General features: G+C 71.8%; 58 protein-coding genes and 1 riboswitch (1 of these 59 cut by a window edge). Of the genes, 24 read left to right on the top strand and 34 right to left on the bottom strand.

Annotated features, from left to right (window positions below):
- Positions 1-874 carry the 5' portion of a thiolase family protein gene (locus IF00_RS0110165; protein WP_030316554.1) on the bottom strand. The gene continues 296 nt to the left of window position 1, outside the view, so 874 of the gene's 1170 nt are visible here — the first part of the coding sequence; its start codon is at positions 872-874; its stop codon lies off the left edge, out of view.
- A gap of 136 nt (positions 875-1010) precedes the next feature.
- Between IF00_RS0110165 and IF00_RS0110160 the strand changes: the two genes are divergently transcribed.
- Positions 1011-1481, top strand: coding sequence for a winged helix-turn-helix transcriptional regulator (locus IF00_RS0110160; protein ID WP_030316553.1), 471 nt, complete (start codon positions 1011-1013; stop codon positions 1479-1481).
- 81 nt (positions 1482-1562) lie between these two features.
- A complete protein-coding gene (locus IF00_RS0110155) occupies positions 1563-2435 on the top strand; it encodes an undecaprenyl-diphosphate phosphatase (RefSeq protein ID WP_030316550.1) in 873 nt (290 codons plus the stop codon).
- An 86-nt stretch (positions 2436-2521) separates the two neighbouring features.
- Here the strand turns inward: IF00_RS0110155 and IF00_RS0110150 are convergent, their stop codons facing one another.
- Positions 2522-3115: a flavin reductase family protein gene (locus IF00_RS0110150; RefSeq protein WP_030316548.1), complete on the bottom strand. Its 594-nt coding sequence runs from the start codon at positions 3113-3115 to the stop codon at positions 2522-2524.
- Between the two features lie 80 nt (positions 3116-3195).
- On the opposite strand from IF00_RS0110150, the gene IF00_RS0110145 reads away from it, so the two are divergent.
- Positions 3196-3642, top strand: a complete 447-nt coding sequence (locus IF00_RS0110145) for a nuclear transport factor 2 family protein (RefSeq protein WP_030316546.1) — start codon at positions 3196-3198, stop codon at positions 3640-3642.
- 126 nt (positions 3643-3768) lie between these two features.
- A complete protein-coding gene (gene lnt / locus IF00_RS0110140; protein WP_078944611.1) occupies positions 3769-5490 on the top strand; it encodes an apolipoprotein N-acyltransferase in 1722 nt (573 codons plus the stop codon).
- Here the strand turns inward: lnt and IF00_RS0110135 are convergent.
- Both IF00_RS0110135 and IF00_RS0110130 read right to left on the bottom strand, forming a co-directional pair.
- On the bottom strand, positions 5414-6319 hold the full coding sequence (locus IF00_RS0110135; RefSeq protein WP_030316542.1) for a Gfo/Idh/MocA family protein: 906 nt from the start codon (positions 6317-6319) through the stop codon (positions 5414-5416). The genes lnt and IF00_RS0110135 overlap by 77 nt on opposite strands.
- Positions 6320-6378: 59 nt before the next feature.
- On the bottom strand, positions 6379-7593 hold the full coding sequence (locus IF00_RS0110130; protein WP_030316540.1) for an FAD-dependent monooxygenase: 1215 nt from the start codon (positions 7591-7593) through the stop codon (positions 6379-6381).
- Positions 7594-7696: 103 nt separating this feature from the next.
- Here IF00_RS0110130 and IF00_RS0110125 point away from each other — a divergent pair, with 103 nt between their 5' ends.
- The 3 genes from IF00_RS0110125 (at position 7697) to IF00_RS0110115 (ending at position 9597) form a co-directional block, all read left to right on the top strand.
- A complete protein-coding gene (locus tag IF00_RS0110125) occupies positions 7697-8446 on the top strand; it encodes a TetR/AcrR family transcriptional regulator (protein WP_078944610.1) in 750 nt (249 codons plus the stop codon).
- 21 nt (positions 8447-8467) lie between these two features.
- A complete protein-coding gene (locus IF00_RS0110120; RefSeq protein ID WP_030316537.1) occupies positions 8468-8995 on the top strand; it encodes a DinB family protein in 528 nt (175 codons plus the stop codon).
- 116 nt (positions 8996-9111) lie between these two features.
- Positions 9112-9597: a hypothetical protein gene (locus IF00_RS0110115; protein ID WP_051820041.1), complete on the top strand. Its 486-nt coding sequence runs from the start codon at positions 9112-9114 to the stop codon at positions 9595-9597.
- Between the two features lie 74 nt (positions 9598-9671).
- Here IF00_RS0110115 and IF00_RS0110110 read toward each other — a convergent pair whose 3' ends face one another.
- The 7 genes from IF00_RS0110110 to IF00_RS0110080 form a co-directional block, all read right to left on the bottom strand.
- Positions 9672-10145 (bottom strand): tetratricopeptide repeat protein, encoded by a 474-nt coding sequence (locus IF00_RS0110110; RefSeq protein WP_030316534.1) that lies wholly within the window; start codon positions 10143-10145, stop codon positions 9672-9674.
- A 70-nt stretch (positions 10146-10215) separates the two neighbouring features.
- Positions 10216-10899 carry a uracil-DNA glycosylase gene (ung, locus tag IF00_RS0110105; protein ID WP_030316532.1) on the bottom strand — a complete coding sequence of 228 codons (684 nt, stop codon included), beginning with the start codon at positions 10897-10899 and terminating at the stop codon, positions 10216-10218.
- A gap of 105 nt (positions 10900-11004) precedes the next feature.
- A complete protein-coding gene (locus IF00_RS0110100) occupies positions 11005-12582 on the bottom strand; it encodes an ABC transporter substrate-binding protein (protein ID WP_030316530.1) in 1578 nt (525 codons plus the stop codon).
- Between the two features lie 148 nt (positions 12583-12730).
- Entirely contained in the window at positions 12731-13498 is a 768-nt protein-coding gene (locus tag IF00_RS0110095; RefSeq protein ID WP_030316528.1) for an SDR family oxidoreductase, read from the bottom strand.
- 29 nt (positions 13499-13527) lie between these two features.
- A complete protein-coding gene (gene fabG / locus IF00_RS0110090; protein WP_030316526.1) occupies positions 13528-14289 on the bottom strand; it encodes a 3-oxoacyl-ACP reductase FabG in 762 nt (253 codons plus the stop codon).
- A 260-nt stretch (positions 14290-14549) separates the two neighbouring features.
- Positions 14550-14933, bottom strand: a complete 384-nt coding sequence (locus IF00_RS0110085; RefSeq protein ID WP_030316525.1) for a DUF3037 domain-containing protein — start codon at positions 14931-14933, stop codon at positions 14550-14552.
- Positions 14930-15775 (bottom strand): HipA family kinase, encoded by an 846-nt coding sequence (locus IF00_RS0110080; RefSeq protein WP_030316523.1) that lies wholly within the window; start codon positions 15773-15775, stop codon positions 14930-14932. The genes IF00_RS0110085 and IF00_RS0110080 overlap by 4 nt, the downstream gene beginning before the upstream one ends.
- Positions 15776-16227: 452 nt before the next feature.
- Between IF00_RS0110080 and IF00_RS44915 the strand changes: the two genes are divergently transcribed.
- Both IF00_RS44915 and IF00_RS41055 read left to right on the top strand, forming a co-directional pair.
- Complete coding sequence (locus tag IF00_RS44915) at positions 16228-17334, top strand: hypothetical protein (RefSeq protein WP_158710440.1); 1107 nt, start codon at positions 16228-16230, stop codon at positions 17332-17334.
- 93 nt (positions 17335-17427) lie between these two features.
- The gene (locus IF00_RS41055; protein ID WP_051820038.1) at positions 17428-17787 is read left to right on the top strand and encodes a hypothetical protein; all 360 of its coding nucleotides are present in this window, start codon (positions 17428-17430) and stop codon (positions 17785-17787) included.
- A gap of 284 nt (positions 17788-18071) precedes the next feature.
- On the opposite strand, the gene IF00_RS43510 is transcribed toward IF00_RS41055, so the two are convergent.
- The gene (locus IF00_RS43510) at positions 18072-18623 is read right to left on the bottom strand and encodes an agmatine deiminase family protein (RefSeq protein ID WP_245234469.1); all 552 of its coding nucleotides are present in this window, start codon (positions 18621-18623) and stop codon (positions 18072-18074) included.
- Between the two features lie 8 nt (positions 18624-18631).
- On the opposite strand from IF00_RS43510, the gene IF00_RS0110060 reads away from it, so the two are divergent.
- The 3 genes from IF00_RS0110060 to IF00_RS41050 are packed head-to-tail and all read left to right on the top strand — an operon-like array spanning position 18632 to position 20511.
- Complete coding sequence (locus IF00_RS0110060; protein WP_078944606.1) at positions 18632-19270, top strand: TetR/AcrR family transcriptional regulator; 639 nt, start codon at positions 18632-18634, stop codon at positions 19268-19270.
- Positions 19271-19307: 37 nt separating this feature from the next.
- Positions 19308-19766 (top strand): group II truncated hemoglobin, encoded by a 459-nt coding sequence (locus IF00_RS0110055; protein ID WP_030316515.1) that lies wholly within the window; start codon positions 19308-19310, stop codon positions 19764-19766.
- Positions 19767-19794: 28 nt separating this feature from the next.
- Positions 19795-20511, top strand: a complete 717-nt coding sequence (locus tag IF00_RS41050; RefSeq protein ID WP_030316513.1) for an adenosylcobinamide amidohydrolase — start codon at positions 19795-19797, stop codon at positions 20509-20511.
- On the opposite strand, the gene IF00_RS0110045 is transcribed toward IF00_RS41050, so the two are convergent.
- Together IF00_RS0110045 and IF00_RS0110040 are read right to left on the bottom strand one after the other, a co-directional pair.
- On the bottom strand, positions 20501-21271 hold the full coding sequence (locus tag IF00_RS0110045) for a MerR family transcriptional regulator (RefSeq protein WP_030316511.1): 771 nt from the start codon (positions 21269-21271) through the stop codon (positions 20501-20503). The two genes, IF00_RS41050 and IF00_RS0110045, sit on opposite strands and share 11 nt — an antisense overlap.
- 191 nt (positions 21272-21462) lie before the next feature.
- Entirely contained in the window at positions 21463-22110 is a 648-nt protein-coding gene (locus IF00_RS0110040) for an alpha/beta fold hydrolase (RefSeq protein WP_078944605.1), read from the bottom strand.
- 432 nt (positions 22111-22542) lie between these two features.
- Between IF00_RS0110040 and IF00_RS0110030 the strand changes: the two genes are divergently transcribed.
- Positions 22543-22944, top strand: coding sequence for a Rieske (2Fe-2S) protein (locus tag IF00_RS0110030; RefSeq protein WP_030316509.1), 402 nt, complete (start codon positions 22543-22545; stop codon positions 22942-22944).
- On the opposite strand, the gene IF00_RS0110025 is transcribed toward IF00_RS0110030, so the two are convergent.
- A complete protein-coding gene (locus tag IF00_RS0110025; RefSeq protein ID WP_051820036.1) occupies positions 22931-23656 on the bottom strand; it encodes a cysteine hydrolase family protein in 726 nt (241 codons plus the stop codon). The two genes, IF00_RS0110030 and IF00_RS0110025, sit on opposite strands and share 14 nt — an antisense overlap.
- A 78-nt stretch (positions 23657-23734) precedes the next feature.
- On the opposite strand from IF00_RS0110025, the gene IF00_RS0110020 reads away from it, so the two are divergent.
- Positions 23735-24202: a pyridoxamine 5'-phosphate oxidase family protein gene (locus IF00_RS0110020; protein ID WP_030316507.1), complete on the top strand. Its 468-nt coding sequence runs from the start codon at positions 23735-23737 to the stop codon at positions 24200-24202.
- Positions 24203-24295: 93 nt separating this feature from the next.
- On the opposite strand, the gene IF00_RS0110015 is transcribed toward IF00_RS0110020, so the two are convergent.
- Positions 24296-25198 (bottom strand): LysR family transcriptional regulator, encoded by a 903-nt coding sequence (locus IF00_RS0110015; RefSeq protein ID WP_030316506.1) that lies wholly within the window; start codon positions 25196-25198, stop codon positions 24296-24298.
- A 69-nt stretch (positions 25199-25267) separates the two neighbouring features.
- Here IF00_RS0110015 and IF00_RS0110010 point away from each other — a divergent pair, with 69 nt between their 5' ends.
- A complete protein-coding gene (locus IF00_RS0110010) occupies positions 25268-26266 on the top strand; it encodes a DMT family transporter (protein ID WP_030316504.1) in 999 nt (332 codons plus the stop codon).
- Positions 26267-26420: 154 nt separating this feature from the next.
- On the opposite strand, the gene IF00_RS0110005 is transcribed toward IF00_RS0110010, so the two are convergent.
- Positions 26421-27755, bottom strand: coding sequence for an aminotransferase class I/II-fold pyridoxal phosphate-dependent enzyme (locus tag IF00_RS0110005; RefSeq protein WP_078944604.1), 1335 nt, complete (start codon positions 27753-27755; stop codon positions 26421-26423).
- Between the two features lie 35 nt (positions 27756-27790).
- On the opposite strand from IF00_RS0110005, the gene IF00_RS0110000 reads away from it, so the two are divergent.
- Together IF00_RS0110000 and IF00_RS0109995 are read left to right on the top strand one after the other, a co-directional pair.
- Positions 27791-28516 carry a pyridoxamine 5'-phosphate oxidase family protein gene (locus IF00_RS0110000; RefSeq protein ID WP_051820034.1) on the top strand — a complete coding sequence of 242 codons (726 nt, stop codon included), beginning with the start codon at positions 27791-27793 and terminating at the stop codon, positions 28514-28516.
- Between the two features lie 71 nt (positions 28517-28587).
- Positions 28588-29232, top strand: a complete 645-nt coding sequence (locus IF00_RS0109995) for an FMN-binding negative transcriptional regulator (RefSeq protein WP_030316498.1) — start codon at positions 28588-28590, stop codon at positions 29230-29232.
- Between the two features lie 85 nt (positions 29233-29317).
- Here IF00_RS0109995 and IF00_RS0109990 read toward each other — a convergent pair whose 3' ends face one another.
- The 3 genes from IF00_RS0109990 to IF00_RS0109980 all read right to left on the bottom strand — a co-directional run bounded on the left by IF00_RS0109990 (position 29318) and on the right by IF00_RS0109980 (position 32213).
- Positions 29318-30283 (bottom strand): DMT family transporter, encoded by a 966-nt coding sequence (locus tag IF00_RS0109990; protein WP_030316496.1) that lies wholly within the window; start codon positions 30281-30283, stop codon positions 29318-29320.
- 176 nt (positions 30284-30459) lie between these two features.
- Complete coding sequence (locus tag IF00_RS0109985; protein ID WP_078944603.1) at positions 30460-31530, bottom strand: EamA family transporter; 1071 nt, start codon at positions 31528-31530, stop codon at positions 30460-30462.
- A gap of 41 nt (positions 31531-31571) precedes the next feature.
- The gene (locus IF00_RS0109980; RefSeq protein WP_030316492.1) at positions 31572-32213 is read right to left on the bottom strand and encodes a Clp protease N-terminal domain-containing protein; all 642 of its coding nucleotides are present in this window, start codon (positions 32211-32213) and stop codon (positions 31572-31574) included.
- Between the two features lie 196 nt (positions 32214-32409).
- On the opposite strand from IF00_RS0109980, the gene IF00_RS0109975 reads away from it, so the two are divergent.
- Both IF00_RS0109975 and IF00_RS0109970 read left to right on the top strand, forming a co-directional pair.
- Complete coding sequence (locus tag IF00_RS0109975; protein WP_030316490.1) at positions 32410-32634, top strand: hypothetical protein; 225 nt, start codon at positions 32410-32412, stop codon at positions 32632-32634.
- 69 nt (positions 32635-32703) lie between these two features.
- A complete protein-coding gene (locus IF00_RS0109970; protein ID WP_030316487.1) occupies positions 32704-33132 on the top strand; it encodes a type II toxin-antitoxin system Rv0910 family toxin in 429 nt (142 codons plus the stop codon).
- 103 nt (positions 33133-33235) lie between these two features.
- Here the strand turns inward: IF00_RS0109970 and IF00_RS0109965 are convergent, their stop codons facing one another.
- On the bottom strand, positions 33236-33850 hold the full coding sequence (locus IF00_RS0109965; protein ID WP_078944602.1) for a helix-turn-helix transcriptional regulator: 615 nt from the start codon (positions 33848-33850) through the stop codon (positions 33236-33238).
- 159 nt (positions 33851-34009) lie between these two features.
- Between IF00_RS0109965 and IF00_RS0109960 the strand changes: the two genes are divergently transcribed.
- On the top strand, positions 34010-34588 hold the full coding sequence (locus tag IF00_RS0109960) for an SMI1/KNR4 family protein (RefSeq protein ID WP_051820032.1): 579 nt from the start codon (positions 34010-34012) through the stop codon (positions 34586-34588).
- Between the two features lie 137 nt (positions 34589-34725).
- Positions 34726-35535 carry a PhzF family phenazine biosynthesis protein gene (locus tag IF00_RS0109955; RefSeq protein WP_030316481.1) on the top strand — a complete coding sequence of 270 codons (810 nt, stop codon included), beginning with the start codon at positions 34726-34728 and terminating at the stop codon, positions 35533-35535.
- A 76-nt stretch (positions 35536-35611) separates the two neighbouring features.
- Here the strand turns inward: IF00_RS0109955 and IF00_RS0109950 are convergent, their stop codons facing one another.
- Complete coding sequence (locus IF00_RS0109950; protein ID WP_030316478.1) at positions 35612-36394, bottom strand: CPBP family intramembrane glutamic endopeptidase; 783 nt, start codon at positions 36392-36394, stop codon at positions 35612-35614.
- Between the two features lie 124 nt (positions 36395-36518).
- Complete coding sequence (locus IF00_RS0109945; protein WP_030316476.1) at positions 36519-38018, bottom strand: glutamate-cysteine ligase family protein; 1500 nt, start codon at positions 38016-38018, stop codon at positions 36519-36521.
- Between the two features lie 480 nt (positions 38019-38498).
- On the opposite strand from IF00_RS0109945, the gene IF00_RS0109940 reads away from it, so the two are divergent.
- The gene (locus IF00_RS0109940; RefSeq protein ID WP_030316474.1) at positions 38499-39089 is read left to right on the top strand and encodes a hypothetical protein; all 591 of its coding nucleotides are present in this window, start codon (positions 38499-38501) and stop codon (positions 39087-39089) included.
- Between the two features lie 332 nt (positions 39090-39421).
- Entirely contained in the window at positions 39422-39628 is a 207-nt protein-coding gene (locus IF00_RS0109935) for a DUF5999 family protein (protein ID WP_030316472.1), read from the top strand.
- A gap of 93 nt (positions 39629-39721) precedes the next feature.
- Here IF00_RS0109935 and gcvP read toward each other — a convergent pair whose 3' ends face one another.
- Positions 39722-42607 carry an aminomethyl-transferring glycine dehydrogenase gene (gene gcvP, locus IF00_RS0109930; RefSeq protein ID WP_030316470.1) on the bottom strand — a complete coding sequence of 962 codons (2886 nt, stop codon included), beginning with the start codon at positions 42605-42607 and terminating at the stop codon, positions 39722-39724.
- A 177-nt stretch (positions 42608-42784) separates the two neighbouring features.
- A riboswitch (glycine riboswitch) is annotated at positions 42785-42884 on the bottom strand.
- A gap of 113 nt (positions 42885-42997) precedes the next feature.
- On the opposite strand from gcvP, the gene IF00_RS0109925 reads away from it, so the two are divergent.
- Positions 42998-43354 carry a PRC-barrel domain-containing protein gene (locus IF00_RS0109925; protein WP_030316468.1) on the top strand — a complete coding sequence of 119 codons (357 nt, stop codon included), beginning with the start codon at positions 42998-43000 and terminating at the stop codon, positions 43352-43354.
- A 795-nt stretch (positions 43355-44149) separates the two neighbouring features.
- Here the strand turns inward: IF00_RS0109925 and IF00_RS0109920 are convergent.
- From IF00_RS0109920 to clsA, 10 genes are all read right to left on the bottom strand, one after another.
- On the bottom strand, positions 44150-45544 hold the full coding sequence (locus IF00_RS0109920) for a DNA polymerase IV (protein WP_030316466.1): 1395 nt from the start codon (positions 45542-45544) through the stop codon (positions 44150-44152).
- A gap of 261 nt (positions 45545-45805) precedes the next feature.
- Positions 45806-46483: a MerR family transcriptional regulator gene (locus IF00_RS0109915; protein WP_078944601.1), complete on the bottom strand. Its 678-nt coding sequence runs from the start codon at positions 46481-46483 to the stop codon at positions 45806-45808.
- Between the two features lie 192 nt (positions 46484-46675).
- Positions 46676-47149 carry a bifunctional nuclease family protein gene (locus IF00_RS0109910; RefSeq protein ID WP_015032172.1) on the bottom strand — a complete coding sequence of 158 codons (474 nt, stop codon included), beginning with the start codon at positions 47147-47149 and terminating at the stop codon, positions 46676-46678.
- A 143-nt stretch (positions 47150-47292) separates the two neighbouring features.
- Positions 47293-48036, bottom strand: a complete 744-nt coding sequence (gene ftsR / locus IF00_RS0109905; RefSeq protein WP_030316462.1) for a transcriptional regulator FtsR — start codon at positions 48034-48036, stop codon at positions 47293-47295.
- 29 nt (positions 48037-48065) lie between these two features.
- A complete protein-coding gene (locus IF00_RS43505) occupies positions 48066-49028 on the bottom strand; it encodes an FHA domain-containing protein (RefSeq protein ID WP_078944600.1) in 963 nt (320 codons plus the stop codon).
- A gap of 60 nt (positions 49029-49088) precedes the next feature.
- Positions 49089-50123 (bottom strand): DUF881 domain-containing protein, encoded by a 1035-nt coding sequence (locus IF00_RS0109895; RefSeq protein WP_388307900.1) that lies wholly within the window; start codon positions 50121-50123, stop codon positions 49089-49091.
- A 5-nt stretch (positions 50124-50128) separates the two neighbouring features.
- Positions 50129-50461 carry a small basic family protein gene (locus IF00_RS0109890; RefSeq protein ID WP_015032176.1) on the bottom strand — a complete coding sequence of 111 codons (333 nt, stop codon included), beginning with the start codon at positions 50459-50461 and terminating at the stop codon, positions 50129-50131.
- Positions 50458-51396: a DUF881 domain-containing protein gene (locus IF00_RS0109885; RefSeq protein ID WP_209439744.1), complete on the bottom strand. Its 939-nt coding sequence runs from the start codon at positions 51394-51396 to the stop codon at positions 50458-50460. Before IF00_RS0109885 ends, IF00_RS0109890 begins: the two co-directional genes overlap by 4 nt.
- Positions 51397-51488: 92 nt before the next feature.
- Positions 51489-53984 (bottom strand): mannose-1-phosphate guanyltransferase, encoded by a 2496-nt coding sequence (locus IF00_RS0109880; protein WP_030316451.1) that lies wholly within the window; start codon positions 53982-53984, stop codon positions 51489-51491.
- 118 nt (positions 53985-54102) lie between these two features.
- A complete protein-coding gene (clsA, locus tag IF00_RS0109875) occupies positions 54103-54711 on the bottom strand; it encodes a cardiolipin synthase ClsA (RefSeq protein ID WP_030316448.1) in 609 nt (202 codons plus the stop codon).
- Positions 54712-54904: the final 193 nt, after the last annotated feature.

The raw sequence follows: 54904 nt of genomic DNA, 5'->3' as shown, positions 1-54904 counted from the left end.
CGGGGATGACACCGGTGAGCATGAGCAGCGGGTCGGAGCCGGTGACGGCGAAGCCGTGCAGCCTGGCGAGGGGCCGCAGGCCGAGGCTCCTCGCGGTGTCGGCGGCCATGACGAGCACGGCGGAGGCGCCGTCGTTGATCGGGCTGCTGTTGCCGGCGGTGACGGACCAGTCGATCTGCGGGAAGCGCTCGGCGAAGCCGGGGTCCTCGAAGGAGGGCCGGAGCCCGGCGAGGATCTCGGGGGTGGTCGCCGGGCGCACCGACTCGTCGCGGCGGACGTCCGCGTACGGGGCGACCTCGGCGTCGAAGAGTCCGGCCGCCCAGGCGCGTGCCGCCTTGGTGTGCGACGCGGTGGCGAACGTGTCCATGGCCTCGCGGTCGATCGACCACTTCGCGGCGATGAGTTCGGCGCTGACGCCCTGCGGGACGAGGCCCTCGGGGTAGCGCTCGGCGACGCCGGGGCCGAAGGGATCGGCGCCGGGCGGCACGTTGGACCACATGGGGACCCGGCTCATGGACTCGACACCGCAGGCGACGGCGATGTCGTAGGCCCCCGAGAGCACGCCCTGGGCCGCGAAGTGCACGGCCTGCTGGGAGGAGCCGCACTGCCGGTCGACGGTGGTGGCGGGCACGGACTCGGGGAGTCCGGCACCCAGCCAGGCGTAGCGGGTGGTGTTCATGGCCTGCTCGCCGACCTGGTCGACGGTGCCGCCGATCACGTCGTCGACGAGGCCGGGGTCGATGCCGCTGCGCTCGATCAGGGCACGCAGGGTGTGCGAGAGCAGGGCGACGGGGTGGACATGGGACAGGGCTCCGCCCGTCTTGCCCTTTCCTATCGGCGTCCGGACGGCTTCGACGATGACGGCGTCGCGCATGACAGCCTCCTGAGTTGGATAAGTGGACCAACACTCATCGGTAACATAGCCCAATGGGTTGGCTTTTCAAACCCATTCGAAGCATTGAGTTGGCTTTTCAAACCAACCGCGCGCGCACTGCCCTACGCTTGTCCCCATGAAGGCCGCACCCCGCCCCTGCTCGATCGCCGACACCCTGGCGCTCGTCGGCGAGAAGTACTCCCTGCTCGTGCTCCGCGAGGTCTCCCTCGGCGTGCGACGCTTCGACCGGATCGCCCGCAACACCGGCGCGCCCCGCGACATCCTCACCACCCGGCTCAAGCGGCTCGTCGAGGCCGGAGTCCTGGAGAAGGTGCAGTACAGCGAACGCCCCCCGCGCTTCGAGTACCGGGCCACGGCGGCCGGCGAGGAGCTGCAGCCGGTCCTGGTGACCCTGATGGCCTGGGGCGACCGCCACCTCAACGCCGACGACCGCCCGGTCGTCCTCGAGCACCGGTGTGGCGAGGTCCTCAGCCCTCGGATCGTCTGCGCCCACTGCGGGGACGAGGCCGACCGCGACAGCCTCACGGCCCACGTCCGGGCACCGGGCTGGACCACGGCGGGCCCGACGACCCCCCGGGAGGCCTGAGCACGGGCCCTTCATCTGGGGACGGTACGCTGCGCTCGACCTTCTGACCGCACACGTACATAACGGGACGGCCCTAGCCCCATGAGTTGGTTCGAATCGTTCATCCTCGGACTCGTCCAGGGGCTGACGGAGTTCCTTCCCATCTCCTCCAGCGCGCACCTCCGTCTCACGGCGGCGTTCGCGGGCTGGGAAGACCCGGGTGCGGCCTTCACCGCCATCACCCAGATCGGCACGGAGACCGCGGTACTGATCTACTTCCGCAAGGACATCGCCCGGATCGTCTCAGCCTGGTTCCGCTCCCTCACCGACAAGTCGATGCGCTCCGACCACGACGCCCAGATGGGCTGGCTGGTGATCGTCGGCTCGATCCCGATCGGCGTCCTCGGCATCACGCTCAAGGACCAGATCGAGGGCCCCTTCCGCGACCTGCGGCTGATCGCCACCACCCTGATCGTCATGGGCATCGTCCTCGGCGTCGCGGACCGGCTCGCCGCCCGCGACGAGATCGGCGGCCGCCACCGGGCGATCCGCGAGCGCAAGACGCTCAAGGAACTCAGCGTGAAGGACGGCCTGATCTTCGGCCTCTGCCAGGCGATGGCCCTGATCCCGGGCGTCTCGCGCTCGGGCGCGACGATCTCCGGCGGGCTGCTCATGGGCTACACCCGCGAGGCTGCCGCACGTTACTCCTTCCTCCTCGCGATCCCGGCGGTGCTCGCCTCGGGTGCGTACGAGCTGAAGGACGCGGGCGAGGGACACGTCTCCTGGGGCCCGACGATCTTCGCCACGATCATCGCCTTCGCGGTCGGGTACGCGGTGATCGCCTGGTTCATGAAGTTCATCACCACCAAGAGCTTCATGCCGTTCGTGATCTACCGGATCCTGCTCGGCATCCTGCTGTTTGTGCTGGTCGGGACCGATGCACTGAGCCCCCACGCGGGCGAGTCGGGCGACTGACGGAACCGTGGGCCGACGACGTCGTCCCGCGCCGCGACACCGCCGTATCGCATGCCGGGCCCCGGTCTCGGGGCCCGGCATTCCTTTCAGCCCTGGTAGGGCACGCGCGCGATCTCCTTGATGCCGCCCAGGGTGCCCCACTCGTTCTTGCCGAGCCTGGTCAGCGGGCGCATCAGGGTCATCTCGGGGTGGCCGTCGAGGACGACCGACTCGTCGATCGCCGCGTGGACGACCCGGCCGAAGACGACCGTCGAGTCGCCGATCCGCAGCGTGCTGTGCAGCTCGCACTCCAGCGCCACCGGCGAGGCCGCCACACGCGGCGGCTTCACGCGGAGGCTCGGCTCGCGCTCGACGCCGCACGCGTCGAACTCGCTGACCCCACGCGGAAAGTCCGTCGCCGTCGCGTTGATCTGCTCGAAGAGCCCCTCGGGGGCGAGGTTGACGACGAACTCCCCCGTCTCCTCCACATTGCGCAGCGAGTCCTTGCGTCCCACCGAGGTGAACTGCACGACCGGCGGCGTGACCGAGGCGATGGTGAAGAAGGAGTGCGGGGCCAGGTTGTCCGTCCCGTCCGCCGACGACGTGGAGACCCAGGCGATCGGCCGGGGCACGACGGTGGCGGTGAGCAACCGGTAGAAGGAGGTGCGGTCGCTGAGTTCGGGATCGATGTTCACGCGCATCCGGACAGTATGACCGCGTCCGGGAACTCCCCCCGCGCACGCCCCTTGGCCCCTGGCCCGGCCTGCCCGACACTGATCCGATGACGCAGCGCGTGGACCTCGCGACCGTGATGGACCGACTCGCCGTCGACGACCTGATCACCGGGTACGCGGCGGCCGTGGACGACGCCGACTGGACCGCCTACCGGGCCCTGTTCTCGCCGGACGGCAGGGCCGACTACCGGGGCTCGGGCGGTGTCGAGGGCCCGGCGACCGAGGTGGCCGACTGGCTCGCCGAGACGCTGACGCTCTTTCCCGTACGCCAGCACCTCATCGTGAACCGCCGCGTCCTGTTCCGCGGGCCGGCCGGATACCCGGAGAACGGGGACACGGCGGAGATCCGCGCCGACTACGTCAACCCGATGCGCTTCACCTCCGGCGAGGACTTCGTCTGCGGCGGCCGCTACGCGTTCGGCGCGGTGCGGAACGCCGACGGCTGGCGGCTGACCTCGGTCGTCGTCGACGAACGGTGGCGGCGGCACGGCTGACCGCCACCACCGGCCCCGGCGGCCGCCGTCCCCGGGGATCCTCTCGCCCCCGTCACCACGGCGGACCGCCCGAGCCGCGCCGAACCCGGTCACGCCCGACACTGAAGGCAAGGGCGGAGGCATGCCATGCGAAATCCGTTCGTACGACGGGGCCAGGACCGGGATCAGGACCAGAGCCCGCCACCTGACCCCGACCAGGCGCCGGACCAGGACCAGGACCGGGCCCCCGGCCGTGACCCGGGCGGCCGGACCCGGCGGCGTCGGCGTGCCCTGGCCCGCTCCCTGCTCGCCGTCGGCTGTGGCGCGCTGCCCGCGCTCGCCTTCCCCGCCCCCGGACTCTGGTGGTGGGCGTACCTGGCGCTCGTCCCCTGGCTTCTCCTGATCCGTACGGCTCCGGGAGCGGGCCGGGCCGCCCTGGACGGCTGGCTGGGCGGGATCGGCTTCGTGTTCGCCGTCCACCACTGGCTGCTGCCCAGCCTGCACGTCTTCCTCCTCCCGCTCTCCGCGCTGCTCGGCCTGCTGTGGCTGCCCTGGGCCTGGCTCGTGCGGTCCCTGCTCGGCGGCGCCCCGTCGGCGCTGCGGGCCGCCGTCGCCCTGGTCGCGGTGCCCTCCGGCTGGCTGCTGATCGAGCTGGTGCGCTCCTGGGAGGGGCTGGGAGGGCCCTGGGGGCTGCTCGGCGCGAGCCAGTGGCAGGTGCCGGCGGCGCTCCGGCTGGCCTCGGTCGGCGGGGTGTGGCTGGTGACCGCGCTCGTGGTGGCGGCGAACACTGCCGTTGCCCTGCTCGTGGCCGGTCCGGGGCTGCGCACCGTGGGGGTCGCGGGGCTGGCGGGCTGCGCGCTCGTGGCCGGTACGGCCGCCTGGGGGGTGGGGGCGCCGCGTGTGAGCGGGACGGTGCGGGTGGCCCTCGTCCAGCCGGGGGTGTTCGACGGGGCGGGCGGGGCGGAGCGACGGTTCGAGCGTGCCGAGGAGCTGACGCGCTCGCTCGCCGGGCAGCGCCTCGACCTGGTGGTCTGGGGCGAGAGCGGTGTCGGCGCCGATCCGGCCGGCCGCCCCGATCTCGCCGCCCGGCTCACGGCCCTCTCACGGGAGGTCGACGCGCCGCTCCTGGTCAATGTGGACGCGCGGCGGGCCGACCGCCCGGGCATCTTCAAGAGTGCCGTCCTGGTCGGTCCTGCGGGGCTCACGGGTGAGCGCTACGACAAGATGCGGCTCGTGCCGTTCGGCGAGTACATTCCCGCGCGGGGCGTCCTGGGCTGGGTGACGTCGTTCGGCAAGGCCGCCGACGAGGACCGCCGGCGGGGCACCACACCGGTCCTGATGAGGCTGCCCGCCACGGGCGCCGACAGCGGGGAAGCCACCGGCGCCGGCGCCCCGGAGCCGCTGATCGGCCCGCTCATCTGCTTCGAGTCCGCCTTCCCCGACATGAGCCGGAACCTCGTCCGTGACGGGGCCGGGCTGCTCGTCGTCCAGTCGTCGACCAGCACCTTCCAGGAGAGCTGGGCGCCCGCCCAGCACGCGTCTCTTGCCGCGCTGCGGGCCGCGGAGACGGGCCGGCCCGTCGCACACGCGACACTCACCGGGGTCAGCGCGGCGTACGGCCCCGACGGCCGCAGGATCGGACCCGTGCTCGGTACGGACGCGAGCGCCGTCGCCGTCCGCGAGCTGCCGCTCTCGGACACGACGACGGGCTACGTCCGCTGGGGCGACTGGCCCTTGTACGGAGCGCTCGCCGTGGTGGGCGCGGTGTGCGCCGCCGAGGGCGCGGGTGCGTTCAGGAGGCCTGAATCAGCGCCTCGCGCACGACGCGCTCGCACAGCTCGTGGGTCCGCAGGGCGTCCCGGGCACTGAGCACCCGCCCGTCCCGTACGGCGTCGAGGAAGGCCAGTACGGCCTGCTCGATGCCACGCTGGCGGGGCACCGGCACCCAGTCGCCGCGCCGCCGCAGGGTCGGCTGGCCCTTGTGGTCGACGACGTCGGAGAGATTGACGACCTGGCGCTTGGTGTCCTGCCCGGAGACCTCCAGGATCTCCTCGGTGGAGCCGTTCATCCGGTTCATCATGCCGATGGCGGTGAACCCGTCTCCGGAGAGCTGGAGCACGACGTGGTGCATGAGTCCCTCGCGGATCCGGGCGCGCACGTCGACGTGCTCGATCTCGCCGGGGAGGAGGAACCGCAGGGTGTCGACGACGTGGATGAAGTCGTCGAGAACGAAGGTGCGGGGGTCCTCGGGCAGGCCGATGCGGTTCTTCTGAAGGAGGATCAGCTCGCGCGGGTGCTCGGCGCACTGGGCGTACGAGGGGGCGAGGCGCCGGTTGAATCCGACGGCGAGGCCGACCGAGCGCTTCTCGGCCAGTTCCACGATCCGCTCGGACTCGGCGTACTCGTACGCGAGGGGCTTGTCGACGTACGTGGGGACGCCCGCGTCCAGGAGCCGGCCGGCGATCTCGGCGTGCGCGGCGGTCGGCGCGTGGACGAAGGCGGCGTCGAGTCCGGCGGCGAGCAGCGAGTCGAGGTCGCCGTGGCGCTGCGCGGCGGGCAGGTGGAGGGTGTCGGCGACCCGGTCGAGCGTCGCGCGGGTGCGGGTCTGGAGGTGGAGTTCGACCCCGGGGAGGGTGGCGAGGACCGGAAGGTAGGCCTTCTGCGCGATGTCGCCGAGTCCGATGCAGCCAACCTTCACGGGTTCTCCCTTGTCGTGTCCACAGGCCCTGTACGGGTGGGCCGTTCGCGCTGGTCAGCTTACGCGGACCGGGCCGGGGCCACCGGCGGCCGCCAGTCGGCGATGCCGTCGAAGCCGCGCAGGACGAGCCCCGGGCCGAACCGGGAGACCGCGCTGACGAGCGTGGCGCGCAGCGCGACGGCGGGGCGGGCCGCGAGCAGGGTGACGGCTCCGGTGCGGGCGGCCTTGCGGACGATGGCGGTGGTACGGGGGAGGCGGTCGGCGGTGTAGGCGGCGAGGGCGCGGCTCGGGACGAAGTCGGCTGCGGGGCCGGTGAGCCGGGCGTCGACCGCGGGGCCGATGTGGTGGGCGAGGACGACGGCGTCCTCGATCGCCTGGTTTCCGCCCTGGCCGAGGCTCGGCATCATCGCGTGCGCGGCGTCGCCGAGCAGCGCGACCCGGCCCTGGTGGTAGGCCGGCAGCGGGTCGGTCAGGTGGTGGACGTCGTGGCGGAGCACCTGCGCGGGGTCCACTGCGGCGAGGATCTCGGGGACGGGGTGGTGCCAGTCGCCGAACAGACGGAGGAGTTCGGCCTTCTCGTCGTCGGGCGCCCGGCCGCCGGCGGGGGCGGCGGCCATCGCGTACGCGTAGATCCTGCCGTCCTTGAGGGGCTGCGTCCCCCAGAGGCGTCCGGCGCCCCAGGTCTCGTGCGGGGCGAACGGCCGCTCGGGGGCCGGGACGACGACCCGCCAGGTGGTGCAGCCGGCGTATCGCGGGCCGGGGTGCCCGGGAAAGAGGGCGTGCCGTGTCGCGGAACGGATGCCGTCGGCGCCGACGACGAGCGCTGCCTCGATCTCTCCGTCGGAGGTGGCGACGCGGGCGGGGCGGTGGTCGTCGCCGGGGTCGACGAGCGTGGCGGCCGCTCCGGTGCGCACCGCGCCGTCGGGGAGGGCCGAGGTGAGGATGTCGACGAGGGTGGCCCGGTGGAGGAGAACGAGCGGCCCGCCGAAGCGCGCGGCGGCGGCCTTGGCGTTGGTACGGGCGAGCCAGCGGCCGCCGGGGGCGCGCATGCCGCCGTCGCCCTGCCAGGCGGCGAGGGCCCGGACGCGGTCGCCGAGGCCGATGACGTCCAGAGCGCGCTGGGCGTTGGGGGCGAGGCCGATGCCGGCGCCGACGGGGGCGAGGTCGGCGGACCGCTCCAGGACGGTGACCTGCCAGCCTCCGAGGTGGAGGGCGACGGCGGCGGTGAGTCCGCCGATGCCGGCTCCGACGACGACGGCACGGTGCTGTTCCATGACTGCTCCTCGGATCGGGGGGACTACAGGTGTAGTACGCCCGGCGATGCGACCGTACTACAGATGTAGTGATGCGGGAAGCTACCCGCTGTAGGTTGTCCTCATGACCTCAGCGACGCCCTCCGCTGCCCTTCCCGGACCTCCCGGACCTCCCGGATCGGCAGGCGCTCCCGACCCTTCCGGCTCCCCCGCCCCCTCCCGTGCGGACCGGATCGGCGACGCCGCCCTCGACCTCCTCGTGGAGCGCGGCATGCGGGGCCTGACCCATCGGGCGGTGGACGAGCGGGCGGGCCTGCCGCAGGGGTCGACGTCGAACCACGCCCGCACCCGCCAGGCGCTCCTGGAGACGGCCGTACGACGTCAGGTGCAGCTGGAGTCCCAGGTCCTGACCCCGGACGAACTGCCGGGCGCCGCCGGGCCCGGAGCGGCGGAAGGGGCACGGGAAGGAGCCCACGAGGGGGCGCCCATCGGCACCGACACACTCGTGGACGCGCTCTCCCTCGCCCTGCACCGCTACCTCACCGACCACCGCGCCCTGCTCGTCTCCCGCTACGAACTGGCCCTGGAGGCGACCCGCCGCCCCGAGCTCCGCTCCTTCTTCGACGCCGCGGGTGCCGTCTTCCACGGCCCGCTGGTCGCGATGACGGCGGCGGCCGGCTCACCCGAGCCCGAGCGTCACGCGCTCTCCCTCATCGCCTGGTGCGAGGGGCTGATGTTCTCCTGCGCCGCCGGCTCCTTCCACGCGTCCGTGCCGAGCCGAGCCGAACTGCGCACCGGATTCGACGAGTTGCTGCGCGGCATGCTCGGCGGCGGCCGGCCCGGGCGCGGGGAAAGCGGTGGCGCCCGCCGGTGATCGTGGGGGACGATGCCGCGCATGACCACCGAACGCATCGAAACCCCCCTCCGCGTCGACCCGTCCACCACCTCCGGCGAGCGCGAGGCGCTGGAGCAGTGGCTCGACTTCCATCGCGCGACGCTCGCGAGGAAGTGCGAGGGGCTCGACGACGCCCAGCTGCGCACCCTGTCCGCCCCGCCGTCGGAGCTCAGCCTGCTCGGCCTCGTCCGGCACATGGCGGAGGTCGAGAACGGCTGGTTCCGCAACGTCCTGGCCGGCGAGAAGGCGGGCTGGATCTACTCGACCGAGGAGGACCGCGACCGGGACTTCCACCTCACCGACGAGGACACCTACGAGGAGGCCCACGCGACCTGGCAGGCGGCGATCGCCCACGCCCGCACCGTGGCCGCCACGCGAGGTCTGGACGACCTGGGCGAGGGCGAACACCACTCCGGGAAGTCGTACAACCTGCGCTGGATCTATCTGCACATGATCGAGGAGTACGCCCGCCACAACGGCCACGCGGACCTCGTCCGGGAGCGGATCGACGGCGCGACCGGAGACTGAGCGTTCGCGCGCCGGGGGCCGAGCGGTCAAGTCCGGTCCCGCGTCGCTCACCCGTGCGGGGCATTCCCCTCCGGTAGGGGCGCGAAGATCACCGCCGGGCCAGCAGAGTTGCGCGGGTGCATGGAACCCGAACAACAGCGAAGATCCTGGTCGGGGCGGCCGTGGCCGCCCTCACGGGCTGCGTCTCGGTGGACGGCCCGGCGACCGCACCCGCCCCCGCGCCCGTCGCGGAGACCGTACGCCCCGGCCAGGACGTGGCCCCACAGATCGTCGAGGGGCCTGCCCTCGACGCCCTCGAAGCGGCACTCCCCACTCCCCCGGCGACCGGCGCGGCCCGCGCGACGCCCTCGCCCGAGGCACGCCGGCGGGAAGCGGCTCCGCCCCGCACGGAGGCGCCACGCCCCGAGTCCGTACCGCGGCAGCGTGAGCGTCCGCGCCCGGAGACCCGGACGCCGCTGCCCGAACTGCCGGCGGAACTGGCCGAGCTGCCGAAGAACCCGCCGGTCTCCCGGGGGGAGGTCTGCGACCTGGGCGAGCGGTACGGCGGCTGGGCGCCCGACAGCGACCCGTCACGCATCTGCCACGGCACGTACGGCCGCTGAGGCCCGGCAGGGCGTGGTACGCCCCGTCGAGGAGCTCGCCGGGAGGGCGAGCGGCCCGCGGGGAGCCCCGGCCCTCACACCCCCCGAAGCCGCAGCTCCAGGCGGTCGATCGCGGCCCGCACCCCGTTCCCGTAGCCGTCGTCGTCGAGGTGGTCCGAGGCGGCGCGGGCCCGGTCCAGATGGACCCGCGCGGCGTCGGGCCGCTGGAGCTTGACGTAGTCGGCGGCCAGGTTGAGGTGGAGCGAGGGGTACAGCGCCCGGAGGGCGACCGCGGAGCCGTGCTCGGCGAGCCGCTCCTCCGCGAGGCCCTCCGCGGCGCTCAGGGCCCGCAGATCCCAGGCCAGCTCCGTGTCCGGGTCGTCCTGGGCGTCCGCCATGTAGTGCGCGAGGGTGCACCGGTGCAGGGGGTCACCGTCCGGGCCGATCTGCTGCCAGAGCAGCCCGAAGCGGTTGCGTGCCTCCTCGCGGTCGCCGCCGTGGAGCAGCATCATCGCCTGCCCGATCCTGGTCATGACCCCGTCGTCCGACACCTGCTGCTGCTCGGTCACCGCGACCTCCACCCGCTCACCCACTGGGAGAGCCGACGCTAGCCGCACCGGGGCCGGATCGGGCCGAGGCTCAGCCGAGGTCCGGGATGCGCCAGTCGATCGGCTCGTGTCCCTGGGCGGCGACGGCCGCGTCGATCTGGGTGAAGGGATTCGATCCGAAGAACTTCTTCGCCGAGAGCGGCGAGGGGTGGGCGCCCTTGACCACCACGTGCCGCTCCTCGTCGATGAGGGGCAGCTTCTTCTGGGCGTAGTTGCCCCAGAGGACGAAGACGGCGGGGTCGGGGCGCGAGGCGACGGCGGTGATCACCGCGTCGGTGAACTTCTCCCAGCCCTTGCCCTTGTGCGAGTTCGCCTCGCCGGAGCGGACGGTCAGCACGGCGTTGAGCAGGAGGACTCCCTGCTCGGCCCACGGCATCAGATAGCCGTTGTCCGGAACGGGGTGGCCGAGCTCGGCCTGCATCTCCTTGTAGATGTTCCGCAGGGAGGGCGGGGTCTTCACCCCGGGCCGGACCGAGAAGCAGAGACCGTGCCCCTGCCCCTCTCCGTGGTACGGGTCCTGACCGAGGATCAGGACCTTCACCTTGTCGTACGGGGTGGCGTCGAGGGCTGCGAACACCTCGTCCTTCGGCGGGAAGACCGGTCCCTTGGCGCGCTCCTCCTCGACGAACTCGGTGAGCTGCGCGAAGTACGGCTTCCGCAGCTCCTCGCCGAGAACACTCCGCCAGGACTCGGGCAGCATGCTGGTGTCGGTCACGGTCAACAACCTCCGGTGGACGTTCCTTCTACTCCGTCCCCGAACCTACCGGGGGCCACTGACAGTGGCCCCCTCAGGCTCCCGGCTGCCGGCCTGCCCCGGGTCCTACCAGCTGGCCCGGCGGCTCAGCTCCCAGAGCTGCATGACCGTCTGCGGGTCGAGCGCACCCTCGCCGCCGCCGATGTCGTCACGGGCCGCGATGTACAGCTTGCCCTGCCACAGGGGCAGCAGCCGGACGTCCTGGACCATGATCTCCTGGGCCTCCACGAACTCGTCCGTGACGGTCCCGCGGTCGCTCTCGCGGCGGGACTTCGGGAGCAGTTCGCCGGTGATCCTGGGGCTCAGATACGGCGTACCGAGGACGTTCTCCTTGCCGACGAACGGCGCCACGAAGTTGTCCGGGTCCGGGAAGTCGGGGAACCAGCCGCGGCCGAAGACCGGGTACTCGCCCTTCTGGTAGCCCGCCTGGAAGTCCTTCCAGGGCTTGCCCTCGATGGCGACCTTGAAGAGGCCTGTCTCCTCCAGCTGGCGCTTGAGTTCCTTGAACTCGGCGGCCGTCGAGGAGCCGTAGCGGTCCGTCGTGTACCAGAACTTCAGCTCGACGGGCTCGGTGATGCCGGCCTCGCGGAGGATCTTCTTGGCCTTCTTGGCGTCCGGGTCGCCGAAGCGGTCGAAGAACTTGGTGGTGTGGGCGGCGATTCCCTTGGGCACCATGGAGTACAGGGGCTCGGCGGTGCTCTGGTAGACCTTGCTGACCAGTTCGTCGCGGTCGACGACCTGGGCGATGGCCTTGCGGACCGCGGGCTTGGCGATCGTGGGGTCCTGGGTGTTGAAGACCAGGTAGCGGATGTCGGCGCCGGTCGACTCGACGATCTGGAGGCCCTGGTTCTCGGGCTTGTCTTCCTGGAGTTCGACGACCTCCTCGGCGGTGAGGCCGCGGTAGGTGGCGTCGATCTCCTTCTTCTTGAGCGCGGCGACCATCGCCTCGGACTCGTCGAAGTAGCGGATGGTCACGCCGCCGTTCTTACGGTCGGCGAAGCCCTTGTACGTGGGGTTCTTGGTCAGCTCCGCCGACTCGCGCTCGGTGTACGAGTCGAGGACGTACGGCCCCGAGCCGGTGAGCTTGCCGTCCTTGCGCAGCTGGTCGGCCGGGTACTCGGCCGGGTCCACGAGGGACATCGCCGGCGTGGCGAGGACCATCGGGAAGGTGGCGTCCGACTTGTTGAGCCGGAAGACGACGGTCCGGTCGCCGACGGTCTCGATCTTGTCGAGCGAGCCGAGCATGCCGTTCGGGCCGCCCTTGTGGTTGATCGTGCGGATGCGCTCGATCGAGTACTGCACAGCCTTGGCGTCCAGCTTGTGCCCATTGGAGAACGTGAGGCCCTCCAGGAGCTTGCACTCGAAGACCCGGCTGGAGGTGTCCGAGAACTTGCAGTCCGCGGCGTCGGAATCCGGGGTCGTGCTGCCCGTCGGGAAACTCACCAGGGTCTGGAAGACATTCCGGAACAGCTCCCAGGAATTGTCCCAGGCGGCAGCTGGGTCAAGCGTGGTGGGAGAGCTCGTCGTACCGACGACGATTCTCTGATCCCCGGCCGAATCACTGTCCGAGAAGACACTGCATCCGGTTACCAGGGATATGGACACAAGGGCTGCAGCGGCCTGCAGACTGGTCCGGTTGAACACGTGCACGCTCCTCGTTCAGCCACGGGTCGGCCGACGATACCGCAGCACCCCGCCAGGTCAATGTTCGAGCCTGACGGGGCACTTAAGGCATTCGACGTATAACCGGGGTCAATCCGGACACGAAATCCGGAAAGTGTCCGGTTATCGGTCACCCGACTCCGGCGTTCAGGAAAATCCCACCGTCGACCACGAGGGTCTGGCCGGTGATCCACTCCGACTGGGACGAGGTGAGGAAGGCGGCCGCTCCGCCGATGTCCTCGGGCTCTCCGAGCCGGCCGAGCGGGTAGGCGGCGGCGGCCTCCGCCTCCCGGCCCTCGTACAGCGCCTGCGCGAATTTCGTCTTCACGACCGCCGGGGCAATCGCGTTGACGCGCACGAGCGGGGCGAATTCATGGGCCAGCTGAATGGTCAGGTTGATCATCGCGGCCTTGCTGATTCCGTACGCGCCGATGAAGGGCGAGGCGGAGACACCGGCGACCGAGGCGATGTTCACGATCGCCCCGCCGTGCTCCTTCTGCCAGGCGTGCCAGGTCCGCTGGGCGAAGCCGAGCGCGGAGACCACGTTGGTCTCGAAGACCTTGCGGGCCACCCCGAGGTCCAGGTCGGCGATGGGGCCGAAGACCGGGTTCGTACCGGCGTTGTTGATCAGGAAGTCCACCCGGCCGAAGCCGTTCATCGCCGCCTCCACGGCGGCGGCCTGGTGGGCCTCGTCGTGGGCCTTGCCGGGGACGCCGATCGCCCGGTCGGCGCCGAGGCGCTCGACGGCCTCCTTGAGGGCCTCCTCGCCGCGTCCCGTGATGACGACCCGGTCGCCGCGGGCGACGAGCGCCTCGGCGATGCCGTAGCCGATGCCCCGGCTGGCGCCGGTGACGAGGGCGACCTTGCCGGACAGTTCCGGCCGTGCCTGTGCGGTCATGTCTGCCGTGCTCCTCTCGATGCCGGTCGTCAGTTGAGGGGGCCGCCGGCCACGTACATGACCTGGCCGGAGACGAAGCCCGCGTCGTCGCCGGCGAAGAAGGCGATCGCGTTGGCGACGTCCTCGGGGCGGCCGACCCGCTGCACCGGGATCATGGACGCGGCGGCGGCCTGGAAGTCCTCGAAGCCCATGCCGACGCGCTCGGCGGTCTGCGCGGTCATCTCGGTGACGATGAAGCCCGGGGCGACCGCGTTGGCGGTGATGCCGAACTTGCCGAGCTCCTTGGCCAGGGTCTTGGTGAGGCCCTGCAGACCCGCCTTCACGGCCGAGTAGTTGGCCTGGCCGCGGTTGCCGAGGGCCGAGGAGGAGGAGAGCGAGACGATCCGGCCGAAGCCCGCGTCCACCATGTGCTTCTGGCAGGCCTTCGCCATCAGGAAGGCGCCCTTGAGGTGCACGTTCATGACGAGGTCCCAGTCGGACTCCGACATCTTGAAGAGCAGGTTGTCGCGGAGCACACCCGCGTTGTTGACGAGGATCGTCGGCGCGCCGAGCTCGGCGGCGACGCGCGCGACGGCGGCCTCCACCTGGGCGCTGTCGGAGACGTCGCAGCCGACCGCGAGGGCGGTGCCGCCCGCGGCGGTGATCTTCTCGACGGTGTCCTTGCAGGCCGCCTCGTCGAGGTCGAGTACGGCGACGGCGCGGCCCTCGGCCGCGAGGCGGAGCGCCGTGGCGGCCCCGATACCCCGTGCGGCACCCGTGACGACGGCTACGCGCTGCTCGGTGGTGGACATGCTGGTTCTCCTCGCCCTTGGATCGTCCCTGGTCGCGGTCGAACCGGTCACCCGCTCCTGCGTCCCGCACATGAGCGACCGCTTAGTATCGTCCGCAGAACGAGACGCTAGAAGCCCTGGCACCCGGTGTCAACGGCCCACCGGGTGCACCCGGTCACTCCCCGTCGCCGGGCGCGGACGCGGGCGGCCCGCCCGGCCGTACGGGCAGGCGGGCCCGGCCGGGCGAGGCGGGGCGATCCGGAGGGCGGGGCGGGGGGTGCTCAGCGCACGAGGAGGTCGAGCAGCCGCTCCACCTCGGCCTCCGGGTCGGTGGTGAGCCCGGTGTGGACCGGCCCCGGCTGGACGACCGTGGAGCGCGGCGCGATCAGCCAGCGGAAGCGCCGTCCGGCGTCGTCGCCCGCGGCCTGGCCGGCGGCGTCTCCCCCCAGACAGACCCCCTCGACGGCGCGCAGGGCGGCCCGCACCCCGGTCACGTCGGCCGCCGGGTCCAGCACCGACAGCTTCGCCTCGTCCAGGTGCGTACGGGCGGCCACGTAGGAACGGGCGCGGCAGTAGACGACGACGCCCGCGTTGAAGCACTCGCCGCGCTCGACCCGCGGCACCACGCGCAGCAGCGCGTACTCGAAGACATCGCGGTCGGTCACGGGGTGCTGTCCTTCTCGGTGGAGTGCGTCCGGGGCGCGAGGCGCTCGGCGAGCCAGCCGGGCGGCTGCTGGGGCCGGCTCTCGGTCCGGGGCCCGAGCGTGATCCGCTCGTGGATGGTGGCGGCGCGCGGCAGCAGCGCCGCGACGTAGGCGGCGCGCACCTCGTCGGTGCTGTCGAAGCCGGGCTCGTCGACGAGCCACTCGTCGGGCACGTCGGCGGCGACCTCGTCGAGCAGCTCGCGCGTGACGCGCGGGGCCAGTTCGGCGGCCGCGGCGGCGATGTCCGGCGCGAAGCGGGCGAGCACGTGGTCGGAGGCGTCGTACGGCTTGGCGGCGGACGCCTGGGCGCCGGGCCAGTTGTGGTGCCAGATCATGGTGGCGCCGTGGTCGATGAGCCACAGGTCGCCGTGCCAGACGAGCATGTTCGGGTTTCGCCAGGAACGGTCGACGTTGTTGATCACCGCGTCGAACCAGACGACCTTGCCGGCCTCGACGGGGTCCACCTCGTACGCCAGCGGGTCGAAGCCCAGCGAGCCGGGGAGGTAGTCCATGCCCAGGTTGAGCCCGCCGCTCGCCTTGAGCAGCTCCTGCACCTCCTGGTCGGGCTCGGAGAGTCCGATGACGGGGTCGAGCTGGATGGTGACGAGCTCGGGCACCCGCAGACCGAGCCGGCGGGCGAGCTGTCCGCAGACGACCTCGGCGACCAGGGTCTTGCGCCCCTGACCGGCGCCGGTGAACTTCATGACGTACGTTCCGAGATCGTCGGCCTCGACGATCCCGGGGAGCGAACCGCCCTCACGCAAAGGCGTGACGTAGCGGGTTGCTACGACCTCTTCCAACACTTTCCCAGGCCACCCATCTCTTGCGCCTTACAATCCACGGACGAATTCTCCGGGGTGCAGAGGCGGGAATCACCGGTCCACGGCGCTGGGGAGAATCTGCAGAGTTTCGGCCGGCGAGCCGGTCTCCCCGCTCTCCCGGCAGACCGTCGACGGTGCCGCGCCCCCTGCCGCCGGCTTCCGGCATCAAGGAAGCATAGTAACCGAGGGTGATCACGGGCGAGGAGTGTCCGAGCCGCCGGGCCAGGGACGTGCCCCTCCTCGCGCCCCTGTCGCGGACGGATGGGTGTCAGCACGTATGGACGGTCCCCGCATGATCGCTGAGACTCCCACTTGATCGTTGCCGAGCCGCGCACGTTCGGTCGCCGGCTGGACGGGGACGGGTGGTGTCGCCCTCGCGTTCGAGGCTGCTCGCCACGGTGGCGGGCGCAGCAACAGCGGTGAAGGGGGAACCGGTGTCGTCCGACGAGGCGCGCATGGTGGACGCGGCCACCTACGAGTACGCCAAGGACGCCTCGGCCGCCGCGGAGGATGGAAGTGAAATGACAGCAGGCAGCGAGCGGACCGCTCGGGGACGGAAGGCCGTCGCCCCCGTCCTGGCGATCGGCGTCCTCGTCGTCGGAGCCCATCTGTGGTCGAACAGCAACCTCTTCGCCGACGACGAGGTCTGCGGCGGGCTGGTGTCCACCGACTCGGCGGCGACCGTCTTCCCGTCGTCCGGCCGGGTCTCCGACCGCGACGGTCTCCACGAACGAGCGGGCGACCGGCTCGCCTTCACCTGCGTCGTCGAGAGCTCGTCGTTCCTCCCGGGTGCGGACACCGAGCACATGCGCGTCTCGGCCAGCCGTGAGCGTGGCGACTTCCCCTTCGCCGACGACGGCCGCTGGCCGAACCCGGCCGGCACGTCCTTCTTCTCAGGGGGCTCCACGGGCGCCGTCGGCCGAGACCACGGATGGGTCCTGCTGCCCGGCGCCTGCACGACGAACGACGGGCCCGCGATCGTCGAGGGATACGCGCCCGAGGGCTCCGACCCCCTCGCGCTCGCCCGGTTCCTGACCGGCGTGGCCAACCGGGCCGCCGAACGGGCCGGTTGTCTCGCCGAAGGGCCCCTCGCCACTCCCCCCACCCTCACCGCGTCCCCGGTCTCACGACCGGTCGAGAAGAGCGCGGTGTGCGGTCTCGAAGGTCTCGCGTTCCCCGGACCTGAAGGGTGGACCGAGGCGAAGGAGACGGTGCAGGAGAGCCGGCGTCCCACGTGGGCCTGCGAGGTCGCCGGGTACGCGACCTACGCCATGACCCAGGAACCGCGCATCGTCGAAGGCATCCGCTCCTCGCCCGGGTTCAAGGAGCAGCCGCAGGTGGCCGGCCGCCGGATGTCCGGCTTCGATCCCCGCCATGTGGTCGCCGACTGCGCAGGGGTACCGACGTACCTCTCCCTGGAGTTCGGCCAGGGCTACCAGGACGCCGTGGGCTCGCCCGGTACGCCCCGCAGGCAGGATCTGTTCGACGGCTTCGTCGAGGCCATTGAGAAGCGGCTCGGCTGCTCCACCCCGACCTTCTGACGACGATGGGCCGGCCGGTAGCGGACCGTCCGGGACGGGGATGATCCCGTCGCCACGGCCGAAGGCGGCAAGCGGGCCAAGCCCGGGGAACCGTTGGCCGAGAGCCCGGGCGCCCTGGTGAGCTGCACCTTCCACATCGGCAAGGACGACGTGCAGGTGCACACCGTGGGTACCCGCACACCCCTGGCGATCGCCCCGCTGGCACCGGTGATCCAGATGCCGTCGGGATCGTCCGTCGACGAGCTGGTCGGCTACCCGAGGAAGGCCGGCGACGCCGAGGCCGGAACCGCCGTCGTCACCGACAGCGGCAATGTCGCCGCCGTGCGGCTGAGGCTCGACGGCGAGGGGGACGCGTTCCTGCTCGTCGCGCTCGGGGAAGCGGGGGCCGCTTCCCCCGACCGGAGGCAGCGGGTCGACGTCCTCGCCGAGGCGGTGTCGGGCCACCTGCGGTGAGGCCGGGCCGACCTCACCCCGCCGTCCGGAGCGGTGTGTCCGCCCATCACGGGGTGTCCAGGGACCGACCCCGCCCGGACACCCCGTCCCGCGGGGCGAGGAGAACCACGCCGGGCCGCCGGGACGCACGCGCTCCCCTCCGACGAAGGCCTCTCCTCCGACGAGGAAGGGGTCTCCTCCGACGTGTGAAGGGCGCCCCCTCCTGAAAGGAAGGGGCGCCGCCATGATCTCCCGTCAGGGTCTCCGCGGTGCCGCTTCGGCCCTCGGTCGCCGTGCCCCGCTCGTCAGCGGACGGGCTGCTGCTGGGTGACGCAGTGGATGCCGCCGCCACCGGTGCCGAGGCGGTCGATGTTCAGCCGCTCGACGATCCGGTCGGGGTAGAGGTTCTGCAGGGTCGCCTTCGCCGCCTGGTCGGCGCGGGTGTCGCCGAAGTGGGCGCTGATGACGGCTTCATTGCAGAGGTAGAGGTTGGCGTAGGAGGCGAGGAACTCCGGGTTGGTGGAGCGGATCCTGTTGTAGTCGGGGCCCTGGAGCCGCATCGCGTCCATCGGGACGCCGGTGGAGGTCGTCGAGGCGGACAGGATGCTGAACTGCCGGCGCGCGTCCTGGGCGTAGGCGTCGTTGTCCGACGCCAGGCGCATCTGGACGAGGGCCTCGCCGGGGGCGAGGAAGCGGGACGTGGCGTCGACGTGGTCGTCGGTGATGTCCTGGCCGCGGACGCCGTCGAACCAGACGACCTTGGAGGCGCCGTACGCCTGGCACATGGCGGCCTCCAGCTGCCGCTCCGTCATCCCGGGGTTGCGGTTGCGGTTCACGAGGCTGCCGCGGGTGGCCATGAGGGTTCCTGGAAGGGGCCGCCCGAGTCATAGCGCGGCGCGGGGTCCGTGGACTGCGGGTGGAGGAACCGGCCGTCGAGGCCGGAGTGTCCACCGCGCTGATCTACTACCACTTCAAGGACCGGGCGGGCATCCTGCGCCACACCCTGGAGTTCATCAGCGACCGGGCCGACCGGTACACAACGGCGGACGAGGGGCCGACCGGGGGCTTCGACGCCCACCAGGAACTGGAACGGTCACTGCTGCTCGAGTTCCAGGACCTTCCCGAGGTACGGGAGAACAGCACGGCGTGGGGCGAACTGCGGGCCAGCGCGGTCTTCGACCCGGAGCTGCGCACCGAGCTCGCCAGAGCGGGCCTGATCTGGGTCCACGACGTCGCGGCTCTGCTGGGTGAGGCGTGCCCGGCCGTTCCCGCGCCGACTCTCACCGCGTCCGCGGAACGCATGACCGCCCTCACGGAGGGACTCAGCGCGCGCCGGCTGAGCGGGGCGCTGTCCCTGGACCACGCCCGCGAACTGATGCGGGCGGCCATCTCCGTGGAGCTGCATCATCTGCGTCGCCGCCGGCCGCCGGAGCCCTGGGTCACCGGCGCGTCCGAGGCGCCCCGCCGAGAGCGAACATCCTTGGATCCGGGCCGTGTCGTGTGAAAGCTGGGAGGACACATCCCGGAACCGGAGGCCCTCCATGAGCGCCGAGCACTCGAACACTCTGTACGAGGCCGTGGGCGGCGCCGACGCGCTGCGCCGACTCTCCGAGACGTTCTACGAGGCGGTCCTGGCCGACCCTCTCCTCGCACCCGTCTTCGCGGACTTCACCGCCGCCCATGTGGAGCACGTCGCGGTCTGGCTGGCGGAGGTGTTCTCGGGTCCCGCCGAGTTCACTACGGAGCTCGGTGGGCACCAGGCCCTGCTCCGCGCCCATCTCGGGCTCGGCATCACGGAGGAACAGCGGCTGCGCTGGATGGAGTTGATGACGGCGGCCGTGGAGAAGGAGCTGCCGGACGACGCCCTGCTGCGCCGCCGGGTGGTGGAGTACTTCGACTGGGGCACGCGCATCGCCAAGGACGTCTCGGCCTCCGCGCCCGGCACGGACCTCGGCGACCCCGGTCCCACCCCGCGCTGGGGCTGGGACGGCCTCGCCTGAGCCGCGAGGCACCCCCTAGGGTGCGGGGGTGCCTACGCGAACCCTCCTGACCAGCGCGTCTCTCGCCGACGCGGCTCTGCTCACCCACACGGAGCAGGGCCGTGAGTGGCCTCTGCTGGTGTGGGCTCCGGGGCCGGGCGTCCGTATGGTGTCGAGCGCGGTGCTCGGCGGTGGCATCGGCGAGCGGGAGTGGGTGATCAACGCACAGGTACCCCCCGGCTACGACCGGCTCGATCCCGTCGCCCACCTCAGCGACCTGGCCGCCGGGGCGGGGCTCACCGGCGCGGGCGTGGGCCTGATGACGGCCGCCTCGGTCGCGGGCCGCCGCCACGCCGAGGACGGCGGTGTGCGAGCGGTGGTCACCGCGGGGATAGGGGTACGGGGCTGGGCGGCGGCTCCGGGCGTCGGTGGCGTCACGATCCCCCACCCCGGCACGATCAACATCATCGTGTCGCTGCCGGTCCCCCTCACGGACGCCGCCCTGGTGAACGCGGTGGCCACGGCCACCGAGGCGAAGGTGCAGGCCCTGGTGGAACTCGGCGCGGACGCCTCGGGCACACCGACCGACGCGGTCTGCGTGGCGGCCCCGACGCCCACCGGCCCGGGCGCCGGCGCCGGGACGGGCACCGGCGCCGGCACCGAACCCCAGCCCTTCGCCGGCCCGCGCTCCCTGTGGGGCGCCCGCCTGGCCCGCGCGGTTCACGGGGCGACGCGCGCGGCATGCGCCGGCCTGGTCACCCCCTAGCGTCCAGCCGGCTCGTGGCGTACGCCTCGATCGCGTCCCGCTGATACGCGGCCAGGCCCGGTGCGATCGCCTCGTACGCCGCGCGCCACCGCTCGTTCGCCACGCAGGAGCGGCCGATCGCGCGGAAGTCCTCGGCGGACACCTCACGGAGCTCGGTCAGCGCCTGGTACTGGGCCTCGATCTCGGCAACGACCGCGTCGGCGCCCACGGGCGTTCCGGCGACCATCAGCTCCGCGAGCCGGATCATCTGTGCCGTGCGCTCGCGGTGCCCCGCCTCGATCCGCTCCTCGCTCAGCGTCGAGCCGTGGCGCGAGACCGCGTCGGCGAGCTCGGGGAACTCCCGCAGGTTCTCCCCGTACTGGGAGGGCCGGACGCCTTCGAAGAGGTTCTCCGGTCGGTTGATTCCGCTCATGGCTCTGCCGTCCTTTCCGGACTGCTCCAGTTCGACGATCGTGCGGGAGACGGTGGCGGCCAGGGTGTCGAGCCGGTCCCGCTCGGCGAGCAGGCGGCGGCGGTGGCCCCGCAGGGCCTCCACCTCGTCGACCTGCTCGGCCAGGACCTCGCCGATCTCGGGCAGTCCGAGGCCCAGCGCCCGCAGCACGAGGATCTGCTGCAGTCGCAGCAGGTGGGTCTCCTCGTAGTAGCGGTGGCCGTTGGTGCCGATCCACGCCGGCGGCAGCAGTCCGATCTCGTCGTAGTGCCGTAGGGTCCGGGCCGTCACGCCCGACATCCGGGCGACCTCCGCGGTGGGCCAGGCCATCGCCGCCTCCCCTCACGAGTGCGTCACGGGCCGGTCGCTCCGGCCCTGCTCAGAACGGTAGGAGCTTCCGTTGCGGCAGCTTCAAGCCCCGGAACGAGCTTTCCCGCTCTCCGTCGCACCCGCACGCCGGCCGTGCCCCTCACCTGCTCGCGCCCCTCGCGCCCGCACTCGGTCGAGCCGGTCGTGGCCCCTCACCCGTGCGACAGCAGCGCCGCCGTGAGTTCGGCCGCCCGCCGGTGCCACAGATGGGCCCCGCGCAGCATCGCGTGACCGCCCGTCGGCATCGGGATGCCCGCCGCGTCCGCGCCCGCGGCGCGGGCCCTGCGGACGAAGTCCCAGGACGCGCGGGCCGAGGTGACGCGGTCGCTCTCGTCGTGGAGCAGGTAGAGGCGCCGGCCGCCCAGGTGGTCGACGGGCTCGTCGGTGGGGCACCAGGGCGCCAGGGCGACGACACCCCGGACGGCGGGGTCTGCCGCGGCGGCGAGTGCCGCGCGGCCGCCCATCGAGTGGCCGACGAGCACGACGGGGACGGGCCCGGTCTGTTCCCGGAGGCGTACGAGCGCGCTCGCGGCATCCCTGGCGGCGTCGGCGCTCTCCCCGTTCCAGCCCCGGTGGCGGTAGCACACCTCGGCGATCAGCACGTCCCGGCCCCGGACGGCCCGGCTCACGGCCGCGGCGAAGGGCCGCATGCGCAGGGCGGGCAGGTTGAGGGCGGGGGGCGGCTCGGGGCCGTCGGCGCGACCCCCGTGGAGCAGCAGCACGGCCGCGGTCGGCACGGCGGGCGCGCTGCGGACGACGAACCCGCCGGGATCCGCACGCCGGGTGGGGCACAGCGTCATCGGGCGCTCGCCCCGCTCCCGGGCCGGTGCGGTGGCCGGCGGGGCCGTCCGCTCGTGCGGACCGCCGGCTGTCCGGGCTGCTGCGCCATGGTGGGCCTCCAGGAGTCGCTTGCCGCTTCCCCAGTGGAGCGGTCCGCTCGCGACACGGGGGAGACGACCGTGAGGCCCGCAGTCTGCCAGGTCGCACGGTCCGTCAGATACGGACCCCGGAAGACGGGAGGGCGGCCCGGGAGTCACGGGGTGCCGGGTGCGACCGGTTCGTCGAGGTCCGCCCGGTCGAAGACGGCGGCCGTCCGCGCGGCGCCGAAGACGCAGGGCGCCCCGACCAATGAGAACTGTGAGGCGGCGAACGCTCCATCCTGTGAACGGGACACAGGTCACAGCCGTACCGTCAGGCCCACGGAATGGACCGAGAGGAAAGAGGGGCAGCACATGAGCGGAGTGGCACGCCGGACGGTCGTCGCGGCGGCGGGCGGCGCAGGCCTGGCAGCGGCAATCACCGCATGCGGGGGCGGCGGCACGAACGACAAGGGCACGGCGGCGGAGGGCGAGACGCTCGCGCGGACCGCGGACATCCCGGTGGGCGGCGGGAAGATCCTCGCCGACAAGGGCGTGGTGATCACCCAGCCGAAGGCCGGCGAGTTCAAGGCCTTCTCCTCGAAGTGCACCCACGCGGGCTGCGCCGTGAGCAGCATCAAGGACGGCGTCATCGTCTGCCCGTGCCACCAGAGCCACTTCGACGTGTCGGACGGCAGCGTGAAGTCCGGCCCGGCCGGCTCCCCCCTGCCGCCGACACCGATCCAGGTGGTCGGCGACGCGATCAGCCTCGGCTGACGAGGCCCCCGGCACTCCCGGCGTTCCCGGCACGTCCGGCGCCCGACGCGCTCCCCGCGGCTCCGGGCCGCGGGGGGAGCTTCCAGCAGCCGAGTATCTCGTCGGTCGTGGTGATGGTGGCGACGAGCGCGAGGGTGTGACGGATCATCGCGGGGGTGTAGTCGGCCGGCACCCCCGCGATGGCGTCCCCGGGCACGACCACGGTGTAGCCGAGGTTGACGGCGTCGAAGACGGCGTTGGGCACGGCCACGTTGGCGGAGACGCCGGTGACGATGAGGGTCCGGCAGCCGAGATTGCGGAGCAGCGGGTCGACATCGGTCCCGGCGAGCGGCGAGAGCCCGTGCAGCCGTCGGACGACGAGGTCCTCCTCGGCCACCTGGATCGGTTCGGCGATCCGTACGGCCGTGCTCCCGCTGTGCTGCTGCACGGGAAGCCGGGCGGCGGCCCGGAAGAGCCGGGCGTTGCTGTTGGCACCCCGCCCGTCGGGGCGCCGCTCGGCGACGGCGTGGATGACCTGGACGTCCGCCGCGTGCGCGGCGGCCACCAGCCGGGCGACATTCCGCAGGGCCCCCGACGCAAGCGCGACGGCGGCCAGTTCGGGCAGGGCGCTCTCCGGCCCGACCACTCCCTGCTGACACTCGACGGTGAGCAGCACGACCCCGCCGTCCGGCCGGATCCGCTCCCCGAGCCGCTCTCTCGCCCTCTGCTCCATGGCCTCTCCCCTTGCACGCGCGCGAATGACCCCCCATGCTTTCTGACGTCTCATCAGAAATCCAGAAGGGTGCGGACGATGACCGTCGCACAGCGCCGTGGACGCCGGATCATGATGACCCCGGCGGAGCTCGACTCCTTCCTCGCCGAACAGCGCACCTGCCGGGTCGCGACCGTCTCCGCCGACGGCCGCCCGCACGTGAGCGCACTCTGGTTCGCCTGGGACGGCTCCTCGCTCTGGCTGTACTCGCTGACGCGCAGCCGCCGTTGGGCGGAGCTGCGCGCCGACCCGAGGATCGCCGTCGTGGTGGACGACGGCGAGGACTACGGCGAACTGCGCGGCGTGGAGCTCTCGGGCACCGTCACCTTCATCGGCGAGGCCCCGCGTACGGGCGAGCCGTGCCCCGAACTCGACGTGCCCGAGCAGCTCTTCGCCGCCAAGAACTTCGGTCTGGACGCGATGCCGCACGACGGCAGGCACGCCTGGATGCGACTGACGCCGGATGCGATCGCGTCCTGGGACTTCCGCAAACTCGCGGGCCTCTGACAGGAGGCGGCGACGGGCGGCACGGGGTGGGGCGGGCTGCGGGAGGTGAAGGGCCAGGCGGCGAGAGGTGGGGTACGGCGAGTGCGCCCGGGGTCAGCTCCCCAACGGCTCGGCAGCCGCCCGCAGCGCGCCGACGACCGCCCGCACGGAGGGCCGGCGGCCCGCGTCGGCGCGCCAGGTCGCGTAGATGTGGCGCCGCACCTGCTGCCGTACGGGCACGAAGACGACCCCCTCCGGCACGGGCCGCCCGAGCCTGGGCGTGACGCACACGCCGAGTCCCGCCGCGACGAGCGCCAGCTGCGTGTGGTGCTCCCCCGCCAGGTGACCGATCCGCGGCTCGATGCCCTGCGAGCGCAGTGTGAACATCAGCCAGTCGTGGCAGAACTCGCCCTCGGGCCAGGAGACCCACTCCTCGTCGGCGAAGTCCACCAGGTCCGCCGCCTCGCGCCCGGCCAGCGGGTGCCCGGCGGGCAGGGCCACGTCGGCGGCGTCGTCCAGCAGATGGGCGCGCTCGAGGCCGCCGGGCACGGGCGCCCGCTTGTTGCTCCAGTCCAGGACGAGCGCGAGGTCCGCGTCGCCGCGCAGCACCGCGCGCACGCCGTTCTCCGGCTCCAGCTCCGTCGTACGGACCCGGAGCTCCGGGTGCCCCTCGCGCAGGGCGGCCAGCGCCGCCGGGAAGAGGCCGCGGGCGGCCGTCGGGAAGGCGGCGACCCGCACCTCGCCCACGACCTGGCCGCGCTGGGCCTCGATGTCGGCCTGCGCCATCTGGACCTGGGAGAGGATCCGGGCGGCGTGCTCGGCGAGCAGCTGTCCGGCGTCGGTGAGCCGCACCCCCCGGCCGTTCTTGGCGAGCAGCTGCTGCCCCACCTCGCGCTCCAGCTTGGACAGCTGCTGGGAGACGGCGGAGGTGGTGACGTGGAGTCCGTCGGCCGCGCCGCTGACCGAGCCGTGCCGGGCGACGGCGTCGAGGGTGCGCAGGCGCTCCAGATTCAACATGTAAGCGATACTAAGGGAAGGGGTCGAGGAATTCTCGCTTGTCCTAAGGGATCGGGGCGGTCACCCTGAGTGCATGAGCCCCGCCTGCTCGACTGGCGCGTCCGCTTCGGCGTACTGGCCCTGATCTGGGGTTTCAGCTTCGTCTTCATCAAGGTCGGTACGGAGGGCTTCGCGCCGTTCCAGGTGACCTTCGGGCGGCTCCTCTTCGGTACGGCGGTGCTCGCCGTCGCCCTGGTCGTGAAGCGCGACCGGCTGCCGCGCGGCGCCCGCGTCTGGGGCCATCTGACGGTCGCGGCCTTCCTGCTCAACGCGCTGCCGTTCTCCCTCTTCGCCTACGCCGAACTGACCATCCCGTCGACGCTCGCGGGCATCTGCAACGCGACGACCCCGCTGTGGGGCATGCTGCTCTCCCTCGTGGCGCTCTCCGAGGACCGCCCGACCCGGGTCCGCGCGGCGGGCCTGGGTATCGGCTTCATGGGCGTGCTCACGGTCCTCGGCGCGTGGCAGGGCTTCTCGGGCGTCGACGTGACGGGCACGGCCCTGGCCCTCCTGGCCTCGTTCAGCTACGCGGTCGGCTGGATCTACGTCCGCAGGACACTGAGCGGCACGGGCGCCTCGAACCTCTCGCTCGCGGGCTCGCAGGTCGGCCTCGCGACCCTGCAACTGGCGGTCGTCACCCCGCTGTTCACCTCGTTCCCGAAGTCGGTGGAGATACTCCCGCTGCTCGCCGTGATCGCCCTCGGCGCGCTCGGCACGGGGTACGCGATGCTGCTCCAGTACGGGGTCGTCGCGGAGGTCGGCCCGACGACGGCCGCGATGGTCACCTACTTCATCCCGGTCATCGCGACGGCGGCGGGAGTAGCGCTCCTGGACGAACGGCTCACGTGGAACACCCCGGTCGGCGCCCTGATCGTCCTGGCAGGCGCGGCCCTCACCCAAACCCGCCCGACCCCCGCGTCGAAGCCCCCCACCACCCCCGTCGCGGGCAACATCCCCCCAGCGGACGCCGCCACCCTCGTCGCGGCGGAACGGGTGGGCACAACGGACGGCGCCTCCTGCCGCGCCTAGGCTTCCGCGCCTGCACCCGCACCCGGTGCATGGCGCACCGGCGGTGCGGGTCCGGGCACGAGGGGCGGGTGACGGAGGTGGTACGGCAGTGCGCGCGGGCGAAGCCGTACCCCGCGCACGCAGCGGCGCCGGCAGCCCCGCACCGCCCCCACCCTCACCCATAGCTCCGCGCCACCACCGGCCCCACCACGCCCGCCACCGCGTCGGCCAGAGCCTCGACGTCCCCCGCCCCAAGCCCCGACACGGTGAGCCGCACGGCCGGCCCCGCCTCCATCCGGAACCGCGCCCCCGGCGCCACCACCCACCCCGCGGCCACGAGACCCGCCACCGCCCCGGTCTCGTCGGGCACCGGCACCCACACGTTCATGCCACTGCGCCCGTGGGCCTCGACGCCCCGCCGGGCCAGGGCCCGGACGAGTCCGTCGCGCCGCTTCCCGTACGAGCGCGCGACCACCGCCGGGTCCACCGCTTCCGTGACCCAGAGGTGCGCGACGGCCTGCTGGAGGAGCCGGCTGACCCAGCCGGGCCCGAGCCGCTGCCGGCCGAGCACCCGGTCGACGGTCTCCGCGTCGCCGGTGAACGCCGCGATCCTCAGGTCGGGGCCGTAGGCCTTGGCGACCGACCGGATCAGCACCCAGTGGTCGGTGCCCCCGGCCAGTGGGTGGAGCGGCTGCGCGACGATCCCGTGCCCGTGGTCGTCCTCGATGAGCAGCACACCGGGGTGCCCGGCGAGCACGCGCCGCAACTCCCCCGCGCGGGCCTCGGTCACACACGCACCGGTCGGGTTCTGCGCCCGGTCCGTCACGATCACCGCCCGCACACCGTCCTTCCTGATCGCACGCTCGACCGCCTCCGGCAGGGGCCCCTCGTCGTCGACGGCGATCGGCACGGGCCGCAGGCCGAGCGCGGGAACCAGGTCGAGCAGGCTGCCCCAGCCCGGGTCCTCGACGGCGACGGCGTCGCCGGGCCTGAGGTGCACGGCGAGCACGCGCTCGACCGCGTCGAGGGACCCGGACGTGACGCCGATGGGCCCGTCCGGCACCCCGTCCGCGTCGAAGGCGGCGCGCGCGAGGCGCCCGAACTCCTCGTCGACGGGAGCCTCCCCGTACATGCCGGGCCGTTCGGCGTACCGCCGGGCGACCGCGGCGAAGGCCTCGCCGAGAGGAGGCAGCAGGACGGGGTCGGGGTTGCCCTTGCCTACGTCCCGGACCCCGGCGGGGGCCTCCACCCGGATCGAGCCGCGCGCGGTCGTGGCGGGTCGCGGGCGCACCCTGCTGCCGCGCCGCCCGTCGGTCTCGATGACCCCACGCTCACGCAGGATGCGGTAGGCGGCGGCGACGGTGTTCGGGTTCACGCCGAGCACACCGGCCAACTCCCGCATGGGCGGCAGGAGTCGGCCCGGTTCGAGAGCTCCGAGCCCCACTCCCCGTTCCACGCTCGCGGCGATGTCCGATGCGCGACGACCTTCGATCCGATACTCTCCTAGCACAAACACAAGTATGCACTAGTGCAATGGAGACCGCAATGAGCACCGCCGCCGACACGGCCGCCGACAGGACCTCCCCCGAGGCCTCCGAGACCGCTGCCGTCGCCGACACGTACACGCCGACCGACCGGACCGTCCCCACCCGCTCCCGCGTTCGCGCGTCGTACGACAAGGCCCTGGTCCACTCGATACTCGACGAGGCGTACGTCTGCCACCTCGGATTCGTCCGTGACGGCGCGCCGGTCGTGCTCCCCACGCTCTTCGGCCGCGTCGGCGACCGCCTCTACGTGCACGGCTCGACCGGCTCGCGGCCGCTGCGCGCGGCCGGCGACGGCGTGGCGGCCCCCGGTCTGCCCGTCTGCCTGACCGTGACCCACGTCGACGGCCTCGTCCTCGCCCGCTCCGCCTTCCACCACTCCCTCAACTACCGCTCGGTCGTGGTTCTCGGCACCGCCCACCAGGTCACCGACCCCGAGGAGCTGCGCATCGCCCTCGACGCCCTGGTCGACCAGGTCGTCCCCGGCCGCTCCGCCGACTCCCGCCCCGCGAACGCCAAGGAGCTCGCCGCCACGGCCGTGATCCGCCTGGACCTGAACGAGGTCTCGGCGAAGGTCCGCACCGGCGGCCCCAACGACGACGCGGAGGACCTCGACCTCCCCCACTGGTCCGGCGTGGTCCCGGTGCGGGGCGGCTACGGCACACCGGTCCCGGCCGACGACCTCGACCCGGCCGTCGCCCTGCCCGACTATCTGGCCGCGCTCTAGAGAAACCGCGAACGCGGAACCCACGAACGACGACGAAGGGACCGACGAACGATGCCGAGGACGGACGGACCATGCTGATCCACCCCTGGGACGCCCCCCACGACGAAGGCGAGTGGCGCGACTGGCTCTCACGGCACGACTTCGGCCAGCTCGCCGTCAACGGCCTGCCCGGAGACCCGCCGTGGGTGCAGCCGACGCACTTCCGGTACGAGGCCGAGCCCGGCCCGTACGGCCGGGTGCTGACCCATCTGGCCCGCCCGAACCCGCTGTGGCGCGCCCTGCAGGCGAACCCGACGGTGCTCCTCAGCGTGGTCGACGACTACGTCTTCGTGCCGGGCACGTGGACGGTCCCGGAGGGCACGCCGACCGCGCACGGCACGCCCACCTCCTATTACGCCTCCGTCCAGCTGCGCTGCACCGCGCACGTGGTCGACGATCCGGCGGAGAAGGCGGAGCTGCTCAACCGCCAGGTCGCCCACTTCCAGCCGGACGGCGGCACGGCTCCCGCCGTCCCCGGCGAGGCACCGTTCGGCCGTCTGCTCTCCGGAATCCGGGTGCTGCGCCTGGAGGTGACCGAGGTGCGGGCCAAGTTCAAGTACGCGGGGAACAAGCCGCGGGAGGTCCAGGACCAGGTCATGGAGCGGCTGGCCGAGCGCGACGGCCCCCGCGACCGGGCGGCACGCGGCCACCAACTGCGCCGCCGCGTCACCGGCTGACAGCGGTGGGGGCCGGAGCCCCCACCTCAGGTGAAGGCCCGCCCCATCGGCCCGCGCCCCACCCCAGCCCGCCCCCCACGTCCGCCTACACCGCCAGGGCCTCCCGCCTCCGTTCCGCCGACGCCGTCCGTGCCTCGGCGAACGCCAGGCCCGTAACGGCGGCGAGCAGCAGCAGCGTGCCGAGCACGATGGCGGTGGTGAGCCGCTCACCGAGCAGCGAGACGGCGATCACGGCCGCGCTCACCGGCTCCAGGAGCATGATCACGGAGACGGTGGCCGCCCGGACGACCGCGGCCCCGGCGAAGTAGAGCGCGTAGGCGAGCGCTGTCGGCACGGCGGCGACGTAGACGAGCAGGAGCAGCACGCTCACCGGCGCGTCCGTGTGCGGTACGACCCCCTCCGCGAGCGCCGCGGGCAGCAGCCCGACCGCCCCGATCGCGAAGGCCCAGGTCGTGGTGGACAGCGCGTCCGTGCGGCCGCCGTCTCGGCCGAGGTAGCGCGTGAGCAGGGTGATCGCCGCGTACCCGGCGGCCGAGACGACCGCGAGGACGACACCCAGCGGCCGGACCTCCGCGGCTCCGCCGCCGAGGACGAGGACGACGAGCCCGGCGAGCGCCCCGGTGACGGCGGCGATGCCGCCGCGGCCGAGGCGTTCGCCCATGGTGAGCCGGGCGCCGACCGCGATGAGAACGGGTCCCGCGCCCAGTGTGACGACGGTGCCGACCGCCAGGCCGGTGGCCTCGACGGCGGCGAAGTAGGCGCTCTGGAACACGGTGAGCCCGACCCCCGTGCCGAGGATGCGGGCCGTCCGGCGGCCGCGCGATTCCACGGCGGCACGGGCGACGCGGCGCCGGGGACGCAGGGCGAGCGCCCCGAGCAGCAGGGCGAGACCGCCGACGCAGCGCCAGAAGGACAGGGCCAGCGGGCCCATGTCGCTGATGCGGAAGATCAGCGAGGCGGCGGCACCGGCCGTGCCCCAGGCGATCCCGGCGACGATCAGATAGAGCAGGCTCCGCCCGACGGACAGGGCGGATTCCGAAGAGTTCGACACGTGACTTCTCCGTGGAAGACGGGAGGGAAAGGTGGTCGCTCGGCTCCGCGCGCGGGCAGCGACGAACCGCTCGGGGGCGAGTGGTCGCCCGGCCGAGCCCGGTCTTCGTCGAGGAGAGTCTCCGCGCGCGCTAGGCGGCGGGAGGCGGAAGCACGGTCGAATGCATGATCGGCACCTTAGGCCCCGGTCCGCCGGGCGGACAACTCGGTATCGCGGTCGGTCACACCGGCCGCGTCCGTCACGCTGCCCGCGTCCGTCACATCAACCGCGTCCGTCCCACCGGCCGCCTCCGCCACGCCGGCGTCCAGCACCGACCCCGCCACGGGTCCCGCCGCAGGCGCCTTCGGCGTCGACGACTGGGCGATGAAGGCTCCGACCAGGACCACCGCGCCGCCGATGATCTGCGGCGCGTCGAGGTACTGCCCGAGCAGCACCCAGGCGAGCACGGTCGCGATGACGGCCTCGAGACAGGCCACGACACCCGCCACCTGCGGCGAGAGCCGGCGCACCGAGACGACGCCGGTGACGTACGCGAGGACCGTGGCGATCAGCACGATCCAGCCGAGCAGCAGCCACGCGGGCACGGGGGTGCCGTCCATGTCGGCGCTGCCGCCGAGCAGTGCCCAGTCCATGCCCCACGGGCGGGCGACGACGGTGAGGACGAGCGCGCCGATGAGCAGCCCGTACGCGATGACGCCGATCGGGTCGGCCTGTTCCGCCTCGCCGGAGCCCTGGTCGGAGAGGACGAAGTAGCCGACCTGGCAGCAGGCCGCGGCGAGCGCCAGGAGGAGCCCGACGAGGTCGAAGCCGAGCCCGGACCAGACCTGGACCACGCAGGCGAGACCGCCGACGGCCAGGACGACGCCGAGGGCGGCGGCGCGGGTGACGGGGCGGCGCTGGACGAAGCGGACCCAGCCGAGGACCAGGGCCGGGGCGAGGTATTCGATGAGCAGCGCGACGCCGACGGGGATACGGGAGATCGAGGCGAAGTAGAAGGCCTGGACGCCTGCGACGGCGAGCAGCCCGAAGCCCACGAGGAGAGCGGGTTTGCGGCGCAGGAGGTCGCGGTGGCGCCAGGCCACCGGGAGCATGACGAGTGCGGCGCCGGCGACCCGGAGCCACACCACATGGAGCGGGTCGAGTCCCGCCTCGATGAGCGGCTTGGCCGCCACTCCTGAACCACCGAATGCGAAGGCCGAGGCCAGGGCTAGTCCCAGGCCGGCGCTTCTCCCCTGAGACGCGTGCATCGGGCCATGATGACAGGACGCGGTCAGGGGCGTAACCCCCGTTACACCTGTTGAGACGGCTCACCGCCACGCCACGGAACGGATCCTTCCGCCAGGGCGGCCGTACCGTCGTCGGCACCGGCCCCGGCCGGGGCGTCGGCACGGGCGCTCAGCGTGGCCGGATCGACCCCGGCGCGGCGCAGCACCTCGGCGGCCCGGCTCGCCGGATCGGCGGCGACGACGGCGAGGAGGTCGAGGCCGCGCGCCCGGGTGTCCCCGCGTCCGGCGGCCCGCCGGAAGGCCTCCTCGAGGGCCACGGTCGCGGCCGGCGACCAGCCGGAGGCCCGGCTGTCCTGCCCCTGCCCCTCGGCGCCGCGCTTGGCGGGGAGGAGGCGACCGGCCCCCGACTCCTCCACCGAGCGCTGCCAGCGCAGCCCGTATCCGATGGAGCGCTGCACGAGGTAGCCCAGGACGCGGGCGAGCCGCTGACCGCCCTCGAAGGCGGCGCCGACCTCGGGGTCGGACTCGATGAGCGAGTGGAGGAGGTGGGCGGTGTCGATCTGCCGGTCGCCGTCCCTGAGGGCTCTGCGGCGTGCGCCCGTCACGACCGTCATGAGGGACGGCGTCAGAAAGGGCGCGAGTTCCGCGCGCGGGGCGGCGGGCTGCCGGAGCGACTGCTGGGGAATCGGGACGGGACGGTGCACCCTCTCACCTCATCAGGCTCGGGCCGCCGGGGCATCGCCGGGGAGAAGCATGTCCGCATCCCACCGGAGTTGGGCACGCGCGCACGGTTCCTCCTCCTTACGGATGAGATCGCGCGCGTTGCCCTCCCAGGGCGCGCGCCGCCTTGCTTTGCGCCCCCGACGCAACCACAGGCCCCGCCCCCTACGTCTTCCGGTCGTGTTCTGGATGGTGGCTCTGCTCGCGCGCGACGGGCGGCAGTACGTCTACCGGGTGTACGCGCCCCGGGAGGCACTGCCGGCCGATCTGTTCTGGGCGGCCTTCCACTGCCACGAGGAGGACGGGGCGCCCCGCGCCTCCGACAGCTTCGACGCGTCCGAGATCTGGTGGATCGGTGACGGGGCGGGGCCGCCAGCCGCAGAACTGACGGTTCATCAGTATTGAATGTTCACGGCCGCCCGGCTACGTTCCGCGACACCGGAACCCAGCAGGCACGCGTGAAGGGGTGGTCTCATGGCCGAAGTCAGCGCGGAGGCACGGATCGAGGCACCGGCAGGGAAGGTCTGGGCGCAGCTCGTGGACTTCCCCTCGTACGGCGAGTGGAACGCCACCCACACCGACTTCCCGAACGGCGGCCCGGCATCCCTTGAGGCGGGTGCCACCTTCACGGAGAACATGAAGCTGATGGGCTTCCCCGCCGAGGTGCTCTGGACGGTCGAGGAGCTTGAGGCCGAGCGCGCCTTCGCCATCAAGGGCAAGGGCCCGATGGGCGTGCTCGTCACCACCCGCTATTCGCTGGCGGCGGACGGGGACGCCACGACCGTACGGATCGACGGCGAGTTCACCGGCGCGGCGGTCTCCCTGATGGCGGGCAAGCTCAAGGACTCGGCGACGGCGGCCCTGACCGAGTCGCTGCGCAAGCTCTCGGGCCTGGTGGCCTGACCCGGACGGACGACCCGACGGCCTGATCCAGGCGGGCGAAAGGGCCCCGTGGCGACTGCCACGGGGCCCTTTCACCCGTTCCCCGCCCTTCACGGGCACGGGCTCAGTGCTCGTCGGCCAGGATCAGGTACAGCTTCTTGCGGGCCTCGTTGATCACGCCGACAGCCTTCTTCCGCTGCTCGGCGCTGCCGGCCTTCCAGACCTGCCCGAACGCCTCCATCAGACCGAAGCCGGCCTGCCGGATCTCGTTCATGGCCTCCCAGTCGACGCCGCGTCCGGCGTCCTCCCACGGCGCGTCGGGGCCTCCCTCGGCCTCGGCCCGTCCGGTGTCGGTGAGCGTGAACAGCTTCTTGCCGCCCTCGCTCGCGCTGGTGATCAGGCCCTCGTCCTCCAGCATCTGAAGGGTGGGGTAGACCGAGCCGGGACTGGGCCGCCAGGCCCCGTCGCTGCGCTCGCCGATCTCCCTGATCATCTCGTAGCCGTGCATCGGGCGGTCCTTGAGGAGCGCCAGGATCGAGGCACGCACGTCGCCGCGCCGTGCCCGTCCCCGGCCGCCCCCATGGCCGCGTCCGCCGCCGAAGGGGCCGCCACCACCGAAGCCCGGCCCGAAGGGTCCGAACGCCGCGCGCCGTCCCTCGAAGTCACCGCGAGGCCCGGGGCCGCAGCCTCCACGGCCGGCTCCGTGCCCGTTTCCGTACTCGTGTCCATGTGAACGCATCGCAACGCTCCTTCCATCGGGTTTCATTCTTTGAACTGTCGCGATGCCTCAACGATATATCGGAACTGTTCGGCGAGCAAGCATGCCGACTGAACCTCCGCCGACCCGGGGGCCGACCTGCCACTGACCTGCGCGCCAGGATGGTGAAGGGTGGGGGCCATGCCTGAAGATCATGAGAAGTGCGACCGTTTCATCGCCGCCCTGACGCCCCTCTGCCCGCCGCCCGGCACCGTCCGGACCGTGCGGTGGGCCGCCGCCGAGGAGGCACTGGGCACCGCCCTGCCGACCGACTACAAGCGGCTCGTCGAGACCTACGGGGGCGGGGTCTTCGCGGGGACGATCTGGCTGCTGGAACCGGACTGCCCGGATCCGATGTACGACCTGGTCGCCCAGACCGCAGAGCGCGACGAGATCCTCGCCGACCTCTGGGCGGCCGGCGAGAAGAAGCCGGGGGAGATCGAGGAGGGCGGCGTCAGGCTGGTGCCCTGGGGGTACGTGGAGGGCGCGGGGCACTTCCTGTACTGGCTGGTGCGGCCGGGCGCCGAGCCGGAGGAGTGGACGATCGTGCTCAACGAGGGCCGCGGCCCCCTCTGGGAGGCCCATCCCGCCTCGTGCAGTCAGTTCCTCCTCGACGTGGTGGCCGGCACGTCGACCTCGTACTACTTCGCCGACATCGACGACATGGTCGACCCCGAGGACAGGTATCGCTTCATGCCCACCTCCCGGTTCCCCGCCTGACGGACGCGGGACCGGCGCACGTCATCCGCCCGCATCACCGGCCCCGCGCCGAGGGAGTGCCGGTGCGCGCCCACTCGGTCCAGTTCTCCGCGATTGGCCTTGGCCCGCCCGATTCCGCCCCCGGTACGGTCGGCGCCATGAGGATCCGAATCGTCGATGCCTTCACCGACCAGCCCTTCTCGGGCAACCCGGCCGGAGTCCTGCTCCTGGACTCCTTCCCGGACGACGCCTGGCTCCAGCGGGTCGCCGCGGAGGTCAACCTCTCCGAGACGGCCTTCGCCCACCCGCTGCCCGCCGGCGGCGAGGCCGACTGGGCCCTGCGCTGGTTCACCCCCACCACCGAGGTCGACATGTGCGGCCACGCCACGCTGGCCACGGCCCACGTCCTGCACTCCACCGGTACGGCGAGCGGCCCCGTCCGCTTCGCGGCCCGCTGCGGCGTCCTCGGCGCCACCGCCGAGGCCGACGGCACGATCACGATGGACTTCCCGACCTCCTCCCTCACCCCGGCCCCCGTCCCCGACGGGCTGGAGAAGGCGCTCGGCGCCGAGGTCGTCGCCGTCCACGACACGGCCGACCACATCGGCGACCTCGTCGTCGAACTGCGCGACGAGCCCACGGTGCGCGCGCTCGCACCGGACCACGCCGCCCTGAAGGCCCTCTCGAACCGCGGCATCATCGCCACCGCCGCCGCCCAGAACCCGGACGGCGGATACGACTTCGTCTCCCGCGGCTTCTTCCCCGCCGTCGGCATCGACGAAGACCCGGTGACGGGCAGCGCCCACACCGCGCTCGCCCCCTACTGGTCGGCCCGGTTCGGCCGCGACGACCTGGTCGGCCTGCAGGGCGGCGCACGCACGGGCATCGTCCGAACGCGGCTGCGCGGCGACCGCACCCTCCTGAACGGTCACGCGGTCACGGTCATCGAGGGCGACCTGCACGCCTGACTCCACCGCCGCGGAACGAACAAGGGGGTGCGGAGAACCCGTACCCCCTCTGTTCACCCCCACCGAGGCCAGGGCCTCACACGGTGGGCAGCCACCCCACCTTGCCCGCGAGCAGCCCGTATCCGACGAAGGCCACGATGTCGAGCAGCGCGTGCGCCACGACCAGCGGACCGACCCGCCCCCAGCGCCGGTACAGCAGGACGAAGACCACACCCATCACCACATTGCCGACGAAACCGCCGACCCCCTGGTAGAGGTGGTACGAGCCGCGCAGCACCGAGCTCGCCACCAGGGCGGCCATCGGCGTCCACCCCAACTGCCCGAGCCTGCGCAGCAGATACCCGACGACGATGACCTCCTCCAGAACGGAGTTCTGGATCGCCGAGAGGATCAGCACCGGGTACTTCCACCACACCTCGGGCAGCGACTCGGGCACCACGGTGAGGTTGAAGCCGGTCGCCCGCGCCGCCAGGTAGAAGGCGAGCCCCGCGCTGCCGATGCCCGCCGCGACCAGCGTCCCGCGCCCGAGGTCGGTCCAGGGCCGGGTCCGGTCGAAACCGATGGCCTTGAGCCCCGAGCCCTCACGCAGCAGCAGATGGGCGACGAGCAGGACCGGCACGAGGGCAGAGGCGATGCCGAAGAGCTGCCAGGACAGGTCGAGCCAGGGCCGCCCCGGCGCGTACGAGCCGTTGAGCGTGGCCGCCTGCTCCTTGAGCGCCCCGGACTTGGTGAGCGAGCCGATGAAGCTGATGAGGGACGACAGGGCGCTCGCCCCGAGGGAGAGCGCGAGGACGATCAGCGTCTCGTTGCGCAGCACCCGGCGCGACAGCCCGTCGGGAGGCAGGGAAGCGTCACTCACTCGTTGGTCCGACACCACACCTGTCTCCACTTCCCGGTCGCGGACGGACGCCGTTCCGGCGGCATCCCGATCACTGTGCCATGATCGGCCACCGCCCCCGCCCGCGACCCCGGGAGCGCCGCGTTCAGTCGATCCCGACCGGCCAGGTGTGCACCGGCTCCCCCGCGTGCATGAGGCTCCGGTAGCGGCGGGTGGTCGCCGCGAGCGCCGCCTCGCGGTCGAGACCCGCCTCCAGCGCCTTGTGGAAGGTGTCGGCCTGCCAGGAGGCGCCGTTCATCCGCCGCAGACAGCGCTGTTCGATCACGCCGAGGTAGAAGTCCCGGTCGGCGGGTTCGATGTGCCAGGCGTCGAGCCCGGCCGCGGCGAGCGGCAGCAGCTCGTCGAGGACGAGCCGTACCGCGGGCACGGTCGCGATGCCGCCGGCCCGGCCGGAGCGGGGCCAGCGCAGCTCCGCCTCGATGCCGTGCCGGCAGGCGGTGTCGAAGTTGGCCTCCGCGTCCTCGAAGGCCATCCGCTTCCAGACGGGCCGGGGATCGTCCGCGAGGGAACGGACGAGCCCGTAGTAGAAGGCCGCGTTGGCGATGACGTCGGTGACGGTCGGCCCGGCCGGCAGGACCCGGTTCTCGACGCGCAGATGCGGGACGCCGTCGACCCAGCCGTACACGGGCCGGTTCCAGCGGTAGACCGTGCCGTTGTGCAGGACGAGCTCCTGGAGGCGCGGCACCCCGCCCTGGTCCAGGACGAGGAGCGGGTCCTCCTCGTCGCAGATCGGCAGCAGCGCGGGGAAGTAGCGCAGGTTCTCCTCGAAGAGGTCGTACACCGAGTCCACCCACCGCTCCCCGAACCAGGTGCGCGGCCGGACGCCCTGGGCCTGGAGTTCGGGCGGCCGGGTGTCGGTGGCCTGCGTGAAGAGCGGCGGCCGGGACTCGCGCCACAGTTCACGGCCGAAGACGAAGGGGGCGTTGGCGCCGAGCGCGATCTGGACCCCCGAGACCGCCTGCGCCGCGTTCCACACGGCGGCGAAGCGGGCCGGCGTGACCTGGAGATGGAGCTGGACCGAGGTGCAGGCCGCCTCCGGGACGATCGACTCCGAGGTGCAGAGCAGCCGTTCCACCCCGTGGATGTCGAGCGTGAAGTCCTCGCCCCTGGCGGCGAGGATCTGGTCGTTGAGGAGCGTGTAGCGGTCCGCGGAGGAGAGGTTCTCGGGAACCAGGTCGTCCTGGGTCAGGGTCGGCAGTATGCCGATCATGACGACGCCCGCGTCGAGTTCCGCCGCCTTGCGGTCCGCGTATCCGATTCCGGTGCCGATCTCCTCCGCGAGCCGGTCGAATACGCGCCCGTCGAGCTGATGGGGCGCGATGTTCACTTCGAGGTTGAACATTCCGAGTTCCGTCTGGAAATCGGAGCTGGCGATCTTCTCGAGAACCGGCCCGTTCAGCATGCGGGGCAGTCCGTCGGCACCGGCCAGATTGAGTTCGATCTCCACGCCCATGAGATTGCGGGGACGGTCGAACCTCTTCTCCGCCAGAAGCCTCGCGAGCCCCGCGAGACACTGCTGGAGCTTTCTCCGGTACTGCTGCCGGTCGGACGGGCCGAACCCGTCGGCCACGACCTTCTCCCCCATCGAAGCGTCCCTCCGCGAGTGGGCGGCCGCCAGGACGGCCGCGCGTCACGGACGATGATGCCCACCCCGCTGATCCACAACGCCTGCGAACGAGAGCCGTCGGAGGATAGGCTGGATGCTGCGCTCCACCGTCACATCCCGAAGGCACGGAACAATCGACATATACCAATGTCCTATTGTCCCGGGACCGGAGGCATGAATTCAGCCGTCCGGCTCCGCGCGGAATACGCAGGTGAGAGCACCACCACCCCTGGAATCCGCTTCTACGACCCTTGATTTACGGCCTGATGACGCCTTGTCAGGAATATCGGCGACGTCTAGCGGAAACACTCCGTGAACACGTGTCGTATAAACTCCGCGGACGAGGCAGAGTGTTGGCGCCCGGTCATGACCTCATGGCCCTCCTCTGGCCCCGCCGCCGACAGCGCCGTCGTACCTGCCCACGCATCACCGTGTCTCCTGAGTGAGAGGCGACCCACCATGCTCCGACCCTCCCCGGCCCCTGCGCCGGCCCTCCGCAGTGTCCTCGCGGCCCTCGGCTCACCGACCGCCGTCCGCGAGGCGCGAACTCCCGCCCTGCGGGCCGCGCAGGGACCACTGAGCCCCGAACTCCCCCTGCCCGTCCACGTCCTCGGCGTCGCCGGGACGCCCGGACAGGCCCCCCGCACCCGACTCGTCGGCTGGCGCTTCCTGATCAGGAACGGGGGCCGGGCCATCGCCGCCGCGGACACCATGCTGACCCCGGACGGCTGGTCCTTCTCGCACTTCTTCGAGGGGCCCTACGTCACCGCGACGGAGCAGGCACTGCTCCAGGCCGAGGCGCTGCCCGGTCCGTACCAGCCGCGGCTGCTCTCCGTACCGGAGCTCTACATGCTGACCCTCTGGCTTCACGCCGAGCCGGAGGCGGACGGTGCCGGCACCACCCTGGCCGCGGCAGACCTGATGGTGCCGCTCGCGCCCGCCCCGCCGGGAATCGCGGCCCACCGCCCGTACCAGGTCGCCGACCTCCTGCCCGTGCTCAGTACGCGCCTCGCGCCGCCGCCCCTCCTGGGCTCGGCGGCGCCCGCCTGATCCACCGCACGAGCGTCGCCGCCCCGTGACCCGCCCGGGTCACGGGGCGCACTGCTGTCCGAGAACCCGGCCCGAACGCACCGCCCGAACACCCCTCCCGGACGGACTAGCCCACTGGGACCACTTCGAACCACCCAAAGAGACGGTGCAGTTGACCTGAACCGCCCCTGCGGGTGATGCGTCTTCCCAGGAAAGGACGAGCTGCCGCGAAATCCCTGCGGAAGACCGTCCATGGGGCAAGACTGGGATCGGAACCGAACCGACCGACGGGGGCGGCGATGAGCGCGAAGAGCCGCAGGACATCCACTACGACGCAGCGAAAGAACCCACCCATGTGCCAGCACCAGCCTGCCTGTCCCACCGCCGACTCAGCCGACCGCGAGGCGGCCCGACTGACGGCACACCACCCGGAGCAGGGCTGGAGCCTGCTGTGCAACGGCGTCCTGCTCTTCGAGGACACCGGCGAACTCCTGCCGGACGGGCAGATCATCGCCCCGCACCGGCCGTTGTCGGCGGGTCAGGTGACGACCGCCGCCTGACGGCACGCGCAACGCCCGAGGGCCGGCCCGGAGACATCCTCCGAACCGGCCCTCGATTTCACGCTCGACCGTCGTACGCGGCCGACGTCACGCTCAGTTGTCGTACTCGTCCAGCGGCGGGCAGGAGCAGACCAGGTTCCGGTCGCCGAAGGCACCGTCGATGCGTCGCACCGGCGGCCAGTACTTGTCGGCGGCCGAGACACCGGCCGGGAAGACGGCCTCGTCCCGCGTGTACGCGTGGTTCCACTCGCCGCCCAGCGCGGCCGCGGTGTGCGGGGCGTTGCGCAGCGGGTTGTCCTCGGCGGGCCACTGGCCCGAGGAGACCTTCTCGATCTCGGCCCGGATCGCGATCATCGTGTCGCAGAAGCGGTCGAGCTCGGCCAGGTCCTCGGACTCGGTGGGCTCGATCATCAGCGTGCCGGCCACCGGGAACGACATCGTCGGCGCGTGGAAGCCGTAGTCGATCAGGCGCTTCGCGATGTCGTCGACCGTGACGCCCGTCGCCTTGGACAGCGGGCGCAGGTCCACGATGCACTCGTGGGCGACCAGACCGGCCGGGCCGGTGTAGAGCACCGGGAAGTGCGGCTCGAGGCGCTTGGCGATGTAGTTCGCCGCGAGGACGGCGACCTGGGTGGCGCGCTTGAGGCCCTCGCCGCCCATGAGGCGCACGTACGACCACGAGATCGGCAGGATGCCCGCGGAGCCCCACGGGGCGGCCGAGATCGGGCCCACGCCGGTCTCCGGGCCCGCGGCGGGCTGGAGCGGGTGGTTCGGCAGGTACGGGGCGAGGTGCGCGCGCACACCGACCGGGCCGACACCCGGGCCGCCACCGCCGTGCGGGATGCAGAAGGTCTTGTGCAGGTTCAGGTGCGAGACGTCGCCACCGAAGTGCCCCGGCTTGGCGAGACCGACGAGCGCGTTGAGGTTGGCACCGTCGACGTACACCTGGCCGCCGGCCTCGTGGACCTCGGCGCAGATGTCGGCGACGTGCTCCTCGAAGACGCCGTGCGTCGACGGGTAGGTGATCATCAGCACGGACAGCTCGTCGCGGTACTGCTCGATCTTGGCGCGCAGGTCCGCGACGTCGACCTCGCCGTCGTCCGCGGTCTTGACGACGACGACCTTCATGCCGGCCATCACCGCGGAGGCGGCGTTGGTGCCGTGCGCGGAGGACGGGATGAGGCAGACGGTGCGCTGCTCGTCACCGTTGGCGCGGTGGTACGCGCGGACGGCGAGGAGACCGGCCAGCTCGCCCTGCGAACCGGCGTTCGGCTGGATCGACACCTTGTCGTAGCCGGTGACCTCGGCGAGACGCTCCTCCAGCTCGGTGATGAGCGTGAGGTAGCCCTGCGCCTGCTCGACCGGGGCGAAGGGGTGCATCTGGCCGAACTCGGGCCAGGTCACCGACTCCATCTCGGTCGTCGCGTTCAGCTTCATCGTGCAGGAGCCGAGCGGGATCATGCCGCGGTCGAGCGCGTAGTCGCGGTCGGCGAGCTTGCGCAGGTAGCGCAGCATCGAGGTCTCGGAGCGGTGCGCGTGGAAGACCGGGTGGGTCATGTACGCGTCGGAGCGCAGCAGCCCGGTGGGCAGCGTGTCCTCGGCGGTGGCGTCCAGGGCCTCGACGTCGGCGGTCACACCGAAGGCACCCCACACGGCGGCGAGCTGGGCGCGCCCGGTGGTCTCGTCGCACGACATGGACACGTGGTCCGCGTCGACGCGGTAGAGGTTCACACCGGCCTCGCGGGCGGCGGCCACGACCTCGTCGGCCTTGCCGGGCACACGGGCGGTGAGGGTGTCGAAGAAGGCACCCTGGGTGAGCTCCACGCTCCCGGCGGTGAGGCCGGCGGCCAGGATCGCGGCGTACCGGTGGGTACGGCGCGCGATGCCCTGGAGGCCCTCGGGACCGTGGTAGACGGCGTACATGCCGGCCATCACGGCGAGCAGCACCTGAGCGGTACAGATGTTGCTGGTGGCCTTCTCGCGGCGGATGTGCTGCTCGCGGGTCTGCAGGGCCAGGCGGTACGCGCGGTTCCCGTCGGCGTCGACGGAGACACCCACGAGACGGCCGGGCAGGGAACGGGCGTGCTTGTCCTGGACGGCCATGTAACCGGCGTGGGGACCGCCGAAGCCCATGGGAACGCCGAAGCGCTGCGTCGTACCGACGGCGATGTCGGCCCCGAGCTCACCGGGCGAGGTGAGCAGGGTGAGCGCGAGCAGGTCGGCGGCGACGGTGACGATCGCACCGAGCTCGTGAGCGGCGTCGATCAGCGGCTTGATGTCCCGCACGGCACCGGAGGCACCGGGGTACTGGAGGAGCACACCGAAGACACCACGCTCGGCGACCTCGGCGGGAATCCCCTCGCTCAGGTCGGCGACGACGACCTCGACACCGGTCGGCTCGGCGCGGGTCTCGATGACGGCGATCGTCTGCGGCAGGGCGTCGGCGTCGACGAGGAAGACACCGTTCTTGACCTTGCCGACGCGCCGGGCGAGCGACATGGCCTCGGCGGCGGCGGTGCCCTCGTCGAGCAGCGAGGCGCCGGAGGTGGGCAGCCCGGTCAGGTCGGCGACGACCGTCTGGAAGTTCAGCAGGGCCTCGAGGCGTCCCTGCGAGATCTCCGGCTGGTACGGCGTGTACGCCGTGTACCAGGCGGGGTTCTCCATCACGTTCCGGAGGATCACCGGCGGCGTGAAGGTCCCGTAGTAGCCGAGACCGATCATGGGCGCGAGGACCTGGTTGCGGTCGGCGAGGGTGCGCAGCTCGGCCAGCACCTCGGCCTCCGTGCGCGCGGCCGGCAGGCTCAGCGCCTCGGTGTTCTTGATGACGTCCGGCACCGCGGCGGCCGTGAGCTCGTCGAGGGAGCCGTAACCGACCTGGGCGAGCATCTTGGCGCGCGCCTCGGCGTCGGGCCCGATGTGCCGCTGCTCGAACGGGATGCCCTGTTCGAGTTCGGAGAGCGGAATGCGGTTGGCGGTCATGTACGGAGGCCTCCTGGTCGTCACGACCTGCGAGGGGCACCACGGCGCGGGTACCCGGACGGCCTCCCCCTCTGTCATCTCAACCTGAGAGTTTCACCGGCACGCCTCACGGCACGCCGGCTTTCACCGTCGGTGAGAGCGCATGCCGTCGGACACCGCTCTGCTTTCCAGAGTGACCTCGTCCGCGCGGTACAGGGGCCTGAGAGATTCCGGGGAGGATTTGCTCCTTCGGCGCCCACCGGAAGGTTTCTCCGGGGGACTCTCCCGCACAGGGTCGACAGCCACAGCCAGCCTACCAGCGCGGTTGCGGCTTCCATCGCTCAAGTGGCCGACATCCCAGTTGTGCACTTTCGTAGGGGTGTAGAGCAGTTGCGACCAGTTGGAGGGACCGTGCAGACCGATATCGATCCGCGCAGCCTGATCGGCCGCAAGGCGTACGACCGGAACGGACACAAGATCGGAACCGTGGACGAGGTGTACCTGGACGACGCGACCGGCATCCCGGAATGGGCAGCGGTCCGCACGGGCCTGTTCAGCCGGGACGCCTTCGTCCCCCTGGAGCCGAGCGAGCTCATCGACAACGGCCTCCACATCCCGTACGAACGCGCCCTGATCAAGGACGCCCCCGACTTCGGCGTGGGCCGCCATCTCTCCCCGGAACAAGAGCTCCAGCTCTACCGCCACTACAGCCTGGCCCTCCCGCCACCCCCCACGGACACGGACTTCGGCCACCTGGCAGGCCAGTAGGCAGGAGACGCCCCACCGAACCGCGCGCGGACGGAGGCGACCCACCACAGACGGTCGCCACCGGCCCACAACCGAGCAGAAGACCCCCGCCCACCACCGGACGGGGGTCCACAAGGCCGCAGCCGCACAGGAGGCCACCCGACAGCCCGGGGAGCGGACCGGCTGACCCACGGCCGAGCAGAAGGCCCGCGACCGGCAGGGGGCCACCAGCCGACGCGAGGAGGCCGCCCGGCAGGACGGAAAAACCCACTGGCCCGCTGCCACTGGTCGCGGGCGGGCGGGAGGCCGTCCGCGAAACGGGAGTCGACCAGCTCAGGGCACGCTGGCCACCAGCGCCCCGCAGGCAGGAAGCCACCGGCCGGGTGTCACCAGCCCCGCCGGACGGGTCACCCGCCGGGATCAGGCCGCGAGGCCGCCCAGCACCCCGCCCGCAGCCAGGCCGGGGCACACCCGGCCCCAGCGCCACGCGCCGACCACCGCCAGCCGCAGCCGCCAACGGCGCTGCCACCCCATGGGAAAGCCCGCACCTCTGCCCGCTCAGCAGCACGGGTGGTGCGGGTGGGAACACGAGCCCGGCCGCCAGGCCGGGCACTCCCCCACCCCACTCGGCAGCCGCCAACACCCCCACACCCCCCAAGGGAACCCCCGCACCTCTGCCCACCGACCCGCACGGGTGGTGCGGGCGGGAACCCACGCCCCGCCGCAGTCCGCGCACCCCGCACCCCGCACCCCGCACCCCGCAGCCCACCCGCACCACCCGCGGTGCCACCGCCCCACAGCGGGAGCCGCCGCCACTCACCCCCGCCCCACCAACGGCAACGGCTCCCCCGGCTCAAGCTCCGGATCATCCACCGCAAAGGTCCGCACCCGCCCCGGCACCGACCCCGGCTCCTCGAACCGCACCGTCACACGCCCGACCCCGCTCCCCTGCACCCACCCGGCGCCGTACTCGGCATGCCGCACGTCATGCCCGGGCGACCAGCGCCGTTCCACGGCCTCATGGACCTCAGGCTCACCGGAAGCCACAGCCGACGCGACGGGCGCACCCGCAACCGCAACACCCCCCGCTCTCTCCGCCGAAGCCGCAACGCCCTCCCCCGAAGCCGCCGCGCTCTCCGCCTCCGCCTGAGCGAACAGATCCTCCTGCGTATAGTCCGCGAGCCCGCTCACCCCGACCCCCAGCAGCCGCACACCCCCGGTCGTGTCCACCGCCTCGAGCAGCCGTCCCGCCGCCTCCCGCACCACACTCGGATCGTCCGTGGGCCCCCGGAGCGTCTCGGACCGCGTGAGCGTCGAGAAGTCGAAGCGCCGCACCTTCAGGACGATGGTCCGCCCGGAGTGCCCGGAAGCCCGCAGCCTCCCCACGCACCGCTCCGCGAGCCGTTCGACCTCGAACCTGATCCGCACCCGGTCGTGCAGGTCGACGTCGAAGGTGTCCTCGACCGAGACCGACTTGGCGTCCCGCTCGGCCACCACGGGCCGATCGTCGTACCCCTGGGCCATCAGGTACAGCGACGCCCCGTGCGCCCGCCCCAGGAGCCGTACGAGCTCGTCCTCGCCCGCTTCCGCGAGGTCGGACACGGTGGTCATCCCGGCCCGCCGGAGGTGCTCCCCGGTGGCCGGCCCGACACCGGGCAGGATCCGCACCGAACGCGGTGCGAGAAGCTCCCGCTCGGTCCCGGGTTCGATCAGCACGAGGCCGTCGGGCTTCGCCTCCTCGGAGGCGATCTTCGCGATCATCTTGGATCCGGCGAGCCCCACGGACCCGGTGAGCCCCGTGGTCGCCAGGATGTCGATCCGCAGCCGCTCACCGGCCGCACGCGCGCTCGCGCTGTCGTCGGCCACGCCCCCGGCGTCGAGGTCCACGAAGGCCTCGTCGAGGCTGAGCGGCTCCACGAGCGGGGAGAGCCGTCCGAGCAGCTCCATCACCTGCTCGCTGATCGACCGGTAGAACGAGAAGCGCGGTACGAGGTAGGCCGCGTTCGGCGCGAGCCGCCGCGCCTGGCCCATGGGCATGGCCGAGTGGACTCCGAAGCGGCGCGCCTCGTACGAGGCTGTGGCGACCACGCCTCGGGGGCCGAGGCCGCCGACCACCACGGGCTTTCCGCGCAGGCTGGGCTTCGACGCCTGCTCGGCGGCGGCGAAGAAGGCATCCATGTCGAGATGCAGGATGGTGGGCGCGGCTCTCACACTTCCGATGCTGCCTCACACCACTGACAACGAGCCCCACCACACCGCACGGCGCCGGAGCGCAGAGCTCAGGGCCCCAGCCAACCCACCAGGCCCAAGCCCGAAACCAAAGCGAAGGCCGAAGCCACAGTCGCACCGCAAGGCACGCCCCCACAGCGAGGACCAGGGCCAAGCCCCGAAGACGAAAGCCCGAAGCGAAGCCTCAAGGCGAAGCCCCGAAGCGAAGCCCCGAAGCAGAGAGCCGAAGCGAAGGCCCCGCCCTCAGACCGCCCTGTCCCGCCGACGCCGCGCCAACTCGTCCCCCGGGTTGTGCCCCACGAGCGTCTCGCCCGTGTCGACCCGCTCCCCGTGCAGCTGCGAGAGCGCCGCCTCGACGTCCCGCCAGACCACGCCGACGGCGATGCCGAAGACACCCTGCCCGCCCTGGAGCAGGTCGACGACCTCGTCCGGCGAGGAGCACTCGTACACCGTGGCCCCGTCGCTCATGAGCGTCATCCGCTCCAGGTCACGGAAGCCCCGCGCGCGCAGGTGCTGTACCGCGGCCCGGATGTTCTGGAGGGCGACGCCCGTGTCGAGGAATCGCTTGACGATCTTCAGCACGACGACGTCGCGGAAGCTGTAGAGCCTCTGGGTCCCCGACCCGTACGCGGGGCGCACGCTCGGCTCCACGAGCCCCGTACGCGCCCAGTAGTCCAGCTGGCGATAGGTGATCCCGGCCGCCGCACAGGCCGTGGGACCGCGATAGCCGATCGTCTCGCCCGCCACGCCGGGACCGGCACCGGACGCACTCGTGGGCCCCGCGGCCGCGCCACCCCCCACACCGGCGTCCGCACCCGCGCCCGCACCGAAGTCGCCCACACTGCCGTGAAGCGGATACGGACCGCTCTCTCCGGACACGCGTCCGAGCGAGCTCCCTGCCGTACCGTCCGCGCTGCTCATCACGCCGACCCTCCGTCCTTGACCTGCCCACACGAAGGTAGGCAGTCACTCGGGGTGCGTCAACGATCGCCACACTCGGCACGCCGAGTGATAATCACCCTGAGAGTGGTTTCCCGTCTCTCTCGTCGGGGAAAGGCTACTCGAATGCTCTGACAGCACCCCGCGAACGGCCTGCGGCCGCGCCGCTTCGACTCACTGACTGTTGGTCCCGAAATCCTCCGGTGAGATTTGGTCGAGGAACTCGCGGAACTTCTCCACCTCGTCCTCCTGCTCGTCCGGAATCGCGATGCCGGCGTCGTCCAGCACACCGTCACTGCCGTAGATCGGCGTTCCGGTCCGGAGGGCCAGTGCTATCGCGTCCGAAGGCCGCGCGCTCACCTCGACGCCGCTGGCGAAGACCAGCTCGGCGTAGAAGACCCCGTCACGCAGATCCGTGATGCGGACTTCGGTGAGTTCCTGTCCCACGGCCTCCAGCACGTCCTTGAACAGGTCGTGCGTCAGCGGCCGCGGAGGGGCCATCCCCTGCTGGGCGAAGGCAATCGCGGTCGCCTCACCCGGTCCGATCCAGATGGGGAGGTACCGATCGCCTCCCACTTCACGCAGGAGCACGATCGGCTGGTTGGAGGGCATTTCCACCCGGACACCCACAACGTCGAGCTCGTTCACACAGCAACCCTAGGACGTGCCCGACCGGTTTGGATAGTCGGGCCCTCCCAAGCCCGCCCTCAGCACACCTCGAACCCGGCCGGATCCCGGCCGATTCCGGGCACGATCCCGGCACGAACCAGCCCGGGAACGCCCTCAGGGGCTCACTGCAGCCGAATGCCCAGCGCGGTCTGAACGAGTGCGGCATGCAGCCGCACCGACTGTGCGGCGAGCTCCTGTGCGGTGGCCTCCGCATGGGCTCTGGTCTGCGGGTTACGGTGCCGGCGCAGCGGCGCGACGACCTGCTCGATCAGTCCGGCCTCGCGGTCCGCGGCAGCCTTGACGGCCCTCAGGTGCCGGGGTTCGAGTCCGAAGCGCCCCAGATCCGCGACGAGCCGCGCGACGATCACGGTCTCGGGGTCGTAGCCGCCGCCGTCCGTCTCGGAGATCAGGCCGTACGACTCCCACGCGAGGAGATCCGCCTCGGTGACCTCGGCCGCGGCCAGCAGTTCGGCCCGCCCGATCCGCGTGGCCGTGGGGGGCTCCGGGTCCTGCTCCCATGCTCCTTCGAGCAGGTCCCGCCGACGCCCGGGGGCGGGGAGCTTGATCTGCTCTCCCCTGGCGAGGGCGTCGAGGTGCTCACGGATGACCTTCAGCGGAAGGTAGTGGTCCCGCTGCATCCGCAGGATCTGAGCGAGCCGCTCGACATCCTGCGGGCTGAACTTCCGGTACCCGGAAGCCGTACGCCGGGGCTCCACGAGCCCCTCGGCCTCCAGGAACCGGATCTTGGAGATGGTCACTTCGGGAAATTCGTCGCGCAGCTGGTTCAGCACCGTACCGATGCTCACCAGCCGGTCGCCCGCGGTGGCGGTGCCGGATCCGGCACCGCCCGTCGGTGTTCGCAGCATGGACCTTCCCTGAAGGCTTCTCCGAGGCGCTACATGCCCCGCTGGCTCGAGTAGAAGACCAGGCGGTACTTACCGATCTGCACCTCGTCGCCGTTGGACAGAACGACCGAGTCGATCGGCTCGCGGTTGACGTAGGTGCCGTTGAGGCTGCCGACGTCGGCGACGGTGAAGCTGCCGTCCTGGGCCCGCCGGAACTCGACATGGCGCCGGGAGACCGTGAAGTCGTCCAGGAAGATGTCGCTCTGCGGGTGACGGCCGGCCGTCGTCAGCTCGCCGTCGAGCAGGAAGCGGCTGCCGGAGTTCGGCCCACGACGCACCACGAGGAGCGCGGAACCGGACGGCAGGGCCTCGACGGCCGCCAGCGCCTCCGGAGAGAGCGAGGGCAGCTGGGTCTGGCCCGTGACCTCCGCGTCATAGGCCTCGAGGCCCGAGATGGAGATCGTGGACGTCGTCTCGGAAGCCCGCTCGGGTGCGACTCCGCCCCGCAGCGGTGTGCCGCAGTGCGAGCAGAAACGGCTGTCTGCCGCGTTGCGGTGACCGCACCTCGTACACACCGGCATGGACGCATCCTCCTGCCGCGGCTGCCCCGCCGAGGTCTGTGTCGCGTACGGGTCGGGGGTAAACCCTCCACCCGTACTTGAGGTTGATGGTTCTCCGAAACCTATGCGGGCAGCCCCGGCAGGGTCAACAGACGACGCGCCGTACGCGCCCGGAACGTCACCACCCTGGCCGCCGACCTCATCGCGGAAGAGCGGGCGTTCGCCGCCCTGCTCCTCGCTCTGGGCATGGCGCGACGCGCGGTGCTTGGCGTTACCGCCGTCCTCGCGTCCGCTCTTGCCGAACAACTTCGCAAAAAAACTCACGGGCGATTCCCCTTGACCGAAACAGACCCGCCCGTGGGGCAGGACGAACCGAGATCCATCACACCTGCCGACCCGGACACCTTCACAACGTCCGTATCCTCCGGACAGTTTCCACCACGCACCACCGATGTGGTGCGCCGACCCCCCGCAACGACGTGCCCTTGTCGCGGGACCCCCCTTGTCTCCCTCTCACTGCGAGGACGACTGAGCGTAGTCAGGCCGCTTCGCGGGTCGCAAGGCATCGACGATGATCTTCGCCGACCGCTCCACCGTGGCTGTGGCCTGCTCCTTCTCCAGGGTCTGCACGACACCTCCGGGGATGTTGAGCGCGGGCTCGAGATCCTCCGGCTTGCCGATGACCTTGAAGACGTACGGAGCGGTCACCTTCGTTCCATCGATCCGCATGTCATCACCGCCACCGGTGAAATAACTGTCCGCGACCACCCGGACACCGTTGACCTGGATCGCCTCGGCGCCCGCGGCGCGCAGCTCCTGGATGGCGTCGAGCAGCATGTCCGACTCGACGGCCCCGGACGGGTCGCCGACGGACAGGGTGATGCCGGGCCCCTCGGCCGCGACGGTGCCGGCCAGGATCCCGAGCTGCTGCTCCTTCTCCTGGGTCTGCTTGCGCGCCTCTTCGGCCTGGTCCGAGCTGGACTCCAGCTCGATGCGCTGCTTCTCGAGGCGGGACTTCTCGTCCTCCAGGCGCTGCGTACGGTCGTCGAGCTCGTCGAGGATCCGGACCAGGTCCTCCTGGCGCGCCCCACGCAGGGCGCTGTTGTCACTGGTCGAGGAGACCTGGATCGCCAGGCCGAGACCGAGGACGAACAGCAGCAGCGCGACGACGAGTTGGGCCCGGGTCACCCGAGGCGGCCACAGCGCGGAGCCGAGCCGCCGCCGACCGCTCGGCTCGGTCGCGGGGGCGACCGGCGGCACGGGTACGCGGACGTCGTGGTCCGCGGTCGTGTCATGGACGGAATCCGAAGGCGCCTCGCGATCTCCTGCCGCACCGCCACGCGCGGGCTCGCCGACGCCCTCCGCCTTCCCGACGCTCCCGGGCTCCCGCTCGCTCTCGGAGTGCCGGGGCTCCCGCTCGTTCTGGGACTCCTGCGAATCCTGGGAGTCCTGGGAGTCCTGGCGGTTCCGGGAGTCCTGGGGGTTCTCGGAATTCTGAGGGTTCTGAGAGTTCCGGGGGTTCTCGGGGTTCTGCGGGTTCTCGCTCATCGGCCTCACGCCCGGAAGACATGGCGCCGGATGGCGGCCGCGTTGGAGAAGATACGGATGCCCAGCACGACGACCACACCGGTCGACAGCTGCGCGCCCACGCCCAGCTTGTCGCCGAGGAAGACGATCAGGGCGGCCACGACCACGTTGGAGAGGAACGAGACCACGAAGACCTTGTCGACGAAGATCCCGTCGAGCATGGCCCTGAGGCCGCCGAAGACCGCGTCGAGGGCGGCGACCACGGCGATCGGAAGATAGGGCTCGACCACCGCCGGAACCTCGGGGCGGACCAACAGTCCGACCACGACTCCGACGATCAGGCCCAGTACGGCGATCACGATGTGCCCTTCCCTGTGTCGGCCGTGGCCCGACCGGACGGCGTCGCCGCCCCGGCCCCCCTCGGCTCTGCGGTACGTACGGTCAGGCTCGGCGCGGCCGGCAGGCGTACGTCGCCCTCGACCGTGATCCCGCTCCTGATCCCGAAGTTCTCCACCAGCGCGTGCAGATACTGCCCGTCGGCGCTGTCCTGGAACGCGGTGCTCAGCCGCTGCCCGTCCCCGATCGCGAGGATGGTGTACGGCGGCACCAGCGGCTTGTTGTCGACCAGTATGGCGTCGCCCGCGGCCCGGATCGCGGACAGCGAGGTGAGCCGCTGCCCGTTGATGGCGACGGCCTCGGCGCCGGACTCCCAGAGCCCGTTGATGACGCGCTGCATGTCCCGGTCGCGTACCCGGCCCGTGTCGGCGAAGCCGCTGCTCTCCCGCGGCCCGCCTCCCCCGGTCTCGGTGTTCTTGGCGTCGTTGACGACGAGCTTCACGCCGGGGCCGTGCACGGGCGTCGCGCCCGAGAGCAGCCCCACGAGCTCGGCCTGGTCGCCGCCGTGCTGCTGGAGTGCCTGACGCTGGCGTTCGCCGACCTCGGACCGGATCCGCTCGACGTCCTGCTCAAGCTGCTCGGCCGAGGACGTCTCCGCCTCGATCCGATCGATCAGTTCCTGCCGCTCCTTGGCGACGACGGGCGCGGAGATCCTCGCCTCGGCCGCGCCCACGGTCACCAAAGCCGCGGCGAGCACCAGGCCCGCGGCGACCCCCAGCTTGGCCCGCAGGCTACGGGGCAGCCCACCACCCTCGGCAGCGCGTCGGGCGGTCGCCTCCGCGTAACCGTCGTCGAGCGCGTGGTCTATCACGTTGTTCAGCAGCGACATGGACGCGTCCGGGCGCGGCGGCGGTGATCCGGTGCTCCGAACGGGGGGCTGCTGCGACATGCCGCACATCGTCGCACGTCGCGCGGCCTACCGCCGAATGGCCCCTCCAGCAGGCGGGGAGGCACCCCGTGGGCGCCTCCCCGCCGGCCGGTCCGGTCCGCTCAGCTACCTGCGCTGTCGACCACTTCGGCCCATTCGTCGAGCAGGGCCTGGGCGGAGGCGTCGTCGGGTCCCTCGGCCCACAGATGGGTGACGGCCTCGGCGGGGTCGGGCAGCACCATCACCCACCGCCCGTCGGCCTCCACCACCCGCACGCCGTCGGTGGTGTCCACGGAGCGGTTGCCCGCGGCCTCCACCACCCGGCGCATCACGAGCCCCTTCACGGCCCACGGCGTCGCGATGTCCCTCTTGAGGACATGCGCCCGTGGGATCCGCGCGTCGATCTGGCTCAGCGTGAGCTGAGTCCGCGCGACGAGACCGATGAGCCGCACGAAGGCGGCGGCCCCGTCGAAGACGCTGCTGAACTCGGGCACGATGAACCCGCCGCGCCCGTCGCCGCCGAAGATCGTCGACTCCTCGCGCCCGACCCTCGTGAGGTCGTCCGGCGAGGTGGTCGTCCACTCCACCTGCGTGCCGTGGTACGCGGCGACCTGCTCGGCGATCCGTGTGGTCGTCACCGGCAGCGCGACCCGCCCCGAGCGCCGCTCGGCCGCCACCAGGTCCAGCATCACCAGGAGCGCCCGGTCGTCCTCGATGATCCGGCCCCGCTCGTCGACGAGCGAGAGCCGCTCACCGACGGGGTCGAACCGCACGCCGAACGCGGCCCGCGCCGAGGCCACGATCTCCCCGAGGCGTACGAGCCCGGCCCGCCGGCTCTCGACCGACTCCGTGGGTCTGGACTCGTCGAGCCCGGGGTTGATCGTCAGCGAGTCGACCTGGAGCCGCCCGAGGAGGCTGGGCAGCACGAGCCCGGCGCTGCCGTTGGACGCGTCCACGACGACCTTCAGTCCGGCCTCCGCGACCCCGGAGGTGTCGACGTTCCGCAGCAGGGAGCCCGTGTACGAGTCGAAGACGCTCGCCGGGAAGGAGAGGTCACCGATCTCTCCGGGGAACGCACGGCGGTACTCCTGCCGCGCGAACACCCGGTCGAGCTTGCGCTGCCCGCCCTGGGACAGGTCGGCACCACGCTCGTCGAAGAACATGATGTCCACGGAGTCGGGCACTCCGGGCGAGGTCCGCACCATGATGCCGCCGGCGCTTCCCCGCGCGGTCTGCTGCCGTGCAACCGGCAGCGGTACGTTCTCCAGGTCACGTACGTCGATGGCGCTGGCCTGCAGCGCCGAGATCACGGCCCGCTTCAGCGCCCGCGCACCCCGGGAGTGGTCACGAGCCGTGGTGACGGTCGCGCCCTTCTTCAGGGTCGTGGCGTACGCCCCCGCCAGCCGGACCGCCAGCTCGGGGGTGATCTCCACGTTGAGGATGCCGGAGACTCCTCGGGCCCCGAAGAGGTGGGCCTGCCCACGGGACTCCCAGATGACCGAGGTGTTGACGAAGGCGCCGGCCTCGATCGTCTTGAACGGGTAGACCCGGACGTTGCCCTGCACGATCGATTCCTCACCGATCAGGCACTCGTCCCCGATAACGGCTCCGTCCTCGATCCGGGCGGCCCGCATGATGTCGGTGTTCTTCCCGATCACACAGCCGCGCAGATTGCTCTGCTGCCCGATGTAGACGTTGTCGTGGACGACGGCCTTGTGCAGGAAGGCACCGCTCTTCACGACGACGTTCGAGCCGACGACGGTGTGTTCACGGATCTCCGCGCCGGCCTCGACCTTGGCGTAGTCACCGATGAAGAGCGGTCCCCGGAGGACGGCCTCGTGGTGCACCTCGGCACCTTCGGCGACCCAGACACCCGGCGAGATCTCGAAGCCGTCGATGTCGACCTGGACCTTGCCCTCAAGGACGTCGGCCTGGGCCTTCACATAACTCTCGTGGGTGCCCACGTCCTCCCAGTAGCCCTCGGCGACATAGCCGTAGATCGGCTTGCCTTCCTTCATCAGCTGCGGAAAGACATCACCCGACCAGTCCACCGAAACGTCTGCCTGGACGTAGTCGAAGACCTCGGGCTCCATCACGTAGATGCCCGTGTTCACGGTGTCCGAGAAGACCTGGCCCCAGGTGGGTTTCTCCAGGAAGCGCTCGACCTTGCCCTCTTCGTCGACGATCGTGATTCCGAATTCCAGTGGATTCGGCACTCGGGTGAGACAGACCGTGACGAGGGCGCCCTTCTCCTTGTGGAAGGCGATGAGATCCGTGAGGTCGAAGTCGGTGAGCGCGTCCCCCGAGATCACGAGGAAGGCGTCGTCCTTCAACGCTTCCTCGGCGTTCTTCACACTTCCCGCTGTACCGAGCGGCTTCTCCTCATTGGCATACGTGAGCTCCATCCCGAGCTCCTCGCCGTCGCCGAAGTAGTTCCTGACGAGGGAGGCGAGAAACTGCACGGTGACGACGGTCTCGTTGAGACCGTGCCTCTTGAGCAGTCGTAGGACGTGCTCCATGATCGGCCGGTTCACCACCGGCAATAGAGGCTTGGGCATGCTCGAGGTCATGGGGCGAAGTCGGGTTCCTTCGCCACCGGCCATCACGACGGCCTTCATGTCGGAAGCGTCCTCCTTGAAGAGACGACGGTCCTGCCGACTTCACCTGTCCGTTCCCAGTAGCCCTCGGACGTCCTCGTTGTTGCCGGCGACGCTGCTCGGCACAGGACGGACGGGCTCAATCGGCCGCGGTATCCGCCTTCACGAGTCGACGGACCTGGACCACGTAGAGGATCCCTGCCCACCAATACAGAGTTGTACCCCATCCGGCGAAGGCCCACCCGAAAACTTCAGCGAGTGACGAAAGCCAGCCCGTTCCGTCACTGAGAAGCAGCAACGGGAACGCGTACATCAAGTTGAAAGTCGCAGCTTTGCCGAGGAAGTTCACCTGCGGCGGCGGGTAACCGTGCCGGCGGAGGATTGCCACCATCACCAGCAGCATGGCCTCGCGCGCCAGAAGGGCGGCAGTCAGCCACCACGGCAGGATCTCGCGCCAGGTGAGACCCACGAGGGTGGACAGGATGTACAGACGGTCGGCGGCAGGATCGAGCAGCCGGCCGAGGTTGCTGATCTGGTTCCAGCGCCGGGCCAGTTTGCCGTCGAGATAGTCGCTGACGCCGCTGAGCATCAGGACGAGAAGCGCCCAGCCGTCACTGTTGGGGCCACCGAACTCCGGACGGAGAATCAACCACAGAAACAGCGGCACGCCGGCGAGACGCGCCATGCTGAGAATGTTGGGGATGGTGAGGACCCGGTCGGTCTGAACGCGAGTCTCCTGGACCTCCACCCGGGGGCCTCCTGCTGGGAACGTACGGACGATGCCCCCTGACCTTACCCGCAGCCACAACACCCCGATGCACAGGGGGCGCCCGCCGGGCCGGGAACGCAAAAATGCCTCAACCCCCGGACATGGTCCGGGGGTTGAGGCTAAAAATTGTTCGGCGGCGTCCTACTCTCCCACAGGGTCCCCCCTGCAGTAC

It is taken from the genome of Streptomyces flavochromogenes, assembly GCF_000717595.1.
GTDB lineage: Bacteria > Actinomycetota > Actinomycetes > Streptomycetales > Streptomycetaceae > Streptomyces > Streptomyces flavochromogenes.
The sequence above is the reverse complement of the archived record's forward strand: the minus strand, read 5'-3'. Positions and strand labels throughout refer to the sequence as shown.

Excerpts from the sequence above, each read along its gene's own strand:
- IF00_RS0110160 (WP_030316553.1), top strand. The coding sequence starts at position 1,011 with ATGAAGGCCGCACCCCGCCCCTGCTCGATCGCCGACACCCTGGCGCTC.
- IF00_RS0110155 (WP_030316550.1), top strand. The coding sequence starts at position 1,563 with ATGAGTTGGTTCGAATCGTTCATCCTCGGACTCGTCCAGGGGCTGACG.
- IF00_RS0110150 (WP_030316548.1), bottom strand. The coding sequence starts at position 3,115 with ATGCGCGTGAACATCGATCCCGAACTCAGCGACCGCACCTCCTTCTAC.
- IF00_RS0110145 (WP_030316546.1), top strand. The coding sequence starts at position 3,196 with ATGACGCAGCGCGTGGACCTCGCGACCGTGATGGACCGACTCGCCGTC.
- lnt (WP_078944611.1), top strand. The coding sequence starts at position 3,769 with ATGCGAAATCCGTTCGTACGACGGGGCCAGGACCGGGATCAGGACCAG.
- IF00_RS0110130 (WP_030316540.1), bottom strand. The coding sequence starts at position 7,593 with ATGGAACAGCACCGTGCCGTCGTCGTCGGAGCCGGCATCGGCGGACTC.
- IF00_RS0110125 (WP_078944610.1), top strand. The coding sequence starts at position 7,697 with ATGACCTCAGCGACGCCCTCCGCTGCCCTTCCCGGACCTCCCGGACCT.
- IF00_RS0110120 (WP_030316537.1), top strand. The coding sequence starts at position 8,468 with ATGACCACCGAACGCATCGAAACCCCCCTCCGCGTCGACCCGTCCACC.
- IF00_RS0110095 (WP_030316528.1), bottom strand. The coding sequence starts at position 13,498 with ATGACCGCACAGGCACGGCCGGAACTGTCCGGCAAGGTCGCCCTCGTC.
- fabG (WP_030316526.1), bottom strand. The coding sequence starts at position 14,289 with ATGTCCACCACCGAGCAGCGCGTAGCCGTCGTCACGGGTGCCGCACGG.
- IF00_RS43510 (WP_245234469.1), bottom strand. The coding sequence starts at position 18,623 with ATGGCCACCCGCGGCAGCCTCGTGAACCGCAACCGCAACCCCGGGATG.
- IF00_RS0110055 (WP_030316515.1), top strand. The coding sequence starts at position 19,308 with ATGAGCGCCGAGCACTCGAACACTCTGTACGAGGCCGTGGGCGGCGCC.
- IF00_RS0110045 (WP_030316511.1), bottom strand. The coding sequence starts at position 21,271 with ATGGCCTGGCCCACCGCGGAGGTCGCCCGGATGTCGGGCGTGACGGCC.
- IF00_RS0110040 (WP_078944605.1), bottom strand. The coding sequence starts at position 22,110 with ATGACGCTGTGCCCCACCCGGCGTGCGGATCCCGGCGGGTTCGTCGTC.
- IF00_RS0110030 (WP_030316509.1), top strand. The coding sequence starts at position 22,543 with ATGAGCGGAGTGGCACGCCGGACGGTCGTCGCGGCGGCGGGCGGCGCA.
- IF00_RS0110025 (WP_051820036.1), bottom strand. The coding sequence starts at position 23,656 with ATGGAGCAGAGGGCGAGAGAGCGGCTCGGGGAGCGGATCCGGCCGGAC.
- IF00_RS0110020 (WP_030316507.1), top strand. The coding sequence starts at position 23,735 with ATGACCGTCGCACAGCGCCGTGGACGCCGGATCATGATGACCCCGGCG.
- IF00_RS0110015 (WP_030316506.1), bottom strand. The coding sequence starts at position 25,198 with ATGTTGAATCTGGAGCGCCTGCGCACCCTCGACGCCGTCGCCCGGCAC.
- IF00_RS0110000 (WP_051820034.1), top strand. The coding sequence starts at position 27,791 with ATGAGCACCGCCGCCGACACGGCCGCCGACAGGACCTCCCCCGAGGCC.
- IF00_RS0109995 (WP_030316498.1), top strand. The coding sequence starts at position 28,588 with ATGCTGATCCACCCCTGGGACGCCCCCCACGACGAAGGCGAGTGGCGC.
- IF00_RS0109985 (WP_078944603.1), bottom strand. The coding sequence starts at position 31,530 with ATGCACGCGTCTCAGGGGAGAAGCGCCGGCCTGGGACTAGCCCTGGCC.
- IF00_RS0109970 (WP_030316487.1), top strand. The coding sequence starts at position 32,704 with ATGGCCGAAGTCAGCGCGGAGGCACGGATCGAGGCACCGGCAGGGAAG.
- IF00_RS0109965 (WP_078944602.1), bottom strand. The coding sequence starts at position 33,850 with ATGCGTTCACATGGACACGAGTACGGAAACGGGCACGGAGCCGGCCGT.
- IF00_RS0109960 (WP_051820032.1), top strand. The coding sequence starts at position 34,010 with ATGCCTGAAGATCATGAGAAGTGCGACCGTTTCATCGCCGCCCTGACG.
- IF00_RS0109955 (WP_030316481.1), top strand. The coding sequence starts at position 34,726 with ATGAGGATCCGAATCGTCGATGCCTTCACCGACCAGCCCTTCTCGGGC.
- IF00_RS0109945 (WP_030316476.1), bottom strand. The coding sequence starts at position 38,018 with ATGGGGGAGAAGGTCGTGGCCGACGGGTTCGGCCCGTCCGACCGGCAG.
- IF00_RS0109940 (WP_030316474.1), top strand. The coding sequence starts at position 38,499 with ATGCTCCGACCCTCCCCGGCCCCTGCGCCGGCCCTCCGCAGTGTCCTC.
- IF00_RS0109935 (WP_030316472.1), top strand. The coding sequence starts at position 39,422 with ATGTGCCAGCACCAGCCTGCCTGTCCCACCGCCGACTCAGCCGACCGC.
- gcvP (WP_030316470.1), bottom strand. The coding sequence starts at position 42,607 with ATGACCGCCAACCGCATTCCGCTCTCCGAACTCGAACAGGGCATCCCG.
- IF00_RS0109915 (WP_078944601.1), bottom strand. The coding sequence starts at position 46,483 with ATGAGCAGCGCGGACGGTACGGCAGGGAGCTCGCTCGGACGCGTGTCC.
- ftsR (WP_030316462.1), bottom strand. The coding sequence starts at position 48,036 with ATGCTGCGAACACCGACGGGCGGTGCCGGATCCGGCACCGCCACCGCG.
- IF00_RS0109895 (WP_388307900.1), bottom strand. The coding sequence starts at position 50,123 with ATGAGCGAGAACCCGCAGAACCCCGAGAACCCCCGGAACTCTCAGAAC.
- IF00_RS0109885 (WP_209439744.1), bottom strand. The coding sequence starts at position 51,396 with ATGTGCGGCATGTCGCAGCAGCCCCCCGTTCGGAGCACCGGATCACCG.
- IF00_RS0109880 (WP_030316451.1), bottom strand. The coding sequence starts at position 53,984 with ATGAAGGCCGTCGTGATGGCCGGTGGCGAAGGAACCCGACTTCGCCCC.